At 50.0% G+C, this 57,671-nt stretch carries 50 protein-coding genes, 1 other RNA gene and 1 other annotated feature (1 of these 52 cut by a window edge); of the genes, 23 read left to right on the top strand and 28 right to left on the bottom strand.

What is annotated here, in order from left to right; genetic code table 11:
• The first annotated feature begins 304 nt into the window (after positions 1–304).
• On the top strand, positions 305–742 hold the full coding sequence (locus tag OH773_RS12535) for a hypothetical protein (RefSeq protein ID WP_270139131.1): 438 nt from the start codon (positions 305–307) through the stop codon (positions 740–742).
• A gap of 44 nt (positions 743–786) precedes the next feature.
• On the opposite strand, the gene OH773_RS12540 is transcribed toward OH773_RS12535, so the two are convergent.
• The 5 genes from OH773_RS12540 to ydiJ all read right to left on the bottom strand — a co-directional run bounded on the left by OH773_RS12540 (position 787) and on the right by ydiJ (position 10,984).
• Positions 787–2,160 (bottom strand): restriction endonuclease subunit S, encoded by a 1,374-nt coding sequence (locus tag OH773_RS12540; protein WP_270139133.1) that lies wholly within the window; start codon positions 2,158–2,160, stop codon positions 787–789.
• The gene (locus OH773_RS12545) at positions 2,160–3,761 is read right to left on the bottom strand and encodes a class I SAM-dependent DNA methyltransferase (protein ID WP_270139135.1); all 1,602 of its coding nucleotides are present in this window, start codon (positions 3,759–3,761) and stop codon (positions 2,160–2,162) included. The genes OH773_RS12540 and OH773_RS12545 overlap by 1 nt, the downstream gene beginning before the upstream one ends.
• 78 nt (positions 3,762–3,839) lie before the next feature.
• Positions 3,840–7,364 carry a type I restriction-modification system endonuclease gene (gene hsdR, locus OH773_RS12550; protein WP_270139137.1) on the bottom strand — a complete coding sequence of 1,175 codons (3,525 nt, stop codon included), beginning with the start codon at positions 7,362–7,364 and terminating at the stop codon, positions 3,840–3,842.
• Positions 7,365–7,520: 156 nt separating this feature from the next.
• A complete protein-coding gene (menI, locus tag OH773_RS12555; protein WP_183271725.1) occupies positions 7,521–7,931 on the bottom strand; it encodes a 1,4-dihydroxy-2-naphthoyl-CoA hydrolase in 411 nt (136 codons plus the stop codon).
• Entirely contained in the window at positions 7,928–10,984 is a 3,057-nt protein-coding gene (gene ydiJ, locus OH773_RS12560) for a D-2-hydroxyglutarate dehydrogenase YdiJ (protein WP_270139140.1), read from the bottom strand. Before ydiJ ends, menI begins: the two co-directional genes overlap by 4 nt.
• A gap of 276 nt (positions 10,985–11,260) precedes the next feature.
• Between ydiJ and ydiK the strand changes: the two genes are divergently transcribed.
• Positions 11,261–12,361, top strand: a complete 1,101-nt coding sequence (gene ydiK / locus OH773_RS12565; RefSeq protein WP_270139141.1) for an AI-2E family transporter YdiK — start codon at positions 11,261–11,263, stop codon at positions 12,359–12,361.
• 207 nt (positions 12,362–12,568) lie between these two features.
• Positions 12,569–12,676: antisense sRNA RprA (gene rprA, locus OH773_RS12570), an RNA gene on the top strand.
• 24 nt (positions 12,677–12,700) lie between these two features.
• Here the strand turns inward: rprA and gss are convergent.
• Positions 12,701–14,578, bottom strand: coding sequence for a bifunctional glutathionylspermidine amidase/synthase (gss, locus tag OH773_RS12575; protein ID WP_270139143.1), 1,878 nt, complete (start codon positions 14,576–14,578; stop codon positions 12,701–12,703).
• Positions 14,579–14,664: 86 nt separating this feature from the next.
• Positions 14,665–17,049, bottom strand: coding sequence for a glycoside hydrolase family 3 N-terminal domain-containing protein (locus OH773_RS12580; RefSeq protein WP_270139145.1), 2,385 nt, complete (start codon positions 17,047–17,049; stop codon positions 14,665–14,667).
• Between the two features lie 295 nt (positions 17,050–17,344).
• Between OH773_RS12580 and OH773_RS12585 the strand changes: the two genes are divergently transcribed.
• Positions 17,345–18,745 carry a glycoside-pentoside-hexuronide (GPH):cation symporter gene (locus OH773_RS12585; RefSeq protein ID WP_270139147.1) on the top strand — a complete coding sequence of 467 codons (1,401 nt, stop codon included), beginning with the start codon at positions 17,345–17,347 and terminating at the stop codon, positions 18,743–18,745.
• A 54-nt stretch (positions 18,746–18,799) separates the two neighbouring features.
• Here the strand turns inward: OH773_RS12585 and ppsA are convergent, their stop codons facing one another.
• Positions 18,800–21,217, bottom strand: coding sequence for a phosphoenolpyruvate synthase (gene ppsA, locus OH773_RS12590; RefSeq protein WP_270139149.1), 2,418 nt, complete (start codon positions 21,215–21,217; stop codon positions 18,800–18,802).
• Between the two features lie 286 nt (positions 21,218–21,503).
• Between ppsA and ppsR the strand changes: the two genes are divergently transcribed.
• The 8 genes from ppsR to OH773_RS12630 all read left to right on the top strand — a co-directional run bounded on the left by ppsR (position 21,504) and on the right by OH773_RS12630 (position 29,704).
• A complete protein-coding gene (gene ppsR, locus OH773_RS12595; protein WP_270139151.1) occupies positions 21,504–22,337 on the top strand; it encodes a posphoenolpyruvate synthetase regulatory kinase/phosphorylase PpsR in 834 nt (277 codons plus the stop codon).
• Between the two features lie 159 nt (positions 22,338–22,496).
• Entirely contained in the window at positions 22,497–23,543 is a 1,047-nt protein-coding gene (locus OH773_RS12600; RefSeq protein WP_270139153.1) for a 3-deoxy-7-phosphoheptulonate synthase, read from the top strand.
• A 172-nt stretch (positions 23,544–23,715) separates the two neighbouring features.
• Positions 23,716–23,880 (top strand): hemin uptake protein HemP, encoded by a 165-nt coding sequence (hemP, locus tag OH773_RS12605; RefSeq protein ID WP_270139155.1) that lies wholly within the window; start codon positions 23,716–23,718, stop codon positions 23,878–23,880.
• Between the two features lie 206 nt (positions 23,881–24,086).
• Complete coding sequence (locus tag OH773_RS12610; RefSeq protein ID WP_270139157.1) at positions 24,087–26,063, top strand: TonB-dependent hemoglobin/transferrin/lactoferrin family receptor; 1,977 nt, start codon at positions 24,087–24,089, stop codon at positions 26,061–26,063.
• A gap of 9 nt (positions 26,064–26,072) precedes the next feature.
• Positions 26,073–27,104, top strand: a complete 1,032-nt coding sequence (locus OH773_RS12615) for a hemin-degrading factor (protein ID WP_270139159.1) — start codon at positions 26,073–26,075, stop codon at positions 27,102–27,104.
• Entirely contained in the window at positions 27,101–27,934 is an 834-nt protein-coding gene (locus OH773_RS12620; protein WP_270139161.1) for a heme/hemin ABC transporter substrate-binding protein, read from the top strand. The genes OH773_RS12615 and OH773_RS12620 overlap by 4 nt, the downstream gene beginning before the upstream one ends.
• A gap of 35 nt (positions 27,935–27,969) precedes the next feature.
• On the top strand, positions 27,970–28,932 hold the full coding sequence (locus OH773_RS12625; RefSeq protein WP_270145848.1) for a FecCD family ABC transporter permease: 963 nt from the start codon (positions 27,970–27,972) through the stop codon (positions 28,930–28,932).
• Positions 28,925–29,704 carry a heme ABC transporter ATP-binding protein gene (locus tag OH773_RS12630; RefSeq protein WP_270139163.1) on the top strand — a complete coding sequence of 260 codons (780 nt, stop codon included), beginning with the start codon at positions 28,925–28,927 and terminating at the stop codon, positions 29,702–29,704. The genes OH773_RS12625 and OH773_RS12630 overlap by 8 nt, the downstream gene beginning before the upstream one ends.
• Before the next feature lie 49 nt (positions 29,705–29,753).
• Here the strand turns inward: OH773_RS12630 and selO are convergent, their stop codons facing one another.
• The 17 genes from selO to OH773_RS12715 form a co-directional block, all read right to left on the bottom strand.
• Positions 29,754–31,199, bottom strand: coding sequence for a protein adenylyltransferase SelO (selO, locus tag OH773_RS12635; protein WP_270139165.1), 1,446 nt, complete (start codon positions 31,197–31,199; stop codon positions 29,754–29,756).
• A gap of 64 nt (positions 31,200–31,263) precedes the next feature.
• Positions 31,264–31,995: an EAL domain-containing protein gene (locus OH773_RS12640; RefSeq protein WP_270139167.1), complete on the bottom strand. Its 732-nt coding sequence runs from the start codon at positions 31,993–31,995 to the stop codon at positions 31,264–31,266.
• Positions 31,996–32,162: 167 nt separating this feature from the next.
• A complete protein-coding gene (locus OH773_RS12645; RefSeq protein ID WP_270139169.1) occupies positions 32,163–33,137 on the bottom strand; it encodes a LacI family DNA-binding transcriptional regulator in 975 nt (324 codons plus the stop codon).
• 137 nt (positions 33,138–33,274) lie between these two features.
• The gene (locus OH773_RS12650) at positions 33,275–33,736 is read right to left on the bottom strand and encodes an NlpC/P60 family protein (protein WP_270139173.1); all 462 of its coding nucleotides are present in this window, start codon (positions 33,734–33,736) and stop codon (positions 33,275–33,277) included.
• Between the two features lie 80 nt (positions 33,737–33,816).
• Entirely contained in the window at positions 33,817–34,563 is a 747-nt protein-coding gene (gene btuD / locus OH773_RS12655; protein WP_270139175.1) for a vitamin B12 ABC transporter ATP-binding protein BtuD, read from the bottom strand.
• On the bottom strand, positions 34,563–35,114 hold the full coding sequence (locus OH773_RS12660; RefSeq protein ID WP_270139177.1) for a glutathione peroxidase: 552 nt from the start codon (positions 35,112–35,114) through the stop codon (positions 34,563–34,565). Before OH773_RS12660 ends, btuD begins: the two co-directional genes overlap by 1 nt.
• A 70-nt stretch (positions 35,115–35,184) precedes the next feature.
• Positions 35,185–36,165, bottom strand: a complete 981-nt coding sequence (gene btuC, locus OH773_RS12665) for a vitamin B12 ABC transporter permease BtuC (RefSeq protein ID WP_270139179.1) — start codon at positions 36,163–36,165, stop codon at positions 35,185–35,187.
• Between the two features lie 118 nt (positions 36,166–36,283).
• Positions 36,284–36,583, bottom strand: a complete 300-nt coding sequence (gene ihfA, locus OH773_RS12670; protein WP_001229265.1) for an integration host factor subunit alpha — start codon at positions 36,581–36,583, stop codon at positions 36,284–36,286.
• Between the two features lie 4 nt (positions 36,584–36,587).
• Positions 36,588–38,975, bottom strand: a complete 2,388-nt coding sequence (gene pheT, locus OH773_RS12675) for a phenylalanine--tRNA ligase subunit beta (protein WP_270139181.1) — start codon at positions 38,973–38,975, stop codon at positions 36,588–36,590.
• A 14-nt stretch (positions 38,976–38,989) separates the two neighbouring features.
• Complete coding sequence (gene pheS / locus OH773_RS12680; protein WP_270139183.1) at positions 38,990–39,973, bottom strand: phenylalanine--tRNA ligase subunit alpha; 984 nt, start codon at positions 39,971–39,973, stop codon at positions 38,990–38,992.
• 192 nt (positions 39,974–40,165) lie between these two features.
• Positions 40,166–40,289 (bottom strand) — a sequence feature (Phe leader region).
• Positions 40,240–40,284, bottom strand: coding sequence for a pheST operon leader peptide PheM (gene pheM, locus OH773_RS12685; RefSeq protein WP_001386830.1), 45 nt, complete (start codon positions 40,282–40,284; stop codon positions 40,240–40,242). It overlaps the preceding feature by 45 nt.
• A 65-nt stretch (positions 40,290–40,354) precedes the next feature.
• Entirely contained in the window at positions 40,355–40,711 is a 357-nt protein-coding gene (gene rplT, locus OH773_RS12690) for a 50S ribosomal protein L20 (protein WP_000124850.1), read from the bottom strand.
• 45 nt (positions 40,712–40,756) lie between these two features.
• On the bottom strand, positions 40,757–40,954 hold the full coding sequence (gene rpmI / locus OH773_RS12695; protein WP_005968897.1) for a 50S ribosomal protein L35: 198 nt from the start codon (positions 40,952–40,954) through the stop codon (positions 40,757–40,759).
• A 96-nt stretch (positions 40,955–41,050) separates the two neighbouring features.
• Positions 41,051–41,593, bottom strand: coding sequence for a translation initiation factor IF-3 (gene infC / locus OH773_RS12700; RefSeq protein ID WP_074392078.1), 543 nt, complete (start codon positions 41,591–41,593; stop codon positions 41,051–41,053).
• A gap of 4 nt (positions 41,594–41,597) precedes the next feature.
• Positions 41,598–43,526 (bottom strand): threonine--tRNA ligase, encoded by a 1,929-nt coding sequence (gene thrS, locus OH773_RS12705; RefSeq protein WP_270139201.1) that lies wholly within the window; start codon positions 43,524–43,526, stop codon positions 41,598–41,600.
• Positions 43,527–43,982: 456 nt separating this feature from the next.
• Complete coding sequence (locus OH773_RS12710) at positions 43,983–44,213, bottom strand: hypothetical protein (RefSeq protein ID WP_270139203.1); 231 nt, start codon at positions 44,211–44,213, stop codon at positions 43,983–43,985.
• 266 nt (positions 44,214–44,479) lie between these two features.
• A complete protein-coding gene (locus OH773_RS12715; protein ID WP_270139205.1) occupies positions 44,480–45,238 on the bottom strand; it encodes a DUF481 domain-containing protein in 759 nt (252 codons plus the stop codon).
• A gap of 289 nt (positions 45,239–45,527) precedes the next feature.
• Between OH773_RS12715 and pfkB the strand changes: the two genes are divergently transcribed.
• The 3 genes from pfkB (at position 45,528) to OH773_RS12730 (ending at position 47,811) form a co-directional block, all read left to right on the top strand.
• Positions 45,528–46,457, top strand: coding sequence for a 6-phosphofructokinase II (pfkB, locus tag OH773_RS12720; RefSeq protein ID WP_270139207.1), 930 nt, complete (start codon positions 45,528–45,530; stop codon positions 46,455–46,457).
• 99 nt (positions 46,458–46,556) lie between these two features.
• Entirely contained in the window at positions 46,557–46,847 is a 291-nt protein-coding gene (gene ghoS, locus OH773_RS12725; protein ID WP_270139209.1) for a type V toxin-antitoxin system endoribonuclease antitoxin GhoS, read from the top strand.
• Between the two features lie 103 nt (positions 46,848–46,950).
• Positions 46,951–47,811 (top strand): fructosamine kinase family protein, encoded by an 861-nt coding sequence (locus OH773_RS12730; RefSeq protein ID WP_270139211.1) that lies wholly within the window; start codon positions 46,951–46,953, stop codon positions 47,809–47,811.
• A gap of 36 nt (positions 47,812–47,847) precedes the next feature.
• Here OH773_RS12730 and OH773_RS12735 read toward each other — a convergent pair whose 3' ends face one another.
• The gene (locus tag OH773_RS12735; RefSeq protein ID WP_183271754.1) at positions 47,848–48,384 is read right to left on the bottom strand and encodes a YniB family protein; all 537 of its coding nucleotides are present in this window, start codon (positions 48,382–48,384) and stop codon (positions 47,848–47,850) included.
• 167 nt (positions 48,385–48,551) lie between these two features.
• Here OH773_RS12735 and hxpB point away from each other — a divergent pair, with 167 nt between their 5' ends.
• The 5 genes from hxpB (at position 48,552) to OH773_RS12760 (ending at position 53,186) form a co-directional block, all read left to right on the top strand.
• Positions 48,552–49,220: a hexitol phosphatase HxpB gene (gene hxpB / locus OH773_RS12740; protein WP_270139213.1), complete on the top strand. Its 669-nt coding sequence runs from the start codon at positions 48,552–48,554 to the stop codon at positions 49,218–49,220.
• 156 nt (positions 49,221–49,376) lie between these two features.
• Complete coding sequence (gene kduD / locus OH773_RS12745) at positions 49,377–50,138, top strand: 2-dehydro-3-deoxy-D-gluconate 5-dehydrogenase KduD (protein ID WP_270139215.1); 762 nt, start codon at positions 49,377–49,379, stop codon at positions 50,136–50,138.
• Positions 50,139–50,252: 114 nt separating this feature from the next.
• Positions 50,253–50,843, top strand: a complete 591-nt coding sequence (locus tag OH773_RS12750) for a metal-dependent hydrolase (RefSeq protein ID WP_183271757.1) — start codon at positions 50,253–50,255, stop codon at positions 50,841–50,843.
• A 132-nt stretch (positions 50,844–50,975) separates the two neighbouring features.
• Positions 50,976–52,367, top strand: coding sequence for an L-cystine transporter (locus OH773_RS12755; protein ID WP_270139218.1), 1,392 nt, complete (start codon positions 50,976–50,978; stop codon positions 52,365–52,367).
• Positions 52,368–52,499: 132 nt separating this feature from the next.
• A complete protein-coding gene (locus OH773_RS12760) occupies positions 52,500–53,186 on the top strand; it encodes a tetratricopeptide repeat protein (RefSeq protein ID WP_183271759.1) in 687 nt (228 codons plus the stop codon).
• A 41-nt stretch (positions 53,187–53,227) separates the two neighbouring features.
• On the opposite strand, the gene cedA is transcribed toward OH773_RS12760, so the two are convergent.
• Positions 53,228–53,467, bottom strand: coding sequence for a cell division activator CedA (gene cedA / locus OH773_RS12765; protein ID WP_183271760.1), 240 nt, complete (start codon positions 53,465–53,467; stop codon positions 53,228–53,230).
• A gap of 157 nt (positions 53,468–53,624) precedes the next feature.
• Here cedA and katE point away from each other — a divergent pair, with 157 nt between their 5' ends.
• On the top strand, positions 53,625–55,883 hold the full coding sequence (gene katE / locus OH773_RS12770; RefSeq protein ID WP_270139221.1) for a catalase HPII: 2,259 nt from the start codon (positions 53,625–53,627) through the stop codon (positions 55,881–55,883).
• Positions 55,884–55,935: 52 nt separating this feature from the next.
• On the opposite strand, the gene osmE is transcribed toward katE, so the two are convergent.
• Positions 55,936–56,274 carry an osmotically-inducible lipoprotein OsmE gene (gene osmE, locus OH773_RS12775; protein WP_270139222.1) on the bottom strand — a complete coding sequence of 113 codons (339 nt, stop codon included), beginning with the start codon at positions 56,272–56,274 and terminating at the stop codon, positions 55,936–55,938.
• Positions 56,275–56,538: 264 nt separating this feature from the next.
• Between osmE and nadE the strand changes: the two genes are divergently transcribed.
• The gene (nadE, locus tag OH773_RS12780; protein ID WP_270139223.1) at positions 56,539–57,366 is read left to right on the top strand and encodes an ammonia-dependent NAD(+) synthetase; all 828 of its coding nucleotides are present in this window, start codon (positions 56,539–56,541) and stop codon (positions 57,364–57,366) included.
• A 56-nt stretch (positions 57,367–57,422) separates the two neighbouring features.
• Positions 57,423–57,671: the start of an aromatic amino acid DMT transporter YddG gene (yddG, locus tag OH773_RS12785; protein ID WP_270139224.1), read on the top strand. The gene runs 642 nt beyond the window's last position; only the first 249 of its 891 coding nucleotides appear in the window; it begins with the start codon at positions 57,423–57,425; the stop codon falls past the right edge of the window.

Here is a 57,671-nt window from a genome sequence, read left to right on the forward strand (position 1 = left end):
CATTTTTTGCAAATAATGCAAATTCTTTGCGAGGCGCTTTCCAACCTCTCAAACACGCCCTTTCTCTGCTCCGGTTATCCTTTTATAGTGTTCGCGCGCCTGCAAATTCAGGTGCCAGGATTGGCGTCCTGAACGGTGTTTACGTTATACTCAACGGCTTTCCAAGAATTATGGTGGGCTGGTTGGGGGCATCATTAGATGCACCGTTTATTCATTGTCGGTACGCCAACCCCATTCAGCCCACCACCAGTGAACTTGGCGTTTCCTGTGGCGGTTTTGTAATCCATATATGGAAATCAATACAATGAATATGAACCCGCTTTTTTCAAAACCCGTTGCCCTCAATATTAGCCATCTCGACGTTATCGATCTCGCGGAACGCTGCGAATTGTTAACCGACATTTTAGTCGATAGCGAAAACCCAGCCGAATGCACACTGCTTTGTCAGTATCTTTATGCGCATCTCGACGCGCTAAAAGAAAACCTCGACAAGCCGCTGCCAAAATCACGTATCGAACAGTTATCGGTAAACCATGCGTCTGAATTTCCGGACTCACAGAGTTTTGCCGATTCGGATGATTTATGTGATTACAGCCAGGCGGTTACCCAAGTTTTGCTGTGCCATGCGTTGCCACAGAACGCGAAAGTGGTGCTGAGCGGGTTGTTGATGAAGCTGATGAATACGCTGGTCGATAATTTAAAAACACCGCGTTTTTTACGCGCTAAAGTGCAGGTTGCCTGATTAGTTGCAAAAGCGAGGGCGGATACTATCCGCCCTGATTGTGACTATTTCGAACTCTTTTTGCTTTTCTTCGTCACAGCCGCACGTTCTGCTTTAATCTTTTCCAGTAATGCCGCAGCGCTGTTTTCACCGCTGATTAAATCCGGGTGCTCTTTGCGCCACTGTTCGGTTAATTCACCGCGAAACGCTTTGGCGAGGATCGATTGAGTCAGATTGTTGACACGCTGTTGCGCAGCATTAACCTGCTTTTCGATATTGTCGGCCCAAGCAAAGAGTTTTTCGACACGGGCAACGATTTCGGTTTGTTCTGAAAGAGATGGGGTAGAAATAACAAAGTTTCTTAAACTTGTTAAAGCCACTGTTTTTTGAGCCGTCCCTGTTGCAGATCTCTGTGCTTGCAAAAACGCCTTAGGTGATTTTAAAAAATAGTATAAGTACATAACATTCACGATGTCATGGTTAGGTTTTATTATTGCTATATGCCTTTGAAAACAAAAAGCCTCTTCATTTTTAACTATAACAGGTATTCCAAAAGATCCTGTCACTGTGTATAGAAGATCATTTTTATTAGGCTTCCTTATTGATTTTAATGAATCAAAGTAACTTTTGGGGACCCAGCGAGTTGCGTTAGACAAATTAATGGAGCCAGAATTTACATCTGAAATAACCAAGAATGCCACGCCTTCACTCGCCTTTGGTGGAGCTTGGTGATCGCCATCAGAAATACTTAGGCACAACTGACTTAAATATTCATTCTTCCATGATGCGCACTCGTTTTCAATTCGCCATTTCTCCGTCAACTTCCCACTCACCGCAGCGCTTAGCACTGCCTGACGAAAACGTTTCAGGATTTGCGGGATTTGGTCGAGAGGTTTTTTGATGCTGTCGACTTTAGCCAGCAATAAGCCAAGTTTCTTAGCTAATATTTTTTGCTCTTCTTGCGGTGGAAGAGGAAATAAATAATTTGAGACAAACTCTTTCGGTACCCGTTTATGCCCCACCGAACCCGACATATTTGTTTCACCATCAATCAAAAACGGTTTTGTTTTGATAAAAGAAAAAAGTAATCTTGTATTAACAAATTCGTCGGAGACACGTAAAACAATATACTCTGTACTTCCAGCGCCAAATCCGTTAGGGAAACCAGCTATAATTCCAGCCTTTCCGTTTTCAAAGCAAGGCGTTATTTTAGCAAAAATAACATCTCCATTTTGAAATTGAGTAAATCCTTTTTTAACTTCACTCCATTTTTTATAACTAAAATTACATTCTCCAAAATAATCAGTGTATAAACCAGCCATAGGCATAAAGCCGACATCAAGATCATCAGCTAATTTATCTTTGGGATTAATAATACATAGATCACCAATTGTCGTTTCAACCCACCCTTCAGGCAAACTCCCTAAATCCCTCGCCATCACTTCCCTTCCCCCAGAATCTCATCCAGCAGCACCTTTTGCGCATCGGCTTCATCGCCTGCGCCCAGCTCGCGCATTAGCGCGTCCAGCTCGCCCAGCGCCTGCACCAGTTCGCTCATCGCTTCGCCCGCTAACACGCTTGGTTCTGGCAAGTTGGCGGCATCAACGCTGCTGTCGTCTTTCAGCCAGGAAATATCCAGCGAGTCGCCTTTGGTGTCGCGGATCCAGTCGCGGGTAAATACGCGCCAGCGGCTGGTGGTGAGTTTGTCGGCAACGTCTTTATTTTCAGCGGTTTCTGGCGTGTCGATTTCGGCGGCGTTGAAGCTCCATTCCCCTTCGGCGCGTGGGCTTTGCTCAAAGACGGTTTCAAACGGCTGTAAGTGTTTTTCGGTAAACGGCGTGCGTTTGCCAAAACTCGGCATATTGGTGCGCAGGTCGTAAACCCAGACGTTCTCAGTGCAGTTTTCGTCCTGCAATTTATCGGTAGCGCTGCCTTTGGTGAAGAACAACACGTTGGTTTTCACGCCCTGAGCGTAAAAAATCCCGGTCGGCAAACGCAGAATAGTGTGCAGGTTGCATTTGTTCATCAAGTCACGGCGCACGCTGGTGCCCACGCCCGCTTCAAACAGCACGTTATCCGGCAGCACCACGGCGGCGCGGCCACCCGGTTTCAGGTTGCGGTAAATGTGTTGCAGGAAGGCTAGCTGTTTGTTGCTGGTGGCATAGGTTAAATCGTCACGCGTGATGCTCGCTTCACCGCCCTTTGACGTGCCAAACGGGGGGTTCGCCAGAATAATATCGGCGCGTGGCAGGCTGCTTCCCGCCATCCCCAAGGCGTTACCCTGATGCACTACGCCTTCTTCGTCCCCTTCCATGCCGTGCAACAGGCAGTTCATCAGCGCCAGACGGCGGGTGGATGGCACCAGTTCCACGCCCACGTAGGCTTTATTTTTCTGGAAGGTGCGGTCTTTGGCAGGCAAATCGTACAGGTCGTCGGTTTGCTGTTTAATGTACTGATCTGCGGCAATCAGGAAGCCTGCGGTTCCGGCTGCCGGGTCCTGAATCACTTCGCCTGGCTGCGGCTTAATGCAGCGCACCATGCTGTTGATCAGCGCGCGCGGGGTAAAGTACTGCCCGGCACCGGATTTAGTTTCCCCGGCGTTCTTCTCAAGCAGCCCTTCGTATAAATCCCCCAGGCCATCTTTCTTCGCACTGAACCAGTCAATCTGGTCGAGGGTGCGGATCATTTGCTCAAGGTGGCGCGGCTCGCGCAGGCGGGTTTGCGCATCGGCATAAATAGCGCTGATGAGCGGGTCGGCGTGAACCAGATTGCCTTCGGCATCTTTACCGGTCGAGAGGCTGAACAGGATTTGTTTGTAATCGTTAAGCAGGGTCAGGCCCGATTTGCCGTTCAGGTCGCTCCAGCGGCAGCCTTCCGGCAGGGTGTGTTTATCCAACGTGTCGGCTTCGGTGTTTTCGTGCACCATTTTGATAAACAGCAGCATCACCAGTTCGCCAACGTAGTCGCTGTAATTAATGCCGTCGTCACGCAGCACGTCACACAGGTTCCACAGCTTTTGTACGATATCGTTATTGTTCATGTTTCATCCTGAATCAGCCTTCTGAACAGTGCAGAAGGCTGGGGGTAAGAAAGATTTTCGGGCGGGAGTTTAGCAGAATCAGGCGCTTTTTTGTGGCCAGATTGCTTCGTTCAGATCATCCAGTACGCTGTCGAGTTGGTTTGCCAAAATTTTGTCCAGTTGCTTTGCACCACCGTCGTCGGCAAAGGCCTGGTTGACAAACTGCTTGTCGATAATCACTTCATGCACCAGTTGTTTTGCCAGGCGATCCAGCCATTTTCGCTGTTGCGCAGTCCAGGCATGGCTGCCGTAAATGTTGTTCATGGCCTGCGAAACGCGCTGTTCAAACGGCACCAACGCTTCACCCAACGCGGCACGGCGGATATGGCCAATAATGCTGGCGGCAATGTCCTGGTTGGTTTGGTTGCGCACCGCGGTTTGCAGCTTCACTTCGGAGTACCCCGCTTCATCAAGCAACAGGCGGATTTCTTTAAGCTGTTCCCGGGTCAGGTCACGCGGCTTATTCACCACAACGGAAAGTGCTGCCGACTGGTTTATCTGTTGGTGAATAAACTCTTCAAAACTTTCCAGATAATCTTCCGGGCGGCTGTACTCGCCATAACCCTGGCCGCGCTCCATTAATTCGTCGTAATGTTCAGAAATCACCGGGCGATACAGGCTCCCGGCAATATGTTTGACTTCATCCAGTTGTGCCAGTAACCCACTGTGTTTGCGTAAAAACTCGGATGCCTGACGCGGGCCAATGCTATGTAGATGCTGGTGCAATGCTTTAGGTTCCACACCCCATAATTCGTGCAGCTCATCCAGTTTCTGTTGTAGTTCAGGTTTGGTTTCCGCTTTTTTCTGCGCTTTGCGCAGCACGCGCATCAGCTTTTGGCTAAGTTCGCTCAACACCACATGGGCCTGGCTGTCATCGCCATTTTCGCCAGGGCTCACTAGCGCCTTTTCCAGTAATTCCGGATCGGAGAGTTCCCCGACCAGTTGCTCAAGGGTGATGTTGGGATCTTTCACCAACGGTTGCATGGTGTTGACTTCACTCAACGCTTCGTAGATATCAACCGGATCGTAAATGCGGAACACGGTTTTGCCGATTTCGTCGCAGCGGCGGGTGGCACGGCCAATCATTTGTTCGTATAAAATGCGCGATTTCACCCGGCGCATAAATACCAGGTTGCAGATTGTCGGCACGTCAATGCCGGTGCTGAGCAGGTCAACGGTGATGGCGATGTTCGGATAGCGTTCGTTTTTGTACAGCTTGATTAGCGTGTCGACTTTGTCACTTTTTCCGGTGATTTTCTCAACCGCAGCCTGGTTGTAGTTGTCGTATTCCTGTTGAAATTCCTCGTCCAGAAGACGCTTAACCATGTCAGCGTGCTTGTCGGTCGCGCAGAAGATTAGCGTTTTTTCTTCGCCAAACGGATCAAGCTCTTTCACCAGTTGCTGGCAGATGACACGGTTGAAGTTTTCGCTGATCACTTTGCGGTTAAAGGCGTCCACTTCAAAATCCAGCTCATCGTCCAGTTCGTCGACTTCAACCTCACCGGTATGAATATTAATTGCGTGAACTTCGCTGCCTTTTTCAAAGTGAATGCCGTTTTGCGTCAGCAGCGTTTGGTAACGGATGGGTGGCTCATGGTCGATAAGCCAGTCATCGGCAACGGCTTCACGGTAGGAATAGACGTAAATCGGTTTACCGAAGATTTCACTGGTGTGTTTGGCAGGCGTTGCCGTCAGGCCAATTTTTACTGCGTCAAAATAATCCAGGACACGGCGATAACTGGAAATGTACTGGTTGGCGTCGCGAGTGGCTAATTCACCTTCGGTCATTTCCTGGTCAAGCGTGTACCCCCGGTGGGCTTCATCAATAATAATGCAATCGTATTGATCAATCGGCGGCGGGTTATCAGAGGCAAAAATGCGGCTGACCGTGGCCTGCACCGTCGCCACCTGGACGCGAGTTTCCGCTTCGGGGGCCATATCGCCCATTTCGGCAACGGTATAGATCTTTGCCAACGTCATGTTTTGCTCCAGCGGAGCTTCTTTAAAGGCATCGGTGGCCTGAGTGCCAAGTGATGTCCTGTCGACGAGGAATAAAATTCGATTAAAGCGTTCGGTTTTCAGGAAGCGATAAATCAGGCCAATGATGGTTCGCGTTTTCCCGGTACCGGTCGCCATCGCCAGCAATGCGGTACGAATGTTGTGTGCCAGAGTGTTTTCAACCGCAACGATGGCCTTTTCCTGGTAATCACGCAGACGCAAATAACCAAAGTCTTCCTGCTGAAGTTTTTGTTCCGCTTCTTCTTTGCTGCGTTTGAGTTTATCGAACAGCCCATTCGGAGTATGAAACTGCTGAAGCGCCCGGCGTATATTTTTGTGTTCCCGCACATCGCGGAACCAGGTGCCAGATTGTTCTGCCAGTTGTGGAACAAATGCCCGTCCATTGCAGGAATAAACAAAAGGAATGTGATAATGGCCGTCAGTTTCATCAGCCCACGCGACATTCCTGCCTTCTAATTCCCATGCTCCTGACATCGGTAATTCTAATTTGAAACCTTTGCTGTAGCGTTCCGCCTGCGGGATTTTCCCAGCGACATCCTGGTTTTCTTTTTTAGCTTCTACCACCGCCATTGGCGTCAGGCCGCGGAATAAAACGTAATCCGCTCGCCCTTTTTTACCTTTATATTCCGTCGGCCATTCGGCAATCGCTTTGTTGACATTCTTTTCAGGGCGAGAGCCTTTTGCCCAGGTTGACGCTTTGCTGTCTGCAGGCCAACCTGCTTCAGTCAGTTTCTGGTCAATGAGCAGACGGGTTAATTCTTCATTAAGGGAAATGTATTTGCTGGCGAGCTGCGTTTTCTTTGAAACCTGCTGTTTTTGGGCGTTAGCTTGCTTCTCATCTTTCGCGGCTAATTGCTCCTGTAGCGCTTTAAGTTTTGCTTCATATTCCTGATGAAGTTGCGCCAGTTGGTCTTCTTGCTGCTTTGCTTCCGAAGCCAACGCTCTGGATTCTTCATCCATTTCCCAGGCAAGCTGCTCGTATTCCGCTTTTTCTTTTGCCAGTAATATCTGAAGTTGTTGGCTGGAATCTAACTGAACGTTTGTCGTGTTAAGTTCGCTTTTCAGGTTGTCTATTTCAGCCTGAAGTTCTCTGAGCTGTGAACTTGGATCCTTGGGCGCAATAAAAGGGCCAGCCTTAAAGTCCGTTCCTGTTTTGCCAAACGACTGATGAAACCAGATGGCTAACGCGCGAGCGATTTTCAGACCTTCCAGCGCTTCTCTATGCTGCGTTCTGAATTGATGCGTTGCCTTATTACCTTCTACCCGCAGCGTATGGAATAAATCCTTCACCATTGGCTCGAATTTTAATTCCCGTTGTAAGCGGAAAATTAAATCGGCCTGAGTACCCTGTTCATCAATTTCAATGCCTGCAAGCGCGGCAATATGCTGGGCCAGGGCTTCGCCTAGCTGACGCAATTTAATTAACGTGGTGTTGGGATCGCTTGGGAAAATAGTTTCCGCTGCTGCGGCAATTTGTACAAAAAGGGGGTCATGCTCGGCCAGAAAATTAAAATTTGCCGAAACAGCATTATGTATTGGATTCAAAGCACAACTCCCTTGTTGAAAGGCCAAGAAAAAAGCGGCAACGGAAGGAAAAATGAAACAAAGGAAATCATACTGTTAAGAGAACGCATATCAAGTGATATGCGTCAACTCGCGGGCTATTGATAAGATAAATATAAATTTTGTGAAGCGGCGGAACTAAACCACCGCCGTTGTCAGCCGTGACGTACAGCAAAGCCGCCCTTGCTCGTCGCTGATTTCAATCTGCCAGACCTGGTGGCGGCGTCCAACGTGAACCGCCGTACACACGCCTCGCACCAGACCTTCACGCGCCGAGCGCAAATGGTTCGCGTTGACTTCAAGGCCGACAATTTTTTGCTCGCCTTCGGTACAGAGATACCCGGCTACGGAACCGAGGGTTTCTGCCAACACTACCGATGCGCCACCGTGCAGCAAACCAAATGGCTGCCGGGTGCGGTTATCGACAGGCATAGTGGCTTCCAGCGCATTATCGCCAATGTGGGTAAAGACAATTCCTACATGTTCCACCATATTGCCCGCGCCCATTTTATTCAGTGCTTCCAGATTCACTTCACGTCGCCAGATCATCCCAGAATCTCCAGTAGTGCTTGTAGCGGATGGCGTACACCATTGCCTTCCACACGTTTGACCTGACTACGGCAGGAATAGCCGGTTGCCAGGCAGCGTTGGCGCGGCAGGCGTTGCATCGCCTGATGCCACGAAAGTTCGTAAATCCCCAGCGAATTTGCATGGTTTTTCACTTCATGTCCGTAGGTTCCCGCCATACCGCAGCAACCGACACTGACATTTTCGAGTTGCGCCCCCAGACGAGCAAAAATGGCTGCCCATTGATTTGGCGACGTCGGCAATGCGGTGACTTCAGTACAGTGGCCAAACAGATACCACGACTCACCGCTCACCACTGTGGTTTCACGGTTTTCCAGCACGGCCGGCAACCATTCATGAACCAGTTGAACGTGGAAATCCCCACGATCCTCGCCCAGCGTTTGCTTATATTCGTCGCGATAACAAAGTACCAGCGCGGGGTCGACACCGACCATTGGCATGCCTAATTTCGCAATGCGATTCAGGAATTCAGAGGTTTTACGCGCGGTGCGGGCAAATTTTTGCAGGAACCCTTTTATGTGCTGCGCTTTACCATTGGGTGAGAACGGCAGAACGACGGGGTTGTAACCTAATTTGCTCACCAGACGCACAAAATCCGCCACCACTTGTGCATCGTAATAACTGGTGAACGGGTCCTGCACCACCAGCACGGTTTTAGCTCGCTGTTCTGCGCTAAAGCTTTCGAGTTGCTCAAGCGTGGTATTCGCGCAAGTGTGCCCGACCAGCTGCTGCTGTAACGTCGGCGTGGAGAGCAGCGGTAAATCAATCATGCCGATATGTTTTGCAGAAAGATTGCGCACCCACGGCTGGCTCATAAAGAAGTTGAAGGTTTTCGGTGCACGCGCCATGAGCGGTGCATAGCTTTCTACCGTTGCCACCAGATGGTCGCGCATCGGGCGCAAATAGCGCGTGTGATAGAGCTGCAAGAAGCGCGAGCGGAATTCAGGCACGTCAATTTTAATTGGGCACTGAGTGGAGCACGCTTTACACGCCAGGCATCCTGACATCGCCTCTTTCACTTCATGGGAAAAATCGTATTCGCCTTTGCGAGCGTGCCAGGAATTGCGCGTACGCTCGATAAGCGTGCGCAGACTGGCTCGTTTTTCCGGTATTTGCTTTTCCAGCGCGTCGGGATCAACGCCACGGTCAGCCAACAAACGCAGCCACTCACGCGTTAACGTTGCGCGGCCTTTTGGTGAATGAATACGGTTGCTGGTGATTTTCATCGACGGACACATTGGGCTTTTCACATCAAAGTTAAAGCACAAGCCATTGCCGTTACACTCCATCGCGCCACGCCAGGAAGTCCGCACCGCAATCGGGATTTGCCTGTCGAAGGTCCCGCGTTTCACCGCGTCGACCTGCATCATCGGGTCATCAACGCCCAGAGGCGGGCAGATTTTGCCTGGGTTTAAGCGGTTATCCGGGTCGAATACCGCTTTAATGCGGCGGAGTTCTTCATACAGCGTCTCACCAAAGAATGCTGGACTGTATTCGGCGCGGAAACCTTTACCATGCTCCCCCCACAACAAGCCGCCATATTTTGCCGTGAGCGCCACGACATCGTCGGAAATACGCTTCATCAGCACTTCCTGATGCGGGTCGGTCATATCCAGCGCCGGACGCACATGCAGAACCCCGGCATCAACGTGGCCGAACATGCCGTAGCTCAGATTGTGGCTATCAAGTAACGCACGGAATTCCGTAATGTAATCAGCCAAATGCTGTGGCGGCACGCACGTATCTTCGGCAAAAGGAATCGGCTTTGCCTGGCCTTTGGCATTACCCAACAGGCCGACGGCTTTTTTACGCATATTATAGATACGTTCAATGCCTGCCAGTTCAGTACAGACCTGCCAGCCGATGACACCGCCCTCGCCCTGCGCCATTAATGTGTCCAGGCGTTCACACAACGAAGCCACTTGACCTTCAATTAACGCCAGATCGTCGCCTGCAAATTCAACGATATTCAGGCCAAGCATCTCTTTGCCAGGCACATCGGTGATCAATTCACTTACCGAATGCCAGACGATATCTTCCCGTGCCAGGTTGAGAACTTTGGAATCGACGGTTTCGACGGAAAGGGCTCGAGCTTCCACCATGAACGGCGCGTTGCGCAGCGCAGAATCGAACGAATCGTATTTTATGTTCACCAGGCGGCGGACTTTCGGCAGTCGCGTGATATCCAGCTTCGCTTCGGTGATAAACGCCAGCGTACCTTCTGAACCGCAAAGAATGCGCGTCAGGTCGAATTGTGAAAGATCGTCGTTAAAAACGTGGCGCAGATCGTAGCCCGTCAGGAAGCGGTTTAGTTTAGGGAATTTGTCGAGAATCAACGGCCGCTGTTCGCGGCAACGTTCAAGCACCGTGCGATAGATCTTACCGGTCGGGCTATCGTCACGCCCCAGGTCTTGCGCAAGCAGTGTCGACATCGGATGCGTATCAAGAATATCGCCACCGAGCAACACCGCGCGTACCCCCATCACGTGATCGGAGGTTTTCCCGTAGACCAGTGAGCCTTGCCCCGAGGCATCGGTATTGATCATCCCACCCAGTGTGGCACGATTGCTGGTGGACAGCTCCGGCGCAAAGAAGTAACCGTATGGTTTGAGGAACTGGTTTAGCTGGTCTTTAATCACGCCCGCTTCGACTCGCACCCAACCCTGTTCAGGATTGATTTCAATAATGCGATTCATGTAGCGCGACATGTCAACGACAATCCCTTTATTCAGTGACTGGCCGTTCGTGCCAGTACCACCGCCTCTAGGGGTAAAAACCAGGGATTTAAAGCGGTCTTCTGAGGCGAGTCGGGTCAGTAGCGCGACGTCAGCCGTAGAACGGGGAAATAAAACCGCATCCGGCAACAGCTGATAAATACTGTTATCGGTGGACATCGTGAGCCTGTCAGCGTAGCTGGTCGCTGTATCGCCGGTAAAACCTTGCTGTTCCAGTGCCTGCAAAAAATTGAGCACCAATTGAACAAGACCTGGTGCCTGAGAAATTTGTGGGATCATTGAAGGGTCGACCCTGCTCGAAGTTGTAAGTTATCGTTTGCGTATAAACTTTTTATATACCCTTTAGCATTCGCGATCCACCAGGCTGGCAAGTGAATCAGCACCCGCGCAGCTTGCAGAATGCAAGGGTATTTGTTTTTAACACATTTTTTTCGGACATGCCCGCCTGTTTTGTTTCTGTTAAAAATCGAGGAAATACATCATCATTATTAGATCCGCTTTGCGGTTTTGACGCAGGCACTTTGCCCGTTATCAGTTATTGAGGTGATTTTATCTATGGTTAAAGTCAGTCAGCCAAAGGATCTGTTGCAGATCTTGCTGTCCGTATTATTTATTTCGGTGATGATTATCGCCTGTTTGTGGATTGTGCGACCGTTTGTACTGGGTTTCGCCTGGGCTGGAACCATCGTTATTGCGACCTGGCCGTTGATGCTCAGAGTACAAAAATTAATGTGGGGAAAGCGCTCACTCGCGGTCGCAGTGATGACGCTTCTGCTGCTGATGCTGTTTGTTATTCCGGTCGCGCTGCTGGTGAACAGCCTGGTCGATAACAGCGGCCCCGTTATCGCATGGGCCACAACAGGCAATATGGAATTGCCAAAATTTGAGTGGTTAAACAGCATTCCCCTCATTGGTAACAGTCTTTATTCTGGCTGGAATACGCTGGTAGACAGCGGCGGCAGCGCCATTATGGCAAAAATTCGTCCTTATATTGGCACCACGACGACCTGGTTCCTTGGGCAAGCGATACACGTTGGCAGCTTCCTGATGCATTGCGGTCTGATGTTGCTGTTTAGCGTGTTGCTGTATGCGAAGGGTGAAACGCTGGGCAACGGCATTCGCCATTTCTCGTTCCGCCTGGCAGGCAAACGTGGCGATGCGGCAGTGTTGCTGGCAGGGCAAGCGGTTCGCGCTGTGGCGCTTGGCGTGGTCGTTACCGCACTGGTTCAGTCCGTGTTGGGCGGCGTGGGGCTGGCCATTGCCGGGATCCCCAATGCGACGCTGCTGACTGTCGTGATGTTGATGTGCTGCCTGGTACAAATCGGTCCATTGCTGGTGCTGATTCCATCCATAATCTGGCTGTACTGGACAGGTGATAATACCTGGGGCACGGTGCTGTTGGTCTGGAGTTGCGTGGTCGGCACCATGGACAACGTCATTCGTCCGGTGTTGATTCGCATGGGCGCCGATTTGCCAATGATCCTTATTCTTTCTGGCGTCATTGGTGGTTTGATTGCCTTTGGCATGATTGGCTTGTTTATCGGGCCGGTGCTGCTGGCGGTATCGTATCGTCTGATTTCGGTGTGGATGCATGAAGCACCGCCACCGCAAGATGATCCCAATGAGGTCGTTGAAATTCTGGAAGAACGCGAGTAAACGTCGCTGAAAGTTTGTGTTGCTCTCACTTCCCGGGAGCAACACAAGCGCAATGATTAACAATCCTTATCAATCCCCCGCTTTTTATCGCCTGTTCAAGCCTTTGATTTTACAAAGATGCAGTAATGTGATCTCAATCATTACTTTCCATTAACTATTGAGACGAATCCGAGTGACGCCCCAGGGCGATGTACCTACTATTACTTCACGGCTATGAATCAACACATTGATTTATAAGCATGGAAATCCCCTGAGTGAAACAACGAATTGCTGTGTGTAGTCTTTGCCCATCTCATATGATGGGCTTTTTTTTATCCTTAACATTCACTTTACTGAACGTTACTTCACAAAGTTCTCGTCGCTCAGAACCCGTAACGGGTCGATATCGCTCTCTTTTTTTATCACCAGGCTGCTTTCTGAACGGACGCATACACCGCCGTAATGTCCACCGGTGGTAAACGTGCATAGTTGAACATAGCGCCCCGCCACTTTTGGCAGACACCAGAGTTGTTGGTAGATATTTTTCTGGCCGGAGAAGCTGCCGGATGTTTCGTCCAGAACTTGCTCCTGGTGGCTGATAAGCCCAATATTGTTGCCACATCGTCCGGCAATCGGTTTAATGGCATAGCCACTTTGCTCAAGCTCTTTATTGAGTTCAAAATCAGCGTTCAGCAGGTAACGATGGTGAGGGAACAGTGACCATAAAACAGGCAGTATTGCTTTGTTGCTGGGAATGATTGTCCATAACGGCTCAAAGACCATCACTTCAGGGCGCAACAATACATCTATCAGCCTTACGTCATGTTGAGAATGCCCCGTACGAATCGGTACTCCGGCATAAATGGCTTCACTCTCCGCTCGCAACTGCTCCAGTGCGGTTTCCCAAGCCCATGTCTTCCAGACGCAATTAACCTGACGATGTTCTGCGTCCACCAGTTGCCCGGTTGCATCCCATTGCAACTGTTCCAGACCATGCAAAATCTTACTTTCAAACCCCGCCTTAGCCAGTGAGCGTTGAACAAACTGCGCATGGTAATTTTCTTCGGCGTCGTTATCCTGGAGAATATGGACGAAAGGTCGCGCATAGCTATGTTTCCAGGTATTGGTTAGCGCATTAAACAAACCTTCGCCCGGATCGCTGCCTTCTGTCACACCCGCTTGCTGTGCCCATTTAGCCAGAATCAAACCGGCCTCGGTATGGCAAGATGCTGAGTCTGCATTGTATTCATAGGCTTTCAACCCGCGTTCATCCATGCAGAAATCAAGCCGCCCTGTGACCATATGATGACGTCGATTCTGCCAGGAGAGTCTCAGGCGAGGCCATAACACTTCGGGAATATCGAACAACGCCAGCAGTTCATTATCTTTCAGCACTTTATCCGTGGCGTGCAGATACATGAGATGCAACTCATTCGTGGCCCGAATGAGCTCCTGCTCAGCACTGTGGGAAAGTGTAAAGTAGCGATATGGGTTGGCGTTAACAATGTGCCCCTCTTTGGCCTGAACGTAAGCCAACTCGACCGGATCGCTCTCATCCAGCCATGGGCCCGCAAACTGTCCTTTGTCATCCACCTGTTTGCATTGAATTGCCAGACACTCGGCTGATATTTCCGGTTGCGGAATACTGTATTGGCTATCTGCCGTTTGGATCATCCAGCCTAAGATCTCGGTATTATCAAAGGTGTCCTGAATGAAGTATTTCCCGTCCTGATAGTTCAGCGCCAGTTCGCGGGTCCATTGCTGGCCAACAGGGAGTGGACGATGAATGACGTTTTGCTCAGCAATTCTGACTTTATCGGCCAGAACCTGGGTAATCACCGCCACATGCCCAGTATTCTCAAATTCCCCTCCTTTTTGCCAGACAAGCAACGCCCCCGCAACTGGAGCACGTTCACAACCATTGGCAAATGCCTGAAGAGGAAGAATATTGTCATTAACGACCTGACGCAGATAACGCAACGAAAAGATTTCATATGCCATTCTGACATCGGTGAAAACCATTCCGTGATTGAGATAGAGAAAGCGGCGCACAAACTCGACACATTGCCACTTATAACCCATATATTCGTGGTCAAGATAATGTCTGAACCACGTATCATCCGGCCAGGTATTGGGGTCAAGCGAATCATAATTGGAGGAGTAGATGGCCACACCGCCTGGGGCATGGCCTAATAACGCACCAAAAGGAGCATGGCTTTCAGTAGTGCTTACACTCATGACAACAGCCTTACACATTTATCGCTGCCATCCCGACAGCAAGGATAAGCATTTATCTTACGCGCTTCGTTTGGCAAAAAGGAACCTTAAGCGTAAAGATGCTCTACCTCGCAATGACTTACCATCCGCCACTTACCGGTAATGACCCGTGTATCACCACTGACTCGTATTACTCCAGCGTTTCTGATATCCCCGCTTGAGGCCCCAATACGGATCTCAAACTCTCCAGGTTCCACCACGCGATCCCCATTACGGCGGGTGAAATTGAGCATATCCGTCGGAATGCTAAACGTGAGGCGCGCGCTGCAACCCGGTTCCAGATGCACACGCTGAAAAGCTTTTAACTCCTGAATCGGGCGCACCATGGATGCCACTTTGTCATGCACATAGAGCTGCACCACTTCGCTTCCGGCAACGGTTCCACTGTTACTGACAGTGATGCTCACACTGATTTCACCCTCTTTACTGGCCACGTCTTCATGGGCAAACTGCAGCGAGCTGTAGTCGAACTCCGTCCAGGTTTTACCAAAACCAAACGGATAGCGGGAACCAAAGTGGAACGCAAAGGGTGTGCCACCGCTCTTCAGTTTGTGGTTGTAGTAATACGGCATCGCTCCCGCACTTTTGGGAATGGAAACCACCAGCCGGCCACCGGGTTCCGCACGCCCGGTAAGTACATCGGCAATGGCGTGCCCGCCTTCCTGCCCTGGCGCCCAGGCCATCAGCAGTGCCGCAACCTTATCTTCCTGGCCACCCAGGTTATAAGGCCGGCCTCCCGTCATCACCACTACCACCGGTTTGCCTGTTTGAATGAGTTCATCCAGCAATTGCTGCTGTACGCCCGGTAACACCAGGCTGTCAGTATCTGAACCTTCACCGACGGTGCCACTCTGGAATAACCCGGATAGATCACCCACACACAGCACAACTACATCACTTTGTTGAGCGATTTTCACTGCATCTGGGATCAACGAAACGTCGTTTGAAACAGGAGAAGATTGCATCGGTTTACTGCCGCTGTCACCCGGGAAAACGGGTGCACCCGCCATACGTTTTTCGATGATGTGACAACCTTTGGCGTAACTTACATTGTCGCTCCCCAGGCATTCCCGCAGTGCCTCAAGCGGTGTTACCACCTGCGAAGTTTGCTCCAGCATATCGCTGATGATCAGATGTACCGGGAAGCTATATCCACTTAGCAGCGCCAGCGGATCGTCGGCTGTAGGCCCAATAACAGCCACACGCAAAGGCCCTTTGAGCGGTAAAGTGCCGTCATTCTCAAGCATTGTGATAGAACGCGTTGCCACTTCACGGGCAATTTGTTTGGTGGATTCCGTTTGCAGCGCCACGCCATTCTCATCGCGATAAGGGTGTTCAAACAGGCCAAGACGGAATTTCTCTTTCAGAACGCGCGCGACAATTTCATCCACTTTCTCCATCGTGATTAAACCGCGCTCGACCGCCTGTCCCAGATGGCGTGCGCAATCATCTTTTGGCAGTTCCACATCCAAACCAGCATTGAAGGCCAGCGCCGCTGATTCTGCCGCATCGTGCGAAATACCGTGATGCTGATGCAGCAGGCTAACACCGCCATAATCGGCAACAATCAGCCCATCGAACCCCCATTGTTCACGCAATAGCGTCGTCAGCAAGAATTCATCTGAGTGCCCAGGCTGATTATCAATATCGTGATAGGCAGGCATGACCGATCCGGCATTGGCCATCTTCACCACCATTTCGAATGGCAGCAGGAAGGTATCGTTCAGTTCGCAAAATCCCAGATGGACTGGCGCATGGTTACGCGCTCCTTCGCTAAACGAGTGCCCGACATAATGTTTCAGGGTCGCCAGCAGGTCGCGATTCTTGCCTTGCAGACCTCTCACATAATGCGTAGCCATCATGCCGACCAGCCACGGATCTTCACCAAATGTCTCCTCTGTTCGCCCCCATCGCACATCGCGTGACACGTCCAGCACTGGGGCAAGCCCCTGATGGCACCCCGTCGAGCGGGCCTCATCGCCAATGGCTGCCGCTGCGCGCTCAATGAGATCTACATCCCAGGTGGAGCCGTAGTTAAGGGATGAAGGAAAAAGCGTGGCGTCTTTGCACAACAATCCAACTAAACACTCCTCGTGGAACAGTGCCGGAATGCCCAGTCGGGATTCTTCAACCAGGGTTTTCTGTAACCGATTGGCTGCACGCACACCCTCTTTTGCATCCACAATATGAGTGCCTAGAGGTCTTGTGATTTGCCCAACACCTAACTTCAACCGCTCAGTGAGCCCAGCCTGTTCAGTGATTCCGGCAAACTCATCGCTTAAATCGGTACGTTCACGATGATGACCGTCGCTGGATAAAATCAGCCAATACGCATGCATTTGTGCGAACTTTTCTTCCGCTGTCATGCGCGAAAGTAGATCGCTGACACGTTCGCTAATCGGGCGGTGAGCTTCCTTATAAATGGCCGGCATAGTATTCCCCTTTCAAGAGATGAGTTCCAACCATCAATATGAGTGATGAATGAAACCACAAACAATTGTCAGAATACCCAGTAAGTTTATGTTTTTTAGTTTTTAGCCATAAGTGTGATGGGATTCAAAAATATTCTGGCTAACAGGGTAATTCAGTAAGAACCTGAGGGGATTAGAGATAACTCCGTCACAATTGATAAGAAACATAAAACACAAATGAAAAATTATAATACTCCTCTTAACCTTCACCACATATAACTAGTGGCATATTCCGGCTCTTAATAAAGGTGAATGTATGTCGGTGCTAACTGAAAGAGTGACTAACAAAGAAAAATTTGGCTTTGGGTTGGGCGATGCAGCAAGTCACATCGTTTTTGATTCCTCTGTTGCCATTTTAGCTTATTTTTACACTAATATTTATGGTTTACCCCCAGCAGTGATGGGGACTTTATTTTTAGTCGTCAGGGTGTTGGATGCAATTACCGACCCCATTATGGGAGCCATTGCTGACCAGACTAAAAGCCGCTGGGGAAGATTCCGTCCTTGGTTATTGATTATTTGTGTTCCTTTTGCCGTCAGTTGCGTGCTGGTTTATTCAACACCAGATTTCAGCCAAACCGGTAAAATCGTTTATGCCGTTCTTGCTTATATATTCATGACAATAATGTACACGGCGATTAATATTCCTTATTGCTCATTAGGTGCGGCAATTACCTCCGATCCACAAGAAAACCTTTCGTTGCAGTCCTGGCGTTTTGCTATTGCGCCAATTGGTGGCGCGATGGGTACAGCGCTGATTCTGCCGTTAGCTGATTTTATTGCTCCGGGCGACCGGGCAACAGGCATGCAATGGGCGATGGGCATCTTCGGGGTCATTGGTTGTATCATGTTCCTGATTTGTTTCCTGACCACCCGCGAACGTATTACACCGGTTAAAGAAGAAAACCTGAATATTATGCGCGATGTCCGCGTGTTATTAAAAAATGACCAGTGGCGTATTCTGTCGGTTTATAATTTGGCGATGTTATGTGGCGTGGTAGTCCGTGGCAGCCTGTTGGTTTATTTCGTGCAATATATTCTTAATCAGGGCAGTGGCATTATTTCTATGTTTATGCTTGCTACCACTATAGCTGCAGTATTTGGTAGCTTGTTTGCAAAACATCTCGGTAGCTGGATGTGTAAAATCCGCGCTTCGGTTTGGGTAAACGTACTCAGTGCTGTGGTGGGATTATTGTTCTTAGTTTTGCCGACTCATTACTGGATGCCTGCTTTTATTGTCCATATTGCCCTTAATATATTGCAGGGTATTAATGCTCCGCTGCAATGGTCAATGATTACCGATGCTAATAACTATGGTGAGTGGAAAACACAACGCCGTATTACAGGGATGAATGTTGCCGCAAATATCTTCATCATTAAATTAGGTGTAGCAATTGGTGGGGCGTTAACAGGTTGGGGTCTGGCATGGTTTGGTTACCAGGCTGGTGTAGAGCAACAATCTGCCGAGGCTATACGTGGCGTATTGATTCTGTTTACCGTACTGCCTGCTATTTTCTACATAATTACTGCAATTTCGATTCGTTATTACAAACTTACCGAAGAGCGAATGAACAGTATTGTGAGCGACCTGCGTACCGGGAAATTCCAGAGCGAAAGTGAAGTGACTGGAGTCATGAGCCCAAAAGCGTCGGTATAAAGTGGTAAAAAAAAGGCTCCTCAGCAATGAGGAGCCTTTTTAACGTGAAGATAATTACTTGTTCGTTTCTGCCAGACTCAACCAGGTTTGCACCACGGTATCCGGGTTCAGGGAAAGGCTATCAATCCCCTCTTCCATCAACCAGGCAGCAAAGTCTTCATGGTCAGAAGGCCCTTGTCCACAGATGCCGACGTATTTACCTTGTTTCTTCGCCGCTTTGATTGCCATCGACAACAGCGCTTTCACTGCGTCGTTACGCTCATCAAACAGTTCAGAAACCACGCCAGAGTCGCGGTCCAGTCCCAGTGCCAGTTGGGTCATGTCGTTTGAACCAATGGAGAAACCGTCAAAATATTGCAAGAACTCGTCAGCCAACAAGGCGTTTGACGGGATCTCACACATCATGATGATTTTCAGCCCATTCTCGCCACGCTTCAGACCCTGACGTTCCAGTTCTTCAACGACAGCTTTAGCCTGCGCAACGGTACGCACGAACGGCACCATCACCTCGACATTGGTCAGGCCCATTTCATTACGCACGCGCTTCATGGCAGCGCATTCCAGCGCGAAGCAATCGCGGAAGCTGTCGGACACATAACGACCAGCCCCACGGAAGCCCAGCATTGGGTTTTCTTCTTCCGGCTCATAACGCTCGCCACCCACCAGGTTGGCGTATTCGTTAGATTTGAAGTCAGACAGACGCACAATCACGCGCTTAGGCCAGAATGCCGCGCCCAATGTCGCAATCCCTTCAGTCAGACGACCGACATAAAACTCAACGGGATCGTCGTAGCCTTTCATCATTTCACGGATTTCGTTTTGCAATGCAGGCTCTTGCTGGTCAAATTCCAACAACGCACGTGGATGCACGCCAATCATGCGGTTGATGATGAATTCCAGACGCGCCAGCCCCACACCTTCATTTGGCAGACAGGCAAAATCAAAGGCGCGGTCAGGGTTACCGACGTTCATCATGATTTTCAGCGGCAGGTCCGGCATGGTATCGACTGTCGAACTTTTAATGCTGAAATCCAGCAGTTCGGCATAAACGTAGCCGGTATCGCCTTCAGAACAGGAAACCGTTACGTTCTGGCCATCACTCATACGTTCGGTCGCATCGCCACAACCCACAACCGCAGGAATGCCGAGCTCACGAGCAATAATTGCCGCATGACAGGTACGGCCGCCACGGTTAGTGACAATCGCGGCCGCCTTTTTCATGATAGGTTCCCAATCCGGGTCAGTCATGTCAGTCACCAACACATCACCCGGCTGAATACGGTTCATCTCGCTGATGTCGTGGATAACTTTTACCGGACCGGCACCGATGCGATGACCGATAGCACGCCCTTCGGCAATAATTTTGCCGTGATCGTGCAACTGGTAACGCTCCATCACCTGGCCCTGGGAACGCACAGTTTCCGGACGCGCCTGCACAATATATAACTTGCCGGTATGTCCATCTTTAGCCCATTCGATATCCATCGGACGGCCATAATGTTTCTCGATTTGTACCGCTTGTTTCGCCAGTTCCTGCACTTCATCCGGCGTAATAGAGAACTTATCGCGATCCACTTGCGGCACGTCTTCGATACGAACCTGCTTGCCATGCTCCTGGCTTGGGGCATAAACCATGCGGATCTTTTTCGAACCCATATTACGGCGCACAATCGACGGTTTACCGGCAGCAAGCGTAGGCTTGTGCACGTAGAACTCGTCCGGGTTAACCGCGCCCTGTACAACCATTTCACCCAGCCCGTAAGCGGACGTGATAAACACTACCTGGTCGAAACCCGATTCGGTATCGATGGAGAACAACACGCCGGAGGATGCGAGATCAGAACGCACCATGCGCTGGACGCCAGCAGAGAGCGCAACGCCACGGTGGTCGTAACCCTGGTGAACGCGATAAGAGATAGCGCGGTCATTAAACAGAGAAGCAAAGACGTGTTTCACGGCAACCAACACCGCGTCATAACCTTGTACGTTGAGGAAAGTTTCTTGTTGTCCGGCAAACGAAGCATCTGGCATATCTTCTGCTGTCGCGGAAGAACGTACGGCAAAAGAGGCGTCAGCATCGTCAGAGGAAAGCTGTTCGTAGGCATCGTGGATGGCTTTTTCCAGCTCAGGCTGGAATGGCGTATCGATTATCCATTGACGGATTTGCGCACCGGCTTTTGCAAGCGCAGTCACATCATCAATATCCGTTTTATCCAGCAACTCATAGATACGCTGGTTCACACCACTTTGGTCAAGAAATAAGTTAAACGCTTCGGACGTGGTGGCAAAACCATTCGGTACGGAAACACCCATACCTGAAAGGTTTGTAATCATTTCACCCAGAGAGGCATTTTTGCCCCCGACCTTCTCTACATCATTCATGCCGAGTTGGTTGTACCAAAGCACCAGCGGTGACGAGTTGGACATCGAAACAATCCTTTTGTGATATATGAATGGGTACCAGAAACACATTACATCCCCATTAGATTGGCATAATTGCAGGCAGGAATAAAACCGGTGAATCGTTCAAGCAAAATAAAAATTTGAAATTTTCAGATTTATTTACGTTTCACATAACCTATTGATTCTTCGTTTAATCCCTAACGTAATAATGGTTTAAGCCGTTAAAAAAATTGAACTCCACATTTCATTAAAAATAAAAACTACGTTTCATTTTTAAAAATCCAATGAGATTGATCCAGGATGGAGAGTTTTAATTTATGCTTCTGCCAGACGTTGCCACTTACAGGACTGAAAAATGGATATCACAGTAGACAGGCAAGTTTTTTATATTTCCGATGGCACCGCCATCACCGCTGAAGTACTCGGACACGCGGTGATGTCGCAGTTTCCGGTCGCGATTAACAGCATTACGTTGCCGTTTGTGGAAAACGAAAGTCGCGCCAATGCCGTCAGAGAGCAGATTAATGCGATTTACCAGCAAACGGGTGTGCGACCGTTGGTGTTCTACTCCATCGTATTGCCAGAAATTCGCGACATTATTTTGCAAAGTGAAGGTTTTTGTCAGGATATCGTGCAGGCACTGGTCGCCCCTTTACAGCAAGAATTGAAACTTGACCCGACGCCCATTGCCCATCGTACCCACGGCTTAAATCCTGGCAATTTAATTAAATATGATGCGCGTATTGCGGCAATTGATTACACACTTGCCCACGATGACGGCATTTCGATGCGAAATCTCGATCAGGCGCAGGTTATCTTGTTGGGCGTCTCACGCTGTGGAAAAACACCGACCAGTTTGTATCTTGCGATGCAGTTTGGTATTCGGGCCGCAAACTATCCGTTTATCGCCGACGATATGGATAACATTCAACTCCCTGCGGTACTTAAACCGCTGCAGCACAAGTTGTTTGGCCTGACTATCAATCCAGAACGCCTCGCGGCTATCCGTGAAGAGCGTCGGGAAAACAGCCGCTACGCATCAATGCGCCAGTGCCGCCTTGAAGTGGCTGAAGTTGAAGCCCTGTTTCGTAAGAATCAGATCCGCTATCTCAACAGTACCAATTACTCGGTTGAAGAGATGGCAACCAAGATCCTCGATATCATGGGTTTGAATCGTCGCATGTACTAACAAACTAGTGCAAAGGTGCGATTTTGTATGGTAGGCTGTACAGAATTTGGTGGTCACGATTCAGTTTTACGGTTGAATTCAACATAAATTGGTTTATCGTGACTGCCATCACTTCCCGGTACTTTTGCCGAGCTGAAGACAAAATTTCTGAGACATCCAATGAATAAAACAGATGAACTGCGCACCGCGCGCATCGACAGTCTGGTTACGCCTGCGGAACTGGCACAGCGTTTGGCTGTATCTGAACAGGTCGCACAAAACGTAACAGCCTCCCGTCGTCGTATCGAAAAGATCCTCAATGGCGAAGATAACCGCCTGCTGGTGATTGTCGGCCCTTGCTCAATCCATGACCTGGATGCGGCAATGGATTATGCCCACCGTTTGCAAGCGGCGCGGGAACAACATCAGCATCGCCTTGAAATCGTGATGCGTACCTATTTTGAGAAACCGCGCACCGTTGTGGGCTGGAAAGGCTTGATTTCCGACCCTGACTTGAACGGTAGCTATCGCGTGAACCATGGCATTGAGCAGGCTCGTCGTTTACTTTTGCAGGTGAACGAGTTGGGTGTACCGACTGCCACCGAATTTTTGGATATGGTGATCGGGCAGTATATTGCCGATTTAATTAGCTGGGGCGCAATTGGTGCGCGTACCACGGAAAGCCAAATCCATCGTGAAATGGCCTCCGCACTCTCTTGCCCGGTCGGCTTCAAAAATGGTACTGACGGCAATACGCGCATTGCCGTTGATGCGATTCGTGCAGCCCGCGCCAGCCATATGTTCCTGTCGCCTGATAAACACGGTCAGATGACCATTTATCAAACCAGTGGCAACCCTTACGGCCATATCATCATGCGCGGTGGCAAACAGCCAAACTACCATGCAGCCGACATTGCTGCGGCGTGCGATAGCCTGCATGAGTTTGATTTACCAGAGCAACTGGTCATCGATTTTAGCCACGGTAACTGCCAGAAGCAGCACCGCCGCCAACTGGAAGTGTGTGAAGACGTCTGTAACCAAATTCGTAATGGTTCGCGCGCCATTGCTGGCGTAATGGCTGAGAGCTTCATCCAGGAAGGGACGCAGAAAATTGTTGCGGGTAAACCGTTGGTCTATGGCCAGTCTATCACCGACCCTTGCCTGAACTGGGATGACACGAAAACGCTGCTCGATATGCTGGCAGACGCCACAAACAGTCGTTTTTGATTGATGCTTTACACCTTCTCCGCCAGGGGAAGGTGATTCCCCGTTTCTATTCCATTAGTCCAAAATTGATCTATTCACAAATTTCTTACAAATAACACTTGATGATGAAACATAGTTTATTGATAATGATTATCATTGTTACATTGATTGTCATTTGCATACCGAGTGAAACATGGAAAAAAACTTCACCTCTACGAATCCGCAATCTGCGGCCGTTCCCCGTCAGATAGACAGCAAAATATTACTCGGCCCTGACGGACGCGTGGTTATTGTCCACGAAGGCCAGCAATATCAGTTACGTCAGACCCAGGCTGGAAAGCTAATTCTGACCAAATAACCCGTCGCCCTTCAAACTGCAGGGGTGTTGGCTGCTCTCGTTCACCCGAATCACTTACTTGAGTAAGCTCATCGGGATTCTCTCGATTGCCGCCTACCTGCATCTTGAAGTCGCTCGGGTTACATAAACCAAAACCAATATTACGCAAGCCACCCAGGTATTCCCCAGGCAGCCAGCGCTTTTAATTTTCCTATGGAGATTTGCGCATGCCTGCTTTACACACAGTCGGATTCCGTCTGTCATTACTGACTGTCGCGATTTTTACTGCCCTACCTGCCAGTGCGAAAGACGATCAGGTTACCGTGGTAGCTACCGGTAACGAACGCAGCACTTTTGAAGCCCCAATGATGGTCACCGTCATTGATGCCAATACCCCTGAAGCTCAAACCTCTTCTTCCGCCGCCGATATGTTACGTAAAGTCCCGGGGATAACGGTTTCCGGCACCGGGCGTACTAATGGGCAGGATGTCAGCATGCGTGGCTACGATCGCCGTGGTGTTTTAATGCTGGTTGATGGGGTTCGCCAGGGGACAGATACCGGACACCTCAACAGCACGTTTCTTGATCCTGCGTTGATCAAACGTATCGAAGTGGTGCGCGGCCCTGCCGCCTTGTTGTACGGCAGCGGTGCACTGGGCGGGGTGATTTCTTATGAAACGGCTGATGCCAGCGATTTACTGTATGAAGGCCAGAACAGCGGTTACCGCGTGTTTGCCACCGGCGGCACCGGCGACCACAGCGTAGGCATGGGTGCCAGCGCATTTGGCCGCACTGATGATTTCGATGGTCTGGTCTCCTGGTCAAGCCGCGATCGTGGTGACATTCGCCAGAGCGACGGTGAAACAGCGCCGAACGATGAAAGTATTAACAACTTCCTGACCAAAGGTACCTGGTTCATCGACCCGGCACAGTCTCTGGCGGGCTCTTTGCGTTATTACAATAACGCCGCTCAGGAACCTAAAAACCCTCAGGTCACCACGGCTGATCCCAGCAATCCAATGGTTGACCGTTCTACCATTCAGCGCGATGCACAGCTTAACTATCATATTGGGCCTGAGCAAAGCGACTGGCTGAATGCCGATGCCACCGCCTACTGGTCTGAAGCACGCATCAATGCTCAGGGCCAAACCGACGGTGCAGAATTCCGTAAACAAACCACCAGTGGCGCAAAATTAGAAAACCGTAGCCGCCTGTTTAACGACAGCTTTGCCGCACATTTGCTGACATACGGTGGGGAATATTATCGCCAGGATCAAAAGCCCGGCGGTAATACAACAGGCTTCCCACAGGCCAATATCGATTTTGGTTCTGGCTGGCTACAAGATGAAATCACGCTGCGTGACCTGCCGGTATCCATTTTAGCCGGTACCCGTTATGACAATTACAGCGGCAGCAGCGACGGCTATGAAGATGTTAATGCCGATCAATGGTCGTCTCGTGGTGCGCTTTCAATCACACCAACCGACTGGCTGATGCTGTTTGGCTCTTACGCTCAGGCATTCCGCGCCCCTACCATGGGCGAGATGTACAACGATGCTAAACACTTTTCTATCGGCACGCGTTACACCAACTATTGGGTGCCAAATCCTAATCTGCGTCCTGAAACCAATGCCACGCAAGAAGCCGGTTTTGGTTTGCGCTTCGACGATTTAATGCTGGCTGACGATGGCATCGAATTTAAAGCGAGCTATTTCGATACCAAAGCAAAAGACTACATCTCCACCACTGTCGACTTCGCCAAAGCAACGACCATGTCTTACAACGTACCTAACGCCAAAATCTGGGGTTGGGATATGACGGCGAAATATACCAGCGCATGGTTCAGCCTGGACCTGGCTTATAACCGTACCCGTGGTAAAGACGAAGATACCGGCGAGTGGATTTCCAGCCTGAACCCGGACACGGTAACCAGCGTTCTTGACATTCCGGTTGCACAAAGCGGCTTCTCCGTGGGCTGGGTCGGTACTTTTGCTGACAAATCCACGCATATCAGCAGTAGCTACAGCGAACAAGCCGGTTACGGCGTGAACGATTTCTATATCAGCTATCAAGGCCAACAACAGTTGCGCGGGCTGACCACCTCCCTGGTGCTGGGTAATGCCTTTGACAAGGAATACTGGTCGCCACAAGGGATCCCTCAAGATGGCCGTAACGGCAAAATCTTTGTTAGTTATCAATGGTAAGGAACCGAAATGACTCAGCTTTATGAAAACTGGTTACAGCTCAAGCAAGAGCATCCGAAAAAGTATGCTCGCGACATCGCAAAACTGATGAACATCAGTGAAGCCGAACTGACTCATGCCCGTGTAGGTCATGACGCATGGCGCTTAAAAGGCGAGATCCGCGAAATTCTGGCCTCCCTTGAAAGCGTGGGCGAGATCAAGTCCATTTGCCGTAATGAATATGCGGTCCATGAACATATCGGCCGCTTTGAAAACCAGCAACTGCACGGCCACGCAGGGCTGGTTCTGAACCCACGTGCGCTGGATTTGCGTCTGTTCCTGAACCAGTGGGCTTTCGCATTCCACGTCCGTGAAGAAACCGCACGCGGTGAACGCCAGAGCGTGCAGTTCTTTGATCATCAGGGCGATGCGCTGTTGAAGGTTTACACCACTGACAACACCGATTTCGCGGCCTGGGGCGATATGCTGGCGAAGTTTATCTATGCCGATAACCCCGCGCTTGAGTTACAAGCCGTTGAAAAAGCTGTGATGACGCCTGAGGTTGATGGCCGTCAGGTTGAAGAAGAGTGGCGCGCTATCCGTGATGTGCACCAGTTCTTTGGGCTGCTCAAACGCCACCAGCTAACACGCCAACAAGCTTTCCGTCTGGTTGCTGACGATCTCGCCTGCCAGGTGGATAACGACGCGCTCGCACAACTGCTGGCTCAAGCTAAGAAAGACAAAAACGAAATCATGGTGTTTGTGGGTAACCAGGGTAGCGTGCAGATTTTCACCGGTGTCGTTGAGAAAGTCGTGCCGATGGATAACTGGATTAACATCTTCAACCCACAATTCACCCTGCACCTAATGGCCGATACCATTGCGGAAAGCTGGGTAACGCGCAAACCAAGTGGTGATGGCTTCGTGACAAGCCTTGAGCTGTTTGCCGCTGACGGTACGCAAATCGCGCAGCTTTACGGCCAACGCACCGAAGGTGAACCGGAGCAACAACAGTGGCGTACTCAGCTTGAAGCACTGGTAAGCAAAGGGCTGGCTGCATGAAACGCGGGTTATTTGCTCTGTTTGCCTTAACGACAACTGCCCTACCTGTGATTGCTGCTGCTAGCGATCAGCGAGTGGTGGCAATTGGGGGGGATGTGACAGAAATTGCCTTTGCATTAGGAACGGGTGACCAATTGGTCGCCCGTGACAGCACCAGTCTGCATCCGGAGGCGGCGACAAAACTGCCGGATGTGGGTTACTTGCGCCAGCTTAATGCCGAAGGGATTCTGGCGATGCACCCAACGCTCGTACTGGCGAGCGCTCAGGCCAAGCCGTCTCTTGCGCTTGAGCAAGTCGCTAGTAGCCATGTCAAAGTGGTGACGATTCCGGCGAATAATTCGCTGGAAGGCATCGATGAGAAAATCGATGCGGTTGCTCAGGCTATGGGTAAAACGACACAGGGCGAGGCTTTACGCCAACAAGTGCATAACAAGCTGGCGTCGATTCCTGAAAAACCGTTACCTGTAAAAGTCCTGTTCATCATGAGCCATGGAGGCATGACCGCGATGGCCGCGGGGCAAGAAACGGCAGCAGATGCAGCTATTCATGCCGCGGGTTTGCAAAATGCGATGCAAGGATTCAGACGTTATCAGCCGATGTCTCAGGAAGGTGTGATTGCCAGCCAACCGCAACTGGTGCTGATCACCGCCGATGGCGTGAAAACGTTAGGGGGTGAAGATAATGTCTGGAAACTGCCTGGTCTGGCTCAGACACCTGCCGGGAAAGGCCACCAGTTGTTGATCGTCGACGACATGGCGCTGCTGGGTTTTGGTTTGCAAACGCCGGATGCCATCCTTGCATTACGTAAAAAAGCGGAGCAATTGCCTTGATACACCGTCCCCTGCCTCAACGCGCCCTGTTTCTGATGTTGCTGGCACTAGTGGCTCTGTCTTTGGTTGCGGCCAATTTAGGAGCCATGCGTCTTTCCATCGCAGTGTTGTGGCAAGCGCAGGATGAAGCACTGCGTCATATCTGGCTCAATATTCGCCTTCCTCGCGTGTTGCTGGCCACGCTGGTTGGTGGCGCACTGGCACTTTCAGGCTGCGTGATGCAGGGGCTGTTTCGCAATCCGCTTGCCGATCCGGGCTTGCTCGGCATCAGCAGCGGTGCGGCACTGGCGGTTGGGTTTTCAGTGGTGCTTCCTCTGGCTCTTCCGGCAGTATTGGCGTTGTATGTTCCGATGTTGGCGGCGTTTCTCGGTAGTCTTGCCGTCACGCTGGTGATTTTCTTCCTTAGCCGTCAGGGCAACAATAGTCTTTCTCGCCTGCTGTTGGTGGGCATTGCCATTAATGCCCTGTGCGGTGCGGCGGTCGGCGTTTTGTCATGGATCAGTAACGACGCCCAATTGCGCCAGCTTTCACTTTGGGGCATGGGCAGCCTTGGGCAAGCGCAATGGTCAACCTTGCTTGCCACCGCCTCGTTTGTTATCCCTGCTTCACTGGTTATCGCGTTTCTGTCCAGGCGCCTTAACCTGTTGCAGCTTGGCGACGAAGAAGCGCATTACCTGGGCGTGGACGTTAAAACAACCCAGCGTCAGTTATTGATTTTAAGTGCGCTGTTAGTGGCAGCCGCGGTTGCCGTGAGCGGCGTGATTGGTTTTGTTGGCCTGGTGGTTCCGCACCTGGTGAGAATATGGCTCGGGGCCGATCATCGCTGGCTTATTCCAGGCTCAATTCTTGCTGGCGCGATGTTGCTTCTGGTTGCTGATACGCTCGCACGCACGTTGGTTGCGCCAGCAGAAATGCCGGTGGGTTTGCTGACCAGTTTGCTCGGCGGTCCGTGGTTCTTAGCCCTGATATTCCGCCAAAAGAGGGAAACTGATGGCTGATTGTTTGCAAACGCGCAATGTCACTTTGCGCCTTGGTGCACGAAAGTTACTGGATGACATTAATTTGACGCTTGCAACGGGTGAGGTTGTCGCGTTGATTGGCCCAAACGGTGCCGGAAAATCCACATTGCTACGCGTGCTCACCGGTTTTCAGCCGCCGGACAGTGGTGAGATTAGCCTTACTGGACGTCCGCTAAATTCGTGGTCGAGCGAGGCGTTATCCCGAAAACGCGCGGTCATGCGTCAGCGCAGCGGTATGTCATTTAGCTGGGCTGTAGAAGATGTGATTGCCATGGGACGCGCGCCGTGGGCAGAAAAAGAGACGAAATCAGTGGTTCAGGAGGTGATGGCATTGACGGGTTGTGATGCTCTTGCCGGGCGCGATTTTTGCCAGCTGTCAGGGGGAGAACAACAGCGAGTGCAACTCGCACGCGCGCTGGCACAGCTGTGGTTCGACGGGCAACCCCACGGCTGGCTTTTTTTGGATGAGCCGACGTCCGCGCTGGATCTTTATCATCAGCAACATCTTCTGCGTTTACTGCGTCGTTTATCGCTGATGGGAACACTTTCGGTATGTGTTGTGTTGCACGATTTGAACCTGGCGGCGCTTTGGGCGGACCGTATTGTGTTATTACACGAAGGGCGACTCGTGGCGCAAGGCACGCCGCAACAGGTGATGGATGAATCGACATTACAACACTGGTATCAGGCTGACCTACGGGTTTTCCACCATCCGGAGCACCCGGTGCCGCAGGTTTGGTTGAAGCAGTAAACGCATGTCGGGTGTCGCTTACGCTAACCCGACCTGCGAAACTGAACGCTTAGCTTGAACAACTCACCTCTAACCGTCTCCCCCAATCTGGCGGACGCTGCGTCACATCGCCATCATGTTCGGCAAACGGCTGTTTAAGCGTTTCATGTAATTGTGCCAAAACACTCACATCGCCCTGCTCTGCGGCATCAATAGCACGCTGAGCCAGCCAGTTGCGTAAAACCACTGACGGATTGGCTGCTTTCATCGCCTGCTGACGCTGCTCATCGCTGATCTGCTCGGTTTGCAAACGAGCCCGATAACGGGTGAACCAGCTATCAAACCCGGCACGGTCAATGAATTCATCACGCAGTGGCGAGCTTGCTGAGTTTTGTTCCGTCAGGCTTAACATTCTGAAGGTTCGGGTGTAATCACTGCCCTCTTTGGCCATCAACCCAAACAATTCGGTGAGGATTTCGTTATCCGCCGTTTGTTCCGTCAACAACCCCAGTTTGGCGCGCATTAATTCCCCGAAGGATTTCATCAGTGCAAACTGATAGTGATCGAGCAATTCATTGAGCCATTCAACTGAAATAAACGGTGACAGTGTTTGCGCCAGCCGCTGCAGGTTCCAGAGCCCAACAGCAGGCTGATTATCAAAGGCATAGCGCCCCTGATGATCGGAGTGGTTACAGATGAAATCAGGCTGATAATCGTCGAGGAAACCGTAAGGACCGTAATCCATCGTTAAACCAAGAATCGACATATTATCGGTATTCATCACGCCATGCGCGAACCCTACCGTCTGCCAGTGCGCGATCATCTGCGCGGTACGCTCGACCACATCACGGAACCAAAGCTGATATTTGTCTGCTTCATTGACCAGATGCGGCCAGTGATGAGCTATCACATAATCCGCCAGTTGCTGTACTTTCTGCGGTTCACGGCGATAGTAGAAATGCTCGAAGTGCCCAAAACGCACATGACTTTGCGCCACCCGAATCAACATCGCACCCTGCTCGGTGGTTTCTCGTTGCACTGGTGTGTCGCTGGTCACAATGCTCAGCGCTCGGGTGGTCGGAATGTTCAGACCCTGCATCGCTTCACTGGCAAGAAATTCGCGTATGGTGGAACGTAGCACTGCACGGCCATCACCCATGCGCGAATAAGGCGTTAAACCCGCTCCTTTCAGGTGCCAGTCAAATTTACGCCCATCTGCCAGTTGTTGTTCACCGAGCAAAATGCCGCGACCATCACCAAGTTGACCAGCCCACACACCAAACTGATGCCCGCTGTAAACCTGTGCTAACGGCTGCATACCCGGCAACAGCGTTTCACCGCTCCAGATACCGGTATGAGATTCGTCAAACAACGAGGCATCAAGCCCCAGTTCATCAGCAAGAGGGCGGTTATAATAAAACAGCCGGGCATTATGCAGCGGCGTGGGCTTTAGAGCCGTATAAAAGCCGGGCAATTCGTCGTGCCAGCTATTGTTAAATTCAGGTTTATTGGTCATGGTGCCTCCTGCCGATAGTGTAGTGCTTATGAGGAGATTTAAACACGGCACGTTGGCAGGGGTATTAGTTCAATAACGGTGAATCAGGGTGAAACCAATCTTCGAGTTTTTCAGGTGCAATACCCGGCCAAAGATTTCCCTGCATGGCGAAAGCGGCGAATGAAAGTACTTTCTGACGTGCCGCTTCATCATCAATTCCGGTAATTGCCAGCGTTTGGCAAAACGGAGAAAGTTGGGCGAGCATAGCTAACATAAATGGCTCAAATGAGCGTTGTTTTATTTGTTTATGAATAAATGCTTTATCCAGAAATACACGTTTAAATATTCCGTCAAAGATCGGTTTACTGGTCGCAATACCCGCACCAAAATTTGCCAGCGCTAATGGATAATGCCTGGTCATTGCCATTAAACATGCATTTTCAATACCGCGATTTAACTCAGGGAAGTTCTCACTGACGGTAAACTCAATGAACGGAAGCTGCGCCAGGCGGGAAGCCAGGTCAGTATCGTTCAAAATTGCGTCGGCAATTACCGCACTTATATTCACCCAGACAACGAGTCGTTGAGTCTTAAAGAATTCTTGATAGTTATTGAGCAATTCTAATTGTTCTGAGAATAATATTAATTGTTGTTCTGATTTAATAACCTGTGCAACTAACTCCGTTGGAATACGTACCGGCGCATCAACTCCAACAAAATTCACTATTAACTCAACCCCTAACACTCCTCCGTCAGGTAAGTAAACAGGCTGAAAATAAAAGTCTGAACGATATTGTGCATCAAGTTCAAGAATCATGTTGCCAACCGTTTAGAAAATGGAGTGGATGGCATCGTGACACGATGAACATCCAGCGTTAACTGGATTGATTTTGTTGTAATTAAAGGCAAGTTCATCCCTGAATGTTTATCAGAATCTTTTTTGAATATAAATATATTATCCTGGATACCTCGATATCGCCAGTTTTAGCGAATTTGACGAACGGAATCACGGTGGATTATCTCAGGAGAGAATGTTTGTTCCACACAATGACTATCCAATAATTTCCGAATAGCATAACGTGCCATTTCGGTTATAGGGAAATGAACACTGGTGAGCGCCGGGCGAACAAATGGCGCTCGCTCACCGCTGTCATAGCAAATAAGCGAGATATCCTGGGGTATTCGCAGGCCGTGCTCGGTGATAGCAAGCATCGCACCAATTGCCAGTTCTTCGTTACAGCAATAGAGTGCCGTTGGCGTAATGTTTTCAAGAAGTTGAGAAGCTAGTTGGTAGCCTGAGGGCATGTCGTACTCCCCGCCCAATACCGCCGCGGGTTTAAGATTTGCTTGAGACATGGCATCCATAAACCCCTGTTTGCGTAGCAGGCTGGAGGTACGTGCGCTCGGCCCATGCAAGCAGGCAATTGAGGTATGCCCTGCATCAATAAATACCTGGGTCGCAAGCGCACTTGCCGCACGGTGATCGAATATAACGCATCTATCTTCAAGACCCGGAACATCACGGTCTAAAACAATGAACGTGTGATTCTGATCGGCCAGTTGATGCAATGTGGCATCAGAGATGGCGCGCACATGTAATACCAGACCATCGCAGCGCAAACTGAACAGGCGTTTAATCGCGTTGAGTTCTTTCTCCGCGGTGTCGCGCCCCTGCGTCACCAACAACTGCTTCCCCTGTAACTCGGTTTCGCTTTGTACGGTGTCCATCAGCGCGCCAAAAAAGCCGCCGCGATAGGAGGTGGTGACAAGCCCGAGCGTATTGCTTTGGCTGGAGGCTAAGGCTCGTGCCGCCGGGTTCGGCGTATAACCCAGCTCAAGTATTGCTGCTTCAACTTTGATCCGCGTCTGTGCTTTAACTTTGTTGTCACCATTGACCACGCGTGAAACGGTTGCCCGGGACACACCTGCACTTGCGGCAACATCTTCCAGAGTAACCATAAACAATCCTTTCGAGAGAGCGTAATGCTGCCAAATATTACCTGAAATTATGAGTTGGGCTTGGGTTAACCATGGAATTACTGAAGAGTGTCACGTTTAGGGCCAGTGATTGGCCCTAAGATCGGGAATTAATCGCATTAGATACGACGGGCTTGCCAAAACTTTTTACGCCAGTAGACATTATCCAGCGACGAGCGCATCACACCACGACTGGTTGAGGCATGAATAAATTGATTATCCGTATCGTAAATTCCGACGTGTAATCCACTCTCTCCGGAGCCAGTTTTAAAGAAAACCAGATCGCCGGGCAGGAGATCGTCTTTATCAATTTCGGTACCGATTTTCGCCTGCTGGCGGGTTTCACGCGGTAACTGGAGCTCAAAACGGTCACGGAAGGTGATAGAAACAAAGCCAGAACAGTCAACACCACGACGGCTCATTCCACCATAGCGGTACGGTGTGCCGTGCCAGCCGCTAAGTTGATCATTGAGCTTAGCAATCACCGTAATTGAGTCTGACAAACGAGAGTTTGGTGGGGGCGCATGGTGGCTACACCCTGCGAGTACCAGACATGCCACAACAATAATCCATACACGCATTTTCAGGCTAATCCTCACCCGTTTATAATTTCCAGTAATTTAGCGCTTACCCATGATTTGGTGCAAGTTTTTACCATCAACTACAGTGGGGCTATTAGCATACTGTGCCCTTCAATCTGCAATCTGCGGAAGTGCATGTTATAAGCTGTCGCTAAATGTTGCGGTGTCAGCACTTCGTCGCGATTTCCTTGCGCAATCATTTTACCCGAACGCAATAACCAGACAGTATGCGCATGTCGCAAACTGTGGTTTAAATCGTGACTGCTCATGACCACTGCGATACCCGCCTCACACAGTGCCATCAGGATCCTGTCCAACGCGGTCTGCTGCGCGACATCAAGGCTGTTCATCGGTTCGTCCAATAACAGCAGACGCCCCTGTGGATTGATTTCAGGGTGAATCTGCAGCACGACAGCGGCTAAACGGACCCGTTGCCATTCACCACCTGAAAGTTGGTTCACACTGCGCGTAAGTTTATCCGCCAGCCCTAAATCTTCGGCAAGCTTTAGCATGACGGGATCTGTAGGGCTGACCGACTGATGCAGTTGCAGATAATGCCAGACGGGCATCGAAAATGGTGGCATCTGTTGCTGAGAGAGAAAGGCACGATGATGAGCCAGTTTCGTTGGCTGCCAGTCGCTTAGTTTACTCCCGGCAAACACAATTTGCCCGGCTCCTGAGCTAAGCCCGGCGGCACGCATCAGCAGGGTGCTTTTGCCCGCGCCATTTGGCCCAACAAGATGCACCAGTTCGCCCGCATGGACAGCGGCAGAAATTGGCCCAAGCCGCTCTGCCACGGCAACATCATTAAGCTGCAACAACGACATTACTTCACCAACGCCGACTTAATCGCTTCAACGATGGTTGAATCATCAGGCGTCATATCCGGTGAAAAACGTTGAATCACCTGGCCATCGCGACCCACAAGGAATTTTTCAAAGTTCCAGAGGATATCGCCCGATTGAGCGGGAGCTCGACCTTTACTGCTCATGCGTTCAAGAAAACCGCTACCTTCTGGTGCTATGGCTGTCGGGGCGGCGGCAACCAGTTTTTTGTACAGCGGGTGACGGTTTTCACCATTAACGTCCAACTTGCTAAACAGGGGGAATGTCACGCCGTACGTCGTGCTACAGAAGGTTTTGATCTCTTCTTCGCTGCCAGGTTCCTGACCGAGGAACTGATTACACGGGAAACCCAGCACCGAGAAGCCTTCATGCTCCAGCTCTTTTTGCAAGTTTTCTAATTGTTCGTATTGCACTGTCAGGCCGCACTTAGAGGCAACATTCACCATCAGCAGCACTTTTCCTTTCCAGTTTTCGAGCGTTGTGGCTTCACCGTCAATGGTGGTTACTTCAGTGTTAAGAATGTTTTGCATCACGACCCCTCAGATTGATTCGTTTACCCTAAATATTCGAAGATACAGCATCAAGTATTTAAGGAATGGTTCATTATTTCCCAGCCTTTAATAATAGCCAGATAAATACAGGTGCGCCTAAAGTTGCCGTCACGACGCCTATTGGTAGCTCAGCTGAGGCCAGCGCCAGGCGCGCAATGATGTCTGCGCCCAGTAGCACGGTGGCACCTGCCAACGCACTTGCGGGCAGCAAAATCCGGTGATCGGTTAACCCTTTGAGCCGCAACATATGTGGGATGACGAGACCGATAAAGCCGATTGCTCCCGCCAGCGCAACACTCACCCCCACAAGCCAGCCCGTCGCAATCACCAGAATATTACGCCATAGCCAGACTGGTAAGCCCAACTGGCGAGCCGACATTTCGCCGAGAGCCATTAAATTCAATGGCGTATAATTGCGGCATAACCACAGCATGACGGGCAACAGAGTTACCATCAACCACCATTGCCGCCAGTCCACGCCCCCAAAGCCGCCCATCATCCAGTACATTAACTGGCGCAAATCGAGGCTAGTACTGAAATAGATAGCCCAGGTCATTAAAGCGCTACAGATAATCCCCAACGCTACCCCTGCAAGCAGCAGACGGCTGTTAGAAAGATGACGCTTTGAAAAACGAAGCAAGATAAACGTGATGACCAGTGCACCAAAAATTGCGCAAATACCTAATACCCAGCCCGGTAGCATGCCCTGCCCAAGCAGTACTGCCGCCACGAGTGCCACCCCAGCGCCATTAGAGACACCAAGCAGTCCAGGTTCAGCCAGTGGGTTTTCAAAAAGCGCCTGCATAATTGTGCCAGATATCGCGAGTGCCGCTCCGACCAACAAAACGGCTAATGTGCGAGGCATTCTAATCTGCCAGATAAACAGCTGCGCATCTTCACGCAACCAATGTTGTGGGGAAAACCACAGATCTCCGGCGCACAAACTCAGCACAGCCATTCCCAACATTGTGGCAAACAATGCCAGCAGCCAACGGCGTTCGAGACGGTACTGTCGCGCAACAAAAGTGTGCATCTGGTTGATGAAATCCGTTTAGTAACAATTCATAAATTTGATTTTACGGGGGATTTTCCGTACAGGACAAGAAGAAAAGAAAAAGGCCGCAATTTGCGGCCTTTTTGGTTTATTCAGGTTACTCGTCTTTTGGCGACGCGTTTTCAACCCTACTTTTCAACTTCTGACCAGGTCGGAAGGTCACTACACGGCGTGCCGTAATAGGAATATCTTCACCGGTCTTCGGGTTACGCCCGGGACGTTGGTTTTTATCGCGTAAGTCAAAATTACCAAAGCCTGATAGTTTAACCTGCTCGCCGTTCTCCAGAGCGCGACGGATCTCTTCGAAAAACAGCTCTACCAACTCTTTAGCATCGCGTTTGCTAAGCCCTAGCTTATCAAACAGGTATTCTGACATTTCAGCTTTTGTAAGCGCCATACGTTCAATCCCTCAATGATGCCTGGAATCGCTCTTTTAATGCCTCTACACATTTTGCAACGGTAGCGGCAATCTCCTCTTCTTCGAGTGTACGGCCCGTATCTTGTAGGATAAGGCTTATGGCAAGGCTCTTATAACCTTCGGCTACACCTTTGCCACGGTACACATCAAATAAGTTTACGCCAACTACCTGATTTGCGCCAACTTTCTTACATTCGACCAAAATATCTGCTGCGGGGACGTTTTCGGCGACCACAACAGCGATGTCGCGACGGTTCGCCGGGAATCGAGAAATCTCTTTCGACTCAGGCACGGCGCGGTCTGCAAGCTTGTTCCACAGCACTTCGAACACCAGCGTACGGCCATTCAGAGACAGCTTACGCTCAAGCTCTGGGTGCACAACGCCAATGAAACCAATGTATTCGCCACGTAAATAAATGGCGGCACTTTGGCCTGGATGCAACGCTGGGTTGCTTGCTGCTCTGAATTCAATGTCAGAAAGCTTGCCTGTAAGATCCAGAACCGCTTCCAGATCGCCCTTCAAATCATAGAAGTCGACGGTGTTTCGCGCCAGATCCCAATGCTCTTCGTAGCGATTACCGCAGATAGCGCCAGCCAGCATAAGATCCTGACGGATACCCAGGTCTGCCTGCGTATCAGGAACAAAGCGTAAGCCTGATTCAAAGATGCGTACACGGCTCTGCTGGCGGTTTTGGTTATAAACCACCGTATTGAGCAGGCCCGTCAGCAAGGACAAACGCATGGCTGACATTTCACTGGAAATTGGGCTTGGCAGAATCAGATTTTCTTCACCAGGGTGCAGCAACTGTTGAACCTTAGGATCAACAAAGCTGTAGGTGATCACTTCCTGATAGCCTTTATCAACCAGCATGGTTTTCACACGCTTTAGGGAAAGGTCTGCTTCGCGATGGCTGCCCATGATAAGACCCGCTTGTACAGGCTCGTCAGGGATGCTGTTGTAGCCATAAACGCGCGCCACTTCTTCAACCAGGTCTTCTTCAATCTGCATATCGAAGCGCCAGCTTGGCGCGACAGCCGTCCACTGGTTGTCACCTTCAGTCACTTCACAACCCAAACGACGCAGAATGTCGCCAACCTGTGCATCTTCAATGTGATGGCCAATCAGGCGGTCCAACTTGCTGCGACGCAGAGTAATTGTGGCAGCTTTTGGTAAATGTGCTTCGCTGGTCACATCGATAACAGGGCCGGCTTCGCCGCCACAGATATCAATCAGCAGGCGAGTTGCACGTTCAATGGCTTTGAACTGCAGTGCAGAATCCACGCCACGCTCATAGCGGTGGGAAGCATCGGTATGCAAGCCATGACGGCGCGCACGTCCAGTGATAGACAGAGGGCTGAAGAATGCGCATTCCAGCAGGACATTCTGGGTTTCATCATTCACACCAGAATGCTCGCCACCAAAGATACCGCCCATTGCCAGCGCTTTAGTGTGGTCAGCAATAACCAGGGTATCTGCGTTCAACTTCGCTTCATTGCCGTCAAGCAGCGTCAGGGTTTCACCCTCTTCTGCCATACGCACCACAATGCCACCGTCAATGCGGTTCAGATCGAACGCATGCATCGGTTGACCCAGTTCCAGCAGTACGTAGTTAGTCACGTCAACAACCGCATCAATCGAACGAATACCGCAACGACGCAGTTTCTCTTTCATCCACAGTGGTGTTGGCGCTTTAACATTGATGCCTTTAACGACACGCCCCAGGTAACGTGGGCAGGCTTCCGGTGCATCGACACGAATCGGTAGCGTATCGGTAATGGTCGCAGCAACACAGGTCATTTCTGGCTCGTGCAATGGCAGCTTGTTGACTACAGCAACATCACGAGCCACACCGATGATACCTAAGCAATCAGCACGGTTTGGCGTCACGCTGATTTCGATAGTGTTGTCATCAAGCTTCAGGTATTCGCGGATGTCGGTGCCAATAGGTGCATCCTGTGGCAACTCAATAATACCGTCGTGATCGTCGGAAATACCCAGCTCAGAGAAGGAGCACAGCATGCCTTCTGAAGGTTCGCCACGCAGTTTTGCAGCCTTGATTTTGAAATCACCTGGCAGCACAGCACCGACAGTGGCAACAGCAACGCGCAGGCCCTGACGGCAATTTGGCGCACCACAAACGATGTCTAACAGGCGTTCGCCACCGACATTCACTTTTGTTACACGCAGTTTGTCAGCATTGGGATGTTGGCCGCACTCAACCACTTCACCCACAACCACACCATTAAATTCGCCTGCAACCGCATCAACACCGTCAACTTCAAGACCAGCCATAGTGATTTGGCTGGAAAGCTCTTCACTGCTGTTGGCTGGGTTTACCCATTCGCGTAACCAGAGTTCACTGAATTTCATTGGATATCCCGCCCTTATTTGAACTGTTTGAGGAAACGTAAATCATTTTCGAAGAATGCACGCAGATCGGTCACGCCATAGCGCAGCATGGTCAAACGCTCCATGCCCATACCGAATGCAAAGCCTGAGTAAACTTCTGGATCGATGCCGACGTTTCGCAGAACGTTCGGGTGCACCATGCCGCAGCCTAATACTTCCAGCCATTTGCCGTTTTTGCCCATCACATCGACTTCAGCGGAAGGCTCAGTAAACGGGAAGTAGGACGGACGGAAGCGAATCTGCAAATCTTCTTCAAAGAAGTTACGCAGGAAATCATGCAATGTGCCTTTCAGATTGGTGAAGCTGATGTTGGTATCAACAATCAAACCTTCCATTTGATGGAACATTGGGGTATGCGTCTGATCGTAATCGTTACGATATACGCGGCCTGGAGCAATAATACGAATCGGCGGCTGCTTATCTTTCATGGTGCGAATTTGTACACCAGAAGTCTGAGTACGCAGCAAGCGGGTAGCATCGAACCAGAAAGTATCGTGATCCGCGCGAGCTGGATGGTGACCTGGAATATTCAGCGCGTCGAAGTTATGGTAGTCATCTTCGATTTCAGGACCAGTCGCCACGGTGAAGCCCAGCTCACCGAAGAAGCTTTCAATACGGTCAATGGTGCGCGTAACCGGGTGCAGGCCGCCGTTTTCAATACGACGGCCAGGCAATGAAACATCGATAGTTTCTTCTGCCAGACGAGCATTCAAAGCTGCGCTTTCCAGTGCATTTTTGCGAGCATTCAATGCTTCCTGCACTTTCTCTTTCGCTTCGTTGATGACCGCGCCAGCCGCTGGGCGCTCTTCTGGTGGCAATTCACGCAGGGTGGTCATCTGCAGGGTCAGATGCCCTTTTTTCCCTAAATACTCGACGCGTACGTTGTCTAACGCGGCAACATCCTGGGCCTCGTTTATGGCGGCCGTTGCGTTGGCAACCAGCTCTGCGAGATGTGGCATGGTATTCCTCTTGTGCCGGTAAAATTACCGGGGTAGTTGATCCGTGTACAAAGACTATCCCCGTTAGCATTCGAGTTGCAGGTAGGCGGCAAGGGAACTTATCCCGATGAGCTTACTTGAGTAAGTGATTCGGGTAAGTGAGTGCAGCCAACACCCCTGCAACTTGAAGGATGGCGGGGTAAAAATGACATGCAAAAAAAAGCCTCCATAATGGAGGCTTTCGGCGCTATTTTTCGTTTCTTTTCTTACGCGCAAAGCCCCCGGGTTCAGGTGCTAAAGTAAAAAAAGAAACGGAAAATAGCAGCATTCATGCTTGCAGTTACCTTTGATTATTTATGTTAGAAATTAAAAGAGGGAGACAAGCTCCCTCTGATAACCGGCTTACGCCAGAGCTGCTTTCGCTTTCTCAACCAGTGCAGTAAATGCCACTTTGTCGAATACGGCGATATCAGCCAGGATCTTACGGTCGATTTCAACAGAAGCTTTTTTCAAGCCATTGATGAATTTGCTGTAAGAGATCCCGTTCTGACGAGCTGCAGCGTTGATACGCGCAATCCACAGCTGACGGAATTGACGTTTACGTTGACGACGGTCACGGTAAGCGTATTGGCCAGCTTTGATAACAGCCTGGAAAGCAACACGGTAAACGCGTGAACGCGCACCGTAGTAGCCTTTGGCTTGTTTAAGGATTTTTTTGTGACGAGCACGTGCGATAACACCACGTTTTACGCGAGCCATATTAGCTCTCCTGTTCTATATTCTGAATTAATTAAAAAGTGCTACTTATGCGTACGGCAGGCAAGCGATGACCAGGCCCAGATCCCCTTTGGAGACCATACCTTTCGGACGCAGGTGACGTTTACGCTTAGTAGACTTTTTAGTCAGAATATGACGCAGGTTAGCGTGCTTACGCTTAAAACCACCACCGGCGGTCTTTTTGAAGCGCTTAGCGGCGCCGCGTACAGTTTTAATCTTTGGCATTTAATAACTTTCCACTTCGCATTGTTAATAAAACGAACCAGAAGGCGAACAAATCTCACGAGGCCGAAACCTCGCGAGAGCTGTTACTTGATGGCCTTACTGTTTCTTCTTCGGAGCGAGCACCATGATCATCTGGCGGCCTTCGATCTTCGATGGGAAGGATTCGACCACTGCCAGTTCACTCAGATCGTCACGGACGCGGTTAAGCACTTCCATACCAATCTGTTGGTGAGCCATTTCACGACCGCGGAAACGCAGTGTGATTTTAGCTTTATCACCCTCTTCCAGAAAGCGAACCAGGCTGCGGAGTTTTACCTGGTAGTCGCCATCATCGGTTCCAGGTCGGAATTTGATTTCCTTAACCTGAATAACTTTTTGCTTCTTCTTCTGTTCCTTAGAAGATTTGCTTTTTTCGTAGAGGAATTTGCCGTAATCCATAATTCGACAAACAGGCGGTTCAGCGTTAGGACTGATTTCAACTAAATCTACCCCAGCTTCTTCGGCTTTTTCTAAAGCTTCATTCAGACTGACAATACCAATAGGTTCGCCGTCTAAGCCTGTCAGACGAACTTCTGTGGCACGAATTTCTCTGTTTATGCGATTAGGACGCGCCGGTTGAACTCTTTTTCCGCCTTTAATAACTCTATTCCTCTAGTTGATTAAGATTGCGACTGCGAATTTCTAACTGCAGCTTTTCAATCAATTCGTTTACGTCCATGCTGCCCAAGTCTTTGCCGCGACGAGTACGAACGGCAACTTTGCCTGCTTCGACCTCTTTATCGCCACAAACTAACATATAAGGGACACGGCGCAACGTGTGTTCACGGATTTTAAAGCCAATCTTCTCATTTCTCAAGTCTGCTTTTACACGAATGCCTGCATTTTGCAGTTTACGGGTCAATTCGTTAACGTAATCAGACTGTCCATCAGTGATATTCATAACCACTGCTTGTACCGGCGCAAGCCAGGTTGGGAAGAAACCAGCGAACTCTTCGGTCAGGATACCAATGAAACGTTCCATTGACCCGAGAATTGCACGGTGAATCATTACCGGAACCAGGCGTTCGTTACTTTCGCCGATATAAGACGCATTCAGGCGTGATGGTAAAGAGAAGTCTAGCTGTACAGTGCCGCACTGCCATGCACGATCGAGGCAGTCATACAGTGTAAATTCAATTTTAGGGCCATAGAATGCGCCCTCTCCCGGTTGATAATCAAACGGAATATTATTTTCTTGCAATGCTACGGCCAAATCCGCCTCTGCACGATCCCACATTTCGTCGGTACCGATGCGTTTTTCAGGGCGAGTAGACAGCTTCACAACGATTTTTTCAAATCCGAAGGTGCTGTACATGTCATAGACCATGCGGATGCAGCTATTCACTTCATCACGCACTTGTTCTTCAGTACAGAAGACGTGAGCATCATCTTGTGTAAAGCCACGAACACGCATCAAGCCATGCAACGCACCTGACGGCTCGTTACGGTGGCAGCTACCAAACTCAGCCATACGCAATGGCAGGTCACGGTAGGATTTGAGTCCCTGATTAAAGATCTGAACATGACCTGGGCAGTTCATTGGCTTGATGCAATATTCACGGTTCTCGGAAGAAGTAGTAAACATCGCTTCTTTGTAGTTTTCCCAGTGCCCGGTTTTTTCCCACAGCACGCGGTCCATCATGAACGGACCTTTTACTTCTTGATACTGGTACTCTTTGAGCTTGGAGCGCACAAACACTTCCAACTCACGGAAAATAGTCCAGCCGTCATTGTGCCAGAACACCATACCTGGCGCTTCTTCCTGCATATGGTACAGGTCGAGTTGCTTGCCGATTTTACGGTGGTCGCGCTTAGAGGCTTCTTCCAGACGTTGCAGATAAGCATTCAGCTGCTTTTTATCTGCCCACGCGGTGCCATAGATACGCTGCAACATTTTGTTGTTGCTGTCGCCACGCCAGTACGCACCAGACGTTTTCTGCAATTTGAAATGATGGCAGAAACGCATATTTGGTACGTGTGGACCACGGCACATATCCACGTATTCTTCATGATGATATAGACCTGGTTTATCATCATGGCTGATATTTTCATCAAGAATCGCAACTTTGTAGCTTTCACCACGGTTCACGAAAGTTTCACGGGCTTCATGCCAGCTCACTTTCTTCTTGATAACGTCGTAATCTTTCTCAGCCAGCTCGTGCATACGCTTTTCGAGCAGCTCAAGATCTTCCTGCGTCAGCGTGTGGTCAATATCGACGTCGTAGTAAAAACCGTTGTCAATAACTGGGCCAATCGCCATTTTAGTGTGCGGCCACAGTTGTTTGATGGCATGACCCAATAGGTGGGCACATGAGTGGCGGAGAATCTCTAGGCCAGCTTCATCTTTAACGGTGATAATCGCGAGTTTCGCATCATGCTCAATAACATCAGATGCATCAACCAGTTCGCCATCAACACGGCCAGCGATACACGCTTTTGCGAGGCCAGGACCAATGTCCAGGGCTACATCCAGCGGGCTAACTGCGTGATCGTAATGGCGTTGGCTGCCATCAGGAAGAGTAATAACAGGCATTATAAGTCCTTATTTGCAGTGGTGACCCATACGCAAGATCACATGCAACGTATATTTTCTTTAGTTTCAAACGGTTGCGCCATCATCTCGCCCACAATTGCAAGGCCGATAACGCAATTTATGCGTGAGCGTGGGTTCACTGCTTCACGACGGTTGAGAATAGTATCACTTTAAGGAGGGGATGTCGCGTTTTGTAGCCAGATGCTCTCGATAATAAGCTACTGTTTTATCGTCGCTTTCACATGATTACGGCTACGTTCATTAAAATACCGCTGACAACAGGAAAGTATTTAATAAGTTTTGTTAAAGTTTTAACGCAGAGATATTTATTATATGGACTGTTGTTTTAGAAATAAAAAAACCAAGCCTCATGCTCGGTTTTTATTTCATCTAACTCTTGGATTGAACCAGCCATTACTAGGTCGGTATATAGAGATGTTATTAAATCTATATTAATTAAGACCAGTCACCAGCAACCAAAGTGTGGACGTTAAATGCATCATCCATTGACTGACCAGTGGACTGCGCCCCCGGCTGGATGTTGGAACCGGCTTCAACGTCAGAAACATTCCAGACAGCTGACGGGGCGGTTTGTGTGCTTGTGGCTGCGGTAGGTTGTGCAGCGAAGGCACCAAATGAAAGCATAGAAAGTGCAACGGCTACAGCGGCATGTTTGATATTTTTCATATTCGTTATTCTCTTATTTAGTGGGCAAGCAAGCTATTAACTCGCTACAAAACAAGAGTAGAGCCAGATCACATTTTTGACAAGGTCAATTATTTATCAATTCGTGTCAAATATACAAAAAATATGAGCACAGGACAGATTAAGGAGAAATTATGAAGGATTCAAAATTTAATACATTTTATTATAAATAAAACTCTGGACCGAAATAATAATAGCACGAACAGATAAAATAAAACAAGAAAGCCGGGATAACCCGGCTTTGCCCATTACATCTTATAACCAAGAGTAATCGCAGTACGTCTGTCAGTATGTTCAGGTGCAGATTCAGGCGGGTTTTCGTTCCAGGTGACGTTATAGCCCACCCGCAAACCAAAGTGCTCATTGATTGCGACTTCAAGCGCAGTCTCTGAGTTTACCGTCGTATCTTCACTACCCAGCACTGAAACGCCCTGGATAAATTTGGCGTTATCGGTCAGTTGCCAGTTATAGATACCTGATGCATAGCCTAATGCCTGAGTCGTATGGCCACCGTCGGCATATTCGTCGTAACGAACACCAGGACCAAATTCCACACGCAGGCTGTGTATCGGGCCACTGAGGAACTGACGACCGTAACCGGCGGCTAACACATCACGCGCCTGATAACCGTTGTAACGGTCGGTTAACCAACTTGCCTGGCCAAACAGGTAATCGCTGTCGGTCATGTTGTAACGGCTACGGCCACCAGCTGAATAAGTCTCAGAAGAGCGCTCATCGTTAGAAGACGTGTTGTTCGCATTACCCCACAGTGACCATGCAGTCGAGGTATTGTACCAGGTCATGTTGGTGTTGGCGGTCAACGTGGAACTTGTGGTGTTGCCTGATTGCGCAAGGTAGCCTGCATTCAGATTACCTTCGAACGGTTTCTTTGCTGTGGCTGGGTCATCCATGACAGTGAAAACCGAATTATCTGCAATTGCAAAGTGACTCAATAGCGCACTTCCGGTCAGCAAAATTGCAGCCGGTACTGTCTTAACAAAATTCATTTAATCGTCCGTACAACATAAAAAGAAACCACCAAGGTTCCGGAATCTTTTCTGTGGATCAAATATTTATGAACCAAGAAAGGTTACAAATTATAAAAAAGCTCGAATAACATAGCAATGAATTCTTTTTTCATTTTTAGAATAAGAGAGCTCTTAAAACATCTTTATTTTCATAAACATAGAGCGTAAGGGTATTTTACAAATCATTTTATAAATCATGGTGTTAATTGGCATTCTCCCATCGAAATCAGTGCTACGCTTTATCTCAATGCTAAATTAAGGAGGATATATGACCCGCATTTATACATTGACACTTGCCCCCTCTCTGGATAGCGCTACCCTGACCGCACAAATTTATCCCGAAGGTAAACTTCGATGCACCGCACCCGTTTTTGAACCCGGCGGTGGAGGTATTAATGTTGCACGAGCGATTGCCCATCTCGGCGGGCGCGCAACCGCTATATTTCCATCCGGCGGCGCAACGGGGGAACACCTTAGCAATTTGCTTTTAGATGAACATGTCGCCATTGATACCGTCGATGTCCATGACTGGACACGGCAAAATTTGCACGTTCACGCTGAGTCTACCGGTGAGCAGTACCGTTTTGTCATGCCCGGTGCGGCCCTAACGGATGATGAATTACGCAAACTTGAAGAAAAAGTCATCGCCATCGAATCCGGCTCCATTCTGGTTATCAGCGGCAGCCTTCCTCCAGGTATTGAAGTTTCGAAGCTCTGCGATTTAGTCAAATCGGCCCAAAAATCAGGGATACGTTGCATCGTGGACAGCTCAGGAGAGGCACTGAAGGCGACACTTGAAATCGGTAACATTGAGTTGGTTAAACCGAATCAGAAAGAGCTCAGTGCTTTAGTCAATCGCGACCTGACGCAACCTGATGATGTGCGTAAAGCGGCCCAGGAAATCGTTGATAATGGCAAAGCCAAACGGGTGGTCGTTTCGCTTGGTCCGCAAGGCGCTCTGGGCGTTGATGCCAGTGGTTGCGTGCAGGTAGTACCACCGCCTGTGAAAAGCCAAAGTACAGTAGGTGCCGGTGACAGTATGGTCGGAGCGATGACGCTGAAACTTGCTGAAAACGCCTCACTGCTCGACATGGTTCGTTTCGGTGTCGCCGCCGGGAGTGCTGCAACGCTCAATCACGGCACACGATTATGCTCCATGGAAAACACCCAGAAAATCTACGACTACCTACGCAGTTAACAGCCCGCCCCGCATGGGGCAGCTAATCGCTTCGGTAAATGTCGCCATTTTACGCAGATCAACTATGCTAAAACCTTCGGGATAACAATGGGGTGAATCATGAGTAGCGGAGACATTGAACGCTATGTTGTCACATTAAAGTTCGAGGAACACAATCTCACGGACCTTAACGAAATGAATAACGCTCTGACTCGTGGAGGTTTTTTGCTCACCCTTACAGACGACGAAGGGAAAATTCACGAATTAGGGATCAACACCTTCGGTTTAATCAGTACCTTAAATCAGACTGAAGTAGCAGAACTTGCCCGCGGCCTCGGTCAGTTGGCACTGGGAAGAGAACCCGAAGTTTCAATAACAACCTGGGATATCTGGTTACAAGAGAGTCAATAACCAGGTTTTAAAACTCCTGACCGGGGATGTGCGTTAGTTCGAAGTTTGACCCGGTTAACAGCGATAAGCTAATGATCTACCAGACAACCTGGAGAGAAGCATCATGTGGCAAGCCATAAGTCGTCTGTTAAGTGAACAACTCGGTAGCGCTGAAATTGAACAACGTACGGAATTACCCGGTGGCGAAATTCATTCTGCATGGCGAATTCACTATGCCGGTCATGATATTTTTGTCAAAAGCGACACGCGGGAACTCTTACCCATCTTCACCGCAGAAGCCGATCAACTTGAGTTACTTTCGCGCAGCAACACAGTGCGGGTACCTAAAGTCTGGGGTGTAGGCAGTGACAGAGATTACAGTTTCCTGCTCCTTGAATATAAGCCAGCAAAACCGCTGGATGCACACAACGCCTTTTTGCTAGGTCAGCAACTGGCGCGTTTGCATGAATGGAGCGATCAGCCTCAATTTGGGCTCGATTTTGATAATGATCTTTCCACGACCCCGCAGCCCAATACCTGGCAACGACGCTGGTCGACGTTCTTTGCAGAGCAACGCATCGGCTGGCAGCTTGAGCTTGCCGCAGAAAAAGGCATTCAATTCGGAGACATCGACCTGATTGTCGAATTTGTGCATCAGGCGCTGTCCTCCCATCAGCCTCAGCCTTCTTTGTTGCATGGCGATTTGTGGTCGGGAAACTGCGCGATGGATGCAAATGGACCATTTATCTACGATCCCGCCTGCTACTGGGGCGACAGAGAGTGCGATCTGGCGATGTTGCCGTTACACCCGGATCAACCGCCGCAAATCTACGACGGTTACCAGTCAGTCTCCCCGCTTCCCGCCGATTTCTTGCAACGCCAGTCCATTTACCAGCTCTATACTCTGTTTAACCGGGCGAGTCTGTTTGGCGGCCAGCATTTAGTCATCGCGCAAAAAGCACTGGAACGTGTACTGGCGGCATAATGAATTCTCCACTCCCCGAGCGGGAGTGGCGTTTATCTAGATGAAGCCGAGTAAAGAAAAGAAGAAGTAGCCCAGCACGATAATGATGACGGGTAAAATATAAAGCGGGAAAATTTGCAGGAAAATGGTGTGTCGCGGTACCACAATTTTCGCGTCGATCTGTTCTTTCGTTAAACCTTCAGGGCCTTTTGCCTGTTCAAGAATCAACTGATCTTGCACCCCTTCACGCAGAAACTTCGCCTGACGGCTCATTCGTGCACCGGATGCCTGCAACGCAAGGCCAATAAAGATCAGCGCGTAGATTATCCAAAACAGAATATTGGCCTGCTGATGGAAGTCGGGTTGCGGCGAGTTGTACCAGAAGAAATTCAAGAATGGCGTATTAAAACGCATCATCTCAATCATGACATGAGCGAAATCCAGCATCACAGCATTAATCCCTGCCTGTTTTTCGCTGTGCTCATACATAAACTTCAGAATTGAAATCAGTGTTGAAATTACCGCTGGGATAAAAATTACCCAGCCAGCCACACGTTTGAGTACGGCAATGCGTCCAGCTTGTTGATACGTCATTCGTTCCCCTTGGTTAGGACGTAACTTGCACGCACAAAGTTTACCTCGTCTGGGGTGATTTCGCCTGAGCTTTACGGGCGATTTTCACAAACCAGTGGCAACAGCCAGGATTTCCAGTTAAAGATAGGTGATCTTATCTGTAATACCTCAAAGACAGGAGTCAATAAATGGCTGTTACGCGCCAAATTTTAGCTGCGATTTTTGATATGGACGGTTTGTTGATTGATTCTGAACCGTTATGGGACAAGGCTGAGCTGGATGTGCTCGCCAGTATCGGCGTGGATATTTCCCGACGTTCTGAACTGCCTGATACACTCGGTTTGCGTATCGATCTGGTCGTAGAACTGTGGTTTGCCCGCCAACCCTGGCAAGGCCCGACGCGCGAAGAAGTCACTCAGCGCGTGATTAATCGCGCCATTGCCCTGATAGAAGAGACTCAACCACTCTTGCCCGGCGTGCGTGAAGCCATCGCCTTATGTAAAGCACAAGGGCTGAAAGTCGGGTTAGCCTCCGCCTCACCTCTGCATATGCTTGAGCGCGTGCTGGAAATGTTCGACTTACGTTCTCAGTTTGATGCTATCGCCTCGGCGGAACATCTGCCTTACAGCAAGCCGCATCCGCAGGTTTACTTAGACGCCGCCACTAAACTGGGCATCGATCCTCTGGCTTGTGTCACTCTTGAAGATTCAGTGAATGGCATGATTGCGACCAAAGCCGCACGCATGCGTTCTATTGTGGTTCCCGCGGAAGAAAACCGCGACGACGTACGCTGGTGTCTGGCGAATGCGAAACTGAACTCGCTGACTGAATTGCGCGCCGAACATCTGATTGGCTAGTGATAAAGATGCGGGGCCCCCCCCGCATCTGTTTCAAAATCATATCCGCATCAAATTTTTTAAAACGTTATTTCATAAATATTTGAGTTTCCCCTCTCCGGTATCTACTCTATACAGACATGCGCAACGGCGCTTTTCCGGATACCGGGGTAACTTATGATTCTCGATGCTTTTAATCTGCAAGGCAAAGTCGCTATCGTCACGGGTTGTGACACAGGCCTGGGTCAGGGAATGGCAATAGGGCTTGCCGAGGCAGGTTGTAACATCGTCAGTGTAAGCCGCAAAATCCCACATGAAACGGCGCAAAAAGTACAGGATTTGGATCGTCGTTTTCTCGCCATACAGGCAGATTTAAGCCAACAAGACGCGATCCCTGAGATTATCGCGCAGGCAGTCGCAGGGATGGGGAAAATAGATATTCTCGTGAATAACGCGGGAACTATTCGCCGGGAAGATGCACTAGAATTTAGCGAGAAAAACTGGGACGACGTCATGAACCTGAACATTAAATCGGTGTTCTTTCTCTCTCAGGCGGTCGCAAAGCAATTCATTAAACAAGGCCATGGCGGCAAGATCATTAACATCGCATCCATGCTGTCATTCCAGGGCGGAATCAGAGTCCCTTCTTATACCGCATCCAAAAGCGCTGTGCTCGGCGTGACGCGGCTACTGGCGAATGAATGGGCACAACATAATATTAATGTGAATGCTATCGCGCCAGGATACATGGCAACCAACAATACTCAACAACTGCGTGACGACGATGTACGCAGCCAGGAAATCCTCGACCGTATTCCTGCTGGTCGATGGGGGCTTCCTGGTGACCTGCAAGGGCCAATTGTGTTTCTCGCCTCTCGCGCTTCCGATTATGTCAATGGCTACACGGTTGCCGTCGACGGAGGCTGGCTAGCCCGCTAAACATCATGCCGTCGGGGAATCCGGCGGTAGTAAAATGTTACGCCGTCACCTCTTCCGTCTACTGTATAAAATCCCTATACTGTATGAATCGACAGTTTTCATCCAGGTAGTATCATGACGGCGGAAGGTCACCTTCTTTTTTCCATTGCCTGTGCAGTATTCGCTAAAAACGCCGAACTCACGCCTGTGCTTGCTCAAGGGGACTGGTGGCATATTGTGCCATCAGCCATCCTGACGTGTTTGCTACCTGATATTGACCACCCAAAGTCATTTCTCGGCCAACGCTTGCCCTGGATTTCTAAACCGATCGCTCGCGCCTGCGGCCATCGGGGGTTTACGCACAGTTTATTCGCCGTATTCGCGAGTCTCGCGCTGTTCTATCTCAAAGTTCCCGAAACCTGGGTTATTCCCGCCGACGCCCTTCAGGGCATGGTGTTAGGTTACTTGAGTCATATTCTTGCGGATATGCTCACCCCTGCCGGTGTGCCGTTACTTTGGCCTTGCCGCTGGCGGTTCCGTTTTCCCATTATCAGGCCGCAAAAAGGCAATCAACTTGAACGCGCCTTGTGCATGGTGTTTTTTGGCCTGGCGGTGTGGATGCCACAAAGTGTGCCCGATAACAGTGCCGTGCGCTGGTCATCGCACATGATAATTTCTCTGCAAATGACCTTTAATAGTTTTTTAAGTAACCACCTGGAACAATAATTAGACGAAATAGCTCAAATGGTAATAATCAATTCCTTTTGAATATAAGACTCGTTCTGAGCTTCTGGTACGATTTGCAGCATAAAGGTGGCAATCAGTCCACCTGCTTAAAATACACTCAGGAGATACGGGATGAATTTTCCACTTATAGCGAACGTTATCGTGTTCGTTATTCTGCTGCTGTTGCTGGCGCAAACCCGCCACAAACAGTGGAGTCTGGCGAAGAAAGTACTGCTTGGTCTGGTGATTGGCGTCGTCTTTGGCCTTGCCCTGCACACCATTTATGGCGAAGACAGCCCGGTACTGAAACAATCTATTCAGTGGTTTAACGTTGTCGGTAACGGCTATGTTCAGTTGCTGCAAATGATTGTTATGCCATTGGTATTTGCCTCAATTCTGAGTGCTGTTGCGCGTCTGCATAATGCCTCGTCTTTGGGCAAAATCAGCGTACTGACCATCGGGACACTGCTGTTCACCACATTGATTTCCGCACTGGTCGGTGTGTTGGTGACTAACTTGTTTGGTCTGACCGCAGAAGGCCTTGTTCAGGGAACTGCAGAAACTGCACGTCTGAGCGCGATTGAAACGACTTATGTGGGCAAAGTTGCCGACCTCAGCGTACCGCAGCTGATTTTATCTTTCGTACCGAAAAACCCGTTTGCTGACCTGACTGGTGCTAATCCAACGTCGATCATCAGCGTCGTGATTTTCGCCGCCTTCCTCGGCGTGGCCGCACTGAAATTGCTGAAAGACGATGCGCCAAAAGGCGAACGTGTTCTGGTTGCGATTGACACACTTCAAAGCTGGGTCATGAAACTTGTGCGCCTGGTGATGCAACTGACGCCATACGGTGTTCTGGCACTGATGACCAAAGTCGTTGCCGGTTCAAACCTGCAAGACATCATTAAACTGGGCAGCTTCGTGGTGGCTTCATACCTCGGCCTGGCCATTATGTTCGGTGTGCATGCGGTATTGCTGGCCGTCAATGGTGTCAGCCCGTTGAAATACTTCCGTAAAGTATGGCCGGTTCTGACCTTCGCTTTCACCAGCCGCTCCAGCGCAGCCAGCATTCCATTGAACGTTGAAGCGCAAACTCGCCGCCTGGGTGTGCCTGAGTCCATCGCAAGCTTTGCGGCGTCCTTTGGGGCAACTATCGGTCAGAATGGCTGTGCCGGTCTGTATCCAGCGATGCTGGCCGTGATGGTCGCACCGACTGTCGGTATCAACCCGTTGGATCCCGTCTGGATTGCTACGCTGGTTGGGATTGTTACCGTAAGCTCCGCAGGCGTTGCCGGTGTGGGCGGTGGCGCAACCTTCGCGGCGCTGATTGTCCTGCCAGCCATGGGCTTGCCTGTTACGCTCGTTGCGCTGTTGATTTCGGTTGAGCCACTTATCGATATGGGTCGTACCGCACTGAACGTTAGCGGTTCGATGACAGCAGGTACCATCACGAGTCAGTTGATGAAACAAACTGATAAAGAAGTGCTTAATAGTGATGAAGAAGCTGAGCTGGCGCATCGCTAACCAGTAGCAAAATCACTACAGAATCTGCGACAATAAACGGCTCCTTTCAACAAGGGGCCGTTTTTTTATTTATAATTTAGAGCTCCCGCATAGGGGGCCAAAACTTTAGCTCTCTACGGATCCCTTATCTCTATGAAACGACTTTGTATTCTGTTGTTGTTCTGCGTCTCATCGGCGTGGGCTGAAACACCTGATAGTCCTTATCTGCAACATGCGCAGGAAGGAGACAGTCGTGCCCAGTTTTATCTTGCCGACACGCTGTTTAGTGCGGGTGAATACCAGCAGGCCGAAAGTTGGGCGGCTAAATCAGCGGCTCAAGGAGATGCAGATGCACTGGCACTTCTGGCACAGTTGAAAATTCAGGACCCTAACGCTGCGGATTATCAGCAAGCGAAATCACTCGCCGAACAAGCGGTTGAGCGTGGCAGTAAAATAGGTAATGTGACGCTTGCGCGTATTCTGGTTAACACCCAAGCGGGTACACCTGACTACCCTAAAGCAATGAAGCTGCTGGAAAGTGCCTCACAAGATATCGAAAGTGATTCTGCGGTCGATGCACAGATGTTCTACGGTTTGCTCTACGCCAACGGCGTGGGTATTGCACAGGACGATGAAAAGGCGACATTCTGGTTTAAGCGCAGCTCGGCGATTTCTCGTACGGGTTATGCCGAATACTGGGCCGGCATGCTGTTTTTAAACGGTGAGAAAGGCTTTATTACAGCCAATAAGCAAAGAGCATTGCAGTGGCTGAATGTAAGCTGCACAGAAGGATTTGATACCGGCTGCGAAATGTTTGATCAAATCAGTAACGGCGGGTAATCCCGCCATCCTGGATACCGTCTGGAAAGACGACAAAAATATCAGAGAATGTCATTTTCATTTCTTACCTGCATCGCCCAACGTTGTGCGGACTCCGGCAACGTAAAGGGCGGTGACTGGCGGAACGCATCCCCCACCAGCACAAAAGCCACATAGCGATTACGTAAAATCCACACATCCTTAAACCCTTCAGCTCGCAAGGCTTGAGCCGGCGGCGCAGGTTCAACACGCGGTTGATACGTAATAACGGGACGAGTATTTGGTTGGCGCAAAGGTTTCATAGGCAATCGAATCAGAACTGAATTGATGAACAACGTCACTATGATAGCGGAGAATCGCCCTCCGCGTCTCGTGTTGAGAAGCTCTTGACCTATAGTTAAAGATGTTTTGACTGTCCAAAGCATCGTTATCGCAGGACTAAAACAGGAGATGAGCTCAATGTCGACGCACGATAAACATCCGTTAAGTCACAGCGCACCAATACATGACGCCAACGAATCCAGGCCCGGTATGGATTCTCTGGCTCCTGAAGATGGATCTCACCGCCCTTCCACTGTACCCACGCCTCCTGGAGCACAACCCACTGCTGCAGGCAGTTATAAAAGCCCGGATACCTCCAACGAAAAACTAAAATCGCTCGATGTGCACCGCAAGGATGGTGAAAACTTCCCGCTGACGACCAATCAGGGTGTGCGGATTGCCGATGACCAAAATTCACTGCGCGCCGGTACGCGCGGGCCTACGCTTCTGGAAGATTTTATCCTGCGGGAAAAAATCACCCATTTCGACCATGAGCGTATCCCCGAGCGTATCGTACATGCGCGGGGTTCGGCGGCTCACGGTTACTTCCAGCCCTACAAAAATTTGGCGGAAGTCACCAAAGCGGATTTTCTATCGGACCCTGATAAAATCACGCCGGTATTCGTGCGATTTTCGACTGTACAAGGCGGTGCAGGCTCTGCCGACACCGTACGTGATATCCGCGGATTTGCGACCAAATTCTATACCGAAGAAGGCATTTTCGATTTAGTCGGTAACAACACCCCGGTATTCTTTATTCAGGATGCCCATAAATTCCCTGATTTCGTCCACGCCGTTAAACCCGAGCCACACTGGGCAATACCGCAAGGTGGCAGTGCGCACGACACTTTCTGGGATTATGTGTCACTGCAACCCGAAACGCTGCACAACGTCATCTGGGCGATGTCTGACCGTGGTCTTCCACGCAGCTATCGCACCATGGAAGGGTTCGGTATTCATACCTTCAGGATGATTAATGCCGAAGGCAAAGCCACCTTCGTGCGTTTCCACTGGAAACCCACCGCCGGTAAAGCATCGCTGGTGTGGGATGAATCGCAAAAGCTGACGGGGCGCGATCCGGATTTCCACCGCCGTGATCTTTGGGAATCTATTGAAGCGGGCGATTTCCCGGAATACGAATTGGGGCTGCAATTAATCCCTGAAGAAGATGAGTTTAAATACGATTTCGATCTGTTAGACCCGACCAAACTGATCCCGGAAGAGCTGGTTCCCGTCCATCTGGTGGGCAAAATGACGCTCAATCGTAACCCGGATAATTTCTTCGCCGAAAACGAACAAGCGGCATTCCATCCAGGTCATATCGTCCCGGGGTTGGATTTCAGTAATGACCCGTTATTACAGGGGCGTTTATTCTCTTATACCGATACGCAAATCAGCCGCCTGGGTGGCCCGAATTTCCATGAAATCCCGATTAACCGCCCAGTCTGCCCGTATCACAATTTCCAGCGTGATGGCATGCACCGAATGGATATCGACAGTAATCCTGCCAACTACGAACCTAACTCCATCAACGATAACTGGCCACGCGAAACGCCGCCGGGGCCAAAACGTGGCGGTTTTGAGAGTTATCAGACTCGGGTTGAGGGGCATAAAATTCGCGAGCGTAGCCCATCCTTTGGTGAGTATTACTCGCAACCCCGGCTGTTCTGGCAAAGCCAAACGCCTGTCGAGCAGCAACATATTATCAGCGCTTTTAGCTTCGAATTATCCAAAGTGGCGCGACCCTACATCCGCGAAAGAGTGCTGGACCATCTGACACACATTGATATTTCGCTGGCACAACCCGTTGCAGAAAATCTCGGTATTGAGCTTTCCGATGAGCAGATGCACGTTGCGCCACCCAAAGATGTTAATGGCCTGAAGAAAGACCCGAGCCTAAGCCTGTATGCGGTGCCAAGCGGCTCAGTGAAAGGCAGAGTCGTGGCGATTCTACTCAGTGAAAATGCAAATGCGGCGGATGTGCTGGCGACAATGCAGGCGCTGAAAGCCCAGGGTGTCCACAGCAAACTGTTGTTCTCGCGTCTGGGCGATGCTAGCGCTGACGATGGCTCCTTGCTGCCGATAGGAGCCACGTTCACCGGTTCGCCGTCGGTCAGCGTCGATGCGGTGATCGTCCCGGGAGGCGACATCAGCTCCATTTTAAATAATGGCGATGCCACTTATTATTTAATGGAAGCCTATAAGCACTTAAAAGTCATCGGCCTTGCAGGCGATGCCCGACAGTTTAAATCTAAGCTGGGTATTGATAGCCAGGGAGAGGAAGGTGTGGTTGAAGGTGACACTGTCACAAGCACATTTACCGATGATTTCCTGCAACATCTCGCCGCGCACCGCGTCTGGTCGCGCAGTAACAAGGTCAGTCATATTCCTGCATAGACACAAAAAAGCCGCCACGGTTAGGTGGCGGCTTTTTTTACTTAAAGAGAAATTACTTTTTCGTTTGCGGGTCAGTATCGTATTCCGCACAAGACTGATAACCGGAATTCATCACATGGCCGGTTTCATCAAGAGCAACGAAGTAGGTTTCAGTTTTGCCTTCGCGCTGGCCAAGAATATAGGTCTGGCAAGTACCGCGCGCGTGAATCATGGTCACTTCTGAAGAAGGTTTACCCGCAATCTGCTGCACTTGCTCACGGCTCATGCCTTTTTTCACATCTTTAACCACAGGCGTCGCCACCTGATCTTTGGTACGGTCATACGCCGTACAACCCGCAAGCATTGTCATCACCGCTGCTGCACTTAAAAATCCTGCAAAATTCTTGTTCATATTTTATCCTCGTTTTTCAGGGTATTGCTCAAGCGTGTTCATTAAGCGTGGAATAGAAAAGAGGTTTTTTCAACTAACCAAGCCAAATGAATAATTTTTAGGATTATTAAACAAAACACCGGGTTAGCTCCAGAACGCTCTAAATCACACCAAATGATTCCATACATGCGCATGAGTCTTGTCGTTTTACCGACAAACGGGTAGTTTTAACAAATCTGACTTTTGCTACCTGCGCGCGCAGGTACACCGTAACCGGAGGGTTAAATGGCTCTGCAACAAGAGATTATCCAGGCATTAGGGGTTAAACCACAGATCGACCCGCAGCACGAAATCCGTGTCAGCGTCGATTTTCTGAAGTCGTATCTGAAAAGATATCCGTTTATTAAGTCCCTGGTATTGGGTATCAGCGGCGGCCAGGACTCCACTCTGACAGGCAAACTTTGCCAACTGGCTATCAATGAACTGCGCGACGAAACCGGTGACGACAGCTACCAGTTTATCGCGGTACGTTTGCCGTTTGGTGTGCAGGCTGACGAACAAGACTGCCAGGATGCAATCACCTTTATCCAGCCCGATCGCGTGTTAACCGTGAACATTAAAGGCTCAGTGTTGGCTAGTGAACACGCGCTACGCAGCGCGGGCATTGAGTTAAGCGATTTCATTCGTGGCAATGAGAAAGCTCGCGAACGTATGAAAGCCCAGTACAGCATTGCGGGCATGACCAAAGGCGTAGTGGTCGGCACGGACCACGGTGCTGAAGCGGTGACCGGGTTCTTCACCAAATATGGCGATGGCGGGACTGATATCAACCCAATCTTCCGTCTGAACAAACGTCAGGGTAAAGCGCTGCTCAAAACCCTGGGCTGCCCGGAGCACCTCTATCAGAAAGCTCCAACGGCGGATCTGGAAGATGATCGCCCTTCTCTGCCTGACGAAGCCGCGCTCGGTGTCACTTACGAACAGATTGACGATTATCTGGAAGGTAAAACTCTGGATGAATCCACCAGCAAAATCATCGAAGGCTGGTATCTGAAAACTGAGCACAAACGTCGCACACCGATTACGGTGTTTGACGATTTCTGGAAGAAGTAGAACCTCATCGGGTGGGTGTCGCTCCCCCTCATCCACCCGACATATTTGAGAATGACATGGATAACCCTGCAAAACGCGCCACGCTTTTTGGCTTGCTGGCGATCCTCCTCTGGAGCACCTCGGTTGGTTTATTACGCAGTATCAGCGAACATTTTGGCCCCGTAGGTGGCGCTGCTCTCATTTACACCGTAAGCGCCTTATGCCTGTGTCTGGCGCGCGGATTACCCAAAATACGTGAAATCCCGACCCGCTATTTATGGAGTGGCGGCGCTTTATTTGTCTCCTATGAAATCTGTCTCGCATTA

The organism is Buttiauxella sp. WJP83, assembly GCF_027594725.1.
In the GTDB taxonomy this organism is placed as follows: domain Bacteria; phylum Pseudomonadota; class Gammaproteobacteria; order Enterobacterales; family Enterobacteriaceae; genus Buttiauxella; species Buttiauxella selenatireducens.

Excerpts from the sequence above, each read along its gene's own strand:
- OH773_RS12535 (WP_270139131.1), top strand. The coding sequence starts at position 305 with ATGAATATGAACCCGCTTTTTTCAAAACCCGTTGCCCTCAATATTAGC.
- OH773_RS12540 (WP_270139133.1), bottom strand. The coding sequence starts at position 2,160 with ATGGCGAGGGATTTAGGGAGTTTGCCTGAAGGGTGGGTTGAAACGACA.
- OH773_RS12545 (WP_270139135.1), bottom strand. The coding sequence starts at position 3,761 with ATGAACAATAACGATATCGTACAAAAGCTGTGGAACCTGTGTGACGTG.
- menI (WP_183271725.1), bottom strand. The coding sequence starts at position 7,931 with ATGATCTGGCGACGTGAAGTGAATCTGGAAGCACTGAATAAAATGGGC.
- ydiJ (WP_270139140.1), bottom strand. The coding sequence starts at position 10,984 with ATGATCCCACAAATTTCTCAGGCACCAGGTCTTGTTCAATTGGTGCTC.
- ydiK (WP_270139141.1), top strand. The coding sequence starts at position 11,261 with ATGGTTAAAGTCAGTCAGCCAAAGGATCTGTTGCAGATCTTGCTGTCC.
- gss (WP_270139143.1), bottom strand. The coding sequence starts at position 14,578 with ATGAGTGTAAGCACTACTGAAAGCCATGCTCCTTTTGGTGCGTTATTA.
- OH773_RS12580 (WP_270139145.1), bottom strand. The coding sequence starts at position 17,049 with ATGCCGGCCATTTATAAGGAAGCTCACCGCCCGATTAGCGAACGTGTC.
- OH773_RS12585 (WP_270139147.1), top strand. The coding sequence starts at position 17,345 with ATGTCGGTGCTAACTGAAAGAGTGACTAACAAAGAAAAATTTGGCTTT.
- ppsA (WP_270139149.1), bottom strand. The coding sequence starts at position 21,217 with ATGTGTTTCTGGTACCCATTCATATATCACAAAAGGATTGTTTCGATG.
- ppsR (WP_270139151.1), top strand. The coding sequence starts at position 21,504 with ATGGATATCACAGTAGACAGGCAAGTTTTTTATATTTCCGATGGCACC.
- OH773_RS12600 (WP_270139153.1), top strand. The coding sequence starts at position 22,497 with ATGAATAAAACAGATGAACTGCGCACCGCGCGCATCGACAGTCTGGTT.
- hemP (WP_270139155.1), top strand. The coding sequence starts at position 23,716 with ATGGAAAAAAACTTCACCTCTACGAATCCGCAATCTGCGGCCGTTCCC.
- OH773_RS12610 (WP_270139157.1), top strand. The coding sequence starts at position 24,087 with ATGCCTGCTTTACACACAGTCGGATTCCGTCTGTCATTACTGACTGTC.
- OH773_RS12615 (WP_270139159.1), top strand. The coding sequence starts at position 26,073 with ATGACTCAGCTTTATGAAAACTGGTTACAGCTCAAGCAAGAGCATCCG.
- OH773_RS12620 (WP_270139161.1), top strand. The coding sequence starts at position 27,101 with ATGAAACGCGGGTTATTTGCTCTGTTTGCCTTAACGACAACTGCCCTA.
- OH773_RS12625 (WP_270145848.1), top strand. The coding sequence starts at position 27,970 with ATGTTGCTGGCACTAGTGGCTCTGTCTTTGGTTGCGGCCAATTTAGGA.
- OH773_RS12630 (WP_270139163.1), top strand. The coding sequence starts at position 28,925 with ATGGCTGATTGTTTGCAAACGCGCAATGTCACTTTGCGCCTTGGTGCA.
- selO (WP_270139165.1), bottom strand. The coding sequence starts at position 31,199 with ATGACCAATAAACCTGAATTTAACAATAGCTGGCACGACGAATTGCCC.
- OH773_RS12640 (WP_270139167.1), bottom strand. The coding sequence starts at position 31,995 with ATGATTCTTGAACTTGATGCACAATATCGTTCAGACTTTTATTTTCAG.
- OH773_RS12645 (WP_270139169.1), bottom strand. The coding sequence starts at position 33,137 with ATGGTTACTCTGGAAGATGTTGCCGCAAGTGCAGGTGTGTCCCGGGCA.
- OH773_RS12650 (WP_270139173.1), bottom strand. The coding sequence starts at position 33,736 with ATGCGTGTATGGATTATTGTTGTGGCATGTCTGGTACTCGCAGGGTGT.
- btuD (WP_270139175.1), bottom strand. The coding sequence starts at position 34,563 with ATGTCGTTGTTGCAGCTTAATGATGTTGCCGTGGCAGAGCGGCTTGGG.
- btuC (WP_270139179.1), bottom strand. The coding sequence starts at position 36,165 with ATGCACACTTTTGTTGCGCGACAGTACCGTCTCGAACGCCGTTGGCTG.
- ihfA (WP_001229265.1), bottom strand. The coding sequence starts at position 36,583 with ATGGCGCTTACAAAAGCTGAAATGTCAGAATACCTGTTTGATAAGCTA.
- pheT (WP_270139181.1), bottom strand. The coding sequence starts at position 38,975 with ATGAAATTCAGTGAACTCTGGTTACGCGAATGGGTAAACCCAGCCAAC.
- pheS (WP_270139183.1), bottom strand. The coding sequence starts at position 39,973 with ATGCCACATCTCGCAGAGCTGGTTGCCAACGCAACGGCCGCCATAAAC.
- rplT (WP_000124850.1), bottom strand. The coding sequence starts at position 40,711 with ATGGCTCGCGTAAAACGTGGTGTTATCGCACGTGCTCGTCACAAAAAA.
- rpmI (WP_005968897.1), bottom strand. The coding sequence starts at position 40,954 with ATGCCAAAGATTAAAACTGTACGCGGCGCCGCTAAGCGCTTCAAAAAG.
- thrS (WP_270139201.1), bottom strand. The coding sequence starts at position 43,526 with ATGCCTGTTATTACTCTTCCTGATGGCAGCCAACGCCATTACGATCAC.
- OH773_RS12710 (WP_270139203.1), bottom strand. The coding sequence starts at position 44,213 with ATGAAAAATATCAAACATGCCGCTGTAGCCGTTGCACTTTCTATGCTT.
- OH773_RS12715 (WP_270139205.1), bottom strand. The coding sequence starts at position 45,238 with ATGAATTTTGTTAAGACAGTACCGGCTGCAATTTTGCTGACCGGAAGT.
- pfkB (WP_270139207.1), top strand. The coding sequence starts at position 45,528 with ATGACCCGCATTTATACATTGACACTTGCCCCCTCTCTGGATAGCGCT.
- ghoS (WP_270139209.1), top strand. The coding sequence starts at position 46,557 with ATGAGTAGCGGAGACATTGAACGCTATGTTGTCACATTAAAGTTCGAG.
- OH773_RS12730 (WP_270139211.1), top strand. The coding sequence starts at position 46,951 with ATGTGGCAAGCCATAAGTCGTCTGTTAAGTGAACAACTCGGTAGCGCT.
- OH773_RS12735 (WP_183271754.1), bottom strand. The coding sequence starts at position 48,384 with ATGACGTATCAACAAGCTGGACGCATTGCCGTACTCAAACGTGTGGCT.
- hxpB (WP_270139213.1), top strand. The coding sequence starts at position 48,552 with ATGGCTGTTACGCGCCAAATTTTAGCTGCGATTTTTGATATGGACGGT.
- kduD (WP_270139215.1), top strand. The coding sequence starts at position 49,377 with ATGATTCTCGATGCTTTTAATCTGCAAGGCAAAGTCGCTATCGTCACG.
- OH773_RS12750 (WP_183271757.1), top strand. The coding sequence starts at position 50,253 with ATGACGGCGGAAGGTCACCTTCTTTTTTCCATTGCCTGTGCAGTATTC.
- OH773_RS12755 (WP_270139218.1), top strand. The coding sequence starts at position 50,976 with ATGAATTTTCCACTTATAGCGAACGTTATCGTGTTCGTTATTCTGCTG.
- OH773_RS12760 (WP_183271759.1), top strand. The coding sequence starts at position 52,500 with ATGAAACGACTTTGTATTCTGTTGTTGTTCTGCGTCTCATCGGCGTGG.
- cedA (WP_183271760.1), bottom strand. The coding sequence starts at position 53,467 with ATGAAACCTTTGCGCCAACCAAATACTCGTCCCGTTATTACGTATCAA.
- katE (WP_270139221.1), top strand. The coding sequence starts at position 53,625 with ATGTCGACGCACGATAAACATCCGTTAAGTCACAGCGCACCAATACAT.
- osmE (WP_270139222.1), bottom strand. The coding sequence starts at position 56,274 with ATGAACAAGAATTTTGCAGGATTTTTAAGTGCAGCAGCGGTGATGACA.
- nadE (WP_270139223.1), top strand. The coding sequence starts at position 56,539 with ATGGCTCTGCAACAAGAGATTATCCAGGCATTAGGGGTTAAACCACAG.